This is a genomic window from Streptomyces sp. NPDC001717, from assembly GCF_042892775.1.
Classification (GTDB): Bacteria; Actinomycetota; Actinomycetes; order Streptomycetales; family Streptomycetaceae; genus Streptomyces.
This window is the reverse complement of record NZ_JBIAUK010000030.1, coordinates 55882-102146: the sequence shown is the minus strand read 5'-3', so window position 1 is coordinate 102146 and position 46265 is coordinate 55882. Positions and strand designations below refer to the sequence as shown.

Annotated in this window: 49 protein-coding genes and 1 pseudogene (1 of these 50 running past the window's edge); 25 read left to right on the top strand and 25 right to left on the bottom strand. The window is 72.2% G+C overall.

The annotated features are described in order from the left end of the window. Positions 1-456, top strand: a pseudogene (locus ACFYZL_RS33020) (2-aminobenzoate-CoA ligase); the annotation flags it as partial. A gap of 624 nt (positions 457-1080) precedes the next feature. Here ACFYZL_RS33020 and ACFYZL_RS33015 read toward each other — a convergent pair. The 4 genes from ACFYZL_RS33015 to ACFYZL_RS33000 all read right to left on the bottom strand — a co-directional run bounded on the left by ACFYZL_RS33015 (position 1081) and on the right by ACFYZL_RS33000 (position 4175). After that, positions 1081-1467 carry a hypothetical protein gene (locus ACFYZL_RS33015; protein ID WP_388684098.1) on the bottom strand — a complete coding sequence of 129 codons (387 nt, stop codon included), beginning with the start codon at positions 1465-1467 and terminating at the stop codon, positions 1081-1083. An 81-nt stretch (positions 1468-1548) separates the two neighbouring features. Further along, on the bottom strand, positions 1549-2403 hold the full coding sequence (locus tag ACFYZL_RS33010; protein ID WP_388684104.1) for a DMT family transporter: 855 nt from the start codon (positions 2401-2403) through the stop codon (positions 1549-1551). 51 nt (positions 2404-2454) lie between these two features. Then, on the bottom strand, positions 2455-3255 hold the full coding sequence (locus tag ACFYZL_RS33005) for a RimK family alpha-L-glutamate ligase (protein ID WP_388684095.1): 801 nt from the start codon (positions 3253-3255) through the stop codon (positions 2455-2457). Further along, the gene (locus ACFYZL_RS33000; RefSeq protein WP_384757333.1) at positions 3252-4175 is read right to left on the bottom strand and encodes a RimK family alpha-L-glutamate ligase; all 924 of its coding nucleotides are present in this window, start codon (positions 4173-4175) and stop codon (positions 3252-3254) included. The genes ACFYZL_RS33005 and ACFYZL_RS33000 overlap by 4 nt, the downstream gene beginning before the upstream one ends. Before the next feature lie 192 nt (positions 4176-4367). Here ACFYZL_RS33000 and ACFYZL_RS32995 point away from each other — a divergent pair, with 192 nt between their 5' ends. After that, positions 4368-5099, top strand: coding sequence for a hypothetical protein (locus tag ACFYZL_RS32995; protein WP_384757330.1), 732 nt, complete (start codon positions 4368-4370; stop codon positions 5097-5099). Positions 5100-5535: 436 nt separating this feature from the next. Here ACFYZL_RS32995 and ACFYZL_RS32990 read toward each other — a convergent pair whose 3' ends face one another. The 3 genes from ACFYZL_RS32990 to ACFYZL_RS32980 all read right to left on the bottom strand — a co-directional run bounded on the left by ACFYZL_RS32990 (position 5536) and on the right by ACFYZL_RS32980 (position 7963). Beyond that, positions 5536-6261, bottom strand: a complete 726-nt coding sequence (locus tag ACFYZL_RS32990) for an anti-sigma factor family protein (RefSeq protein WP_388684092.1) — start codon at positions 6259-6261, stop codon at positions 5536-5538. Further along, complete coding sequence (locus ACFYZL_RS32985; protein ID WP_384757324.1) at positions 6258-6869, bottom strand: sigma-70 family RNA polymerase sigma factor; 612 nt, start codon at positions 6867-6869, stop codon at positions 6258-6260. The genes ACFYZL_RS32990 and ACFYZL_RS32985 overlap by 4 nt, the downstream gene beginning before the upstream one ends. A gap of 92 nt (positions 6870-6961) precedes the next feature. Then, positions 6962-7963 (bottom strand): DUF1996 domain-containing protein, encoded by a 1002-nt coding sequence (locus ACFYZL_RS32980; RefSeq protein WP_388684088.1) that lies wholly within the window; start codon positions 7961-7963, stop codon positions 6962-6964. A gap of 110 nt (positions 7964-8073) precedes the next feature. Between ACFYZL_RS32980 and ACFYZL_RS32975 the strand changes: the two genes are divergently transcribed. The 3 genes from ACFYZL_RS32975 (at position 8074) to ACFYZL_RS32965 (ending at position 14029) form a co-directional block, all read left to right on the top strand. Beyond that, positions 8074-8811, top strand: a complete 738-nt coding sequence (locus ACFYZL_RS32975; protein WP_384757319.1) for a DUF1838 family protein — start codon at positions 8074-8076, stop codon at positions 8809-8811. A 439-nt stretch (positions 8812-9250) separates the two neighbouring features. Next, positions 9251-11014 carry a S8 family serine peptidase gene (locus tag ACFYZL_RS32970; protein WP_388684085.1) on the top strand — a complete coding sequence of 588 codons (1764 nt, stop codon included), beginning with the start codon at positions 9251-9253 and terminating at the stop codon, positions 11012-11014. A gap of 237 nt (positions 11015-11251) precedes the next feature. Then, a complete protein-coding gene (locus ACFYZL_RS32965; protein WP_388684082.1) occupies positions 11252-14029 on the top strand; it encodes an AAA family ATPase in 2778 nt (925 codons plus the stop codon). Positions 14030-14071: 42 nt separating this feature from the next. Here the strand turns inward: ACFYZL_RS32965 and ACFYZL_RS32960 are convergent, their stop codons facing one another. Continuing rightward, the gene (locus ACFYZL_RS32960; RefSeq protein ID WP_384746150.1) at positions 14072-14482 is read right to left on the bottom strand and encodes a rodlin; all 411 of its coding nucleotides are present in this window, start codon (positions 14480-14482) and stop codon (positions 14072-14074) included. A gap of 153 nt (positions 14483-14635) precedes the next feature. Continuing rightward, positions 14636-14842, bottom strand: coding sequence for a DUF5302 domain-containing protein (locus tag ACFYZL_RS32955; protein WP_384746149.1), 207 nt, complete (start codon positions 14840-14842; stop codon positions 14636-14638). A 236-nt stretch (positions 14843-15078) separates the two neighbouring features. Between ACFYZL_RS32955 and ACFYZL_RS32950 the strand changes: the two genes are divergently transcribed. Next, positions 15079-16440 carry an FAD-dependent oxidoreductase gene (locus ACFYZL_RS32950; RefSeq protein ID WP_384746148.1) on the top strand — a complete coding sequence of 454 codons (1362 nt, stop codon included), beginning with the start codon at positions 15079-15081 and terminating at the stop codon, positions 16438-16440. Between the two features lie 160 nt (positions 16441-16600). On the opposite strand, the gene ACFYZL_RS32945 is transcribed toward ACFYZL_RS32950, so the two are convergent. Continuing rightward, the gene (locus ACFYZL_RS32945) at positions 16601-17113 is read right to left on the bottom strand and encodes a DinB family protein (protein WP_384746147.1); all 513 of its coding nucleotides are present in this window, start codon (positions 17111-17113) and stop codon (positions 16601-16603) included. Between the two features lie 68 nt (positions 17114-17181). Beyond that, complete coding sequence (locus tag ACFYZL_RS32940; protein WP_388684077.1) at positions 17182-18690, bottom strand: MFS transporter; 1509 nt, start codon at positions 18688-18690, stop codon at positions 17182-17184. 138 nt (positions 18691-18828) lie between these two features. On the opposite strand from ACFYZL_RS32940, the gene ACFYZL_RS32935 reads away from it, so the two are divergent. The 4 genes from ACFYZL_RS32935 to ACFYZL_RS32920 all read left to right on the top strand — a co-directional run bounded on the left by ACFYZL_RS32935 (position 18829) and on the right by ACFYZL_RS32920 (position 21012). Next, complete coding sequence (locus ACFYZL_RS32935; protein ID WP_384746145.1) at positions 18829-19272, top strand: MarR family winged helix-turn-helix transcriptional regulator; 444 nt, start codon at positions 18829-18831, stop codon at positions 19270-19272. 16 nt (positions 19273-19288) lie between these two features. Next, entirely contained in the window at positions 19289-19660 is a 372-nt protein-coding gene (locus tag ACFYZL_RS32930; protein ID WP_388684073.1) for a DUF4180 domain-containing protein, read from the top strand. Beyond that, entirely contained in the window at positions 19657-20235 is a 579-nt protein-coding gene (locus tag ACFYZL_RS32925; RefSeq protein ID WP_384746143.1) for a HutD family protein, read from the top strand. Before ACFYZL_RS32930 ends, ACFYZL_RS32925 begins: the two co-directional genes overlap by 4 nt. 111 nt (positions 20236-20346) lie before the next feature. Next, positions 20347-21012, top strand: coding sequence for a DUF4360 domain-containing protein (locus ACFYZL_RS32920; RefSeq protein ID WP_384746142.1), 666 nt, complete (start codon positions 20347-20349; stop codon positions 21010-21012). A gap of 52 nt (positions 21013-21064) precedes the next feature. Here the strand turns inward: ACFYZL_RS32920 and ACFYZL_RS32915 are convergent, their stop codons facing one another. The 3 genes from ACFYZL_RS32915 to ACFYZL_RS32905 all read right to left on the bottom strand — a co-directional run bounded on the left by ACFYZL_RS32915 (position 21065) and on the right by ACFYZL_RS32905 (position 24116). Next, a complete protein-coding gene (locus tag ACFYZL_RS32915; RefSeq protein ID WP_384746141.1) occupies positions 21065-22099 on the bottom strand; it encodes a LacI family DNA-binding transcriptional regulator in 1035 nt (344 codons plus the stop codon). A gap of 131 nt (positions 22100-22230) precedes the next feature. Next, positions 22231-23652 (bottom strand): glycoside hydrolase family 16 protein, encoded by a 1422-nt coding sequence (locus ACFYZL_RS32910; protein WP_388684068.1) that lies wholly within the window; start codon positions 23650-23652, stop codon positions 22231-22233. Positions 23653-23888: 236 nt separating this feature from the next. Continuing rightward, positions 23889-24116: a hypothetical protein gene (locus tag ACFYZL_RS32905; protein ID WP_384746139.1), complete on the bottom strand. Its 228-nt coding sequence runs from the start codon at positions 24114-24116 to the stop codon at positions 23889-23891. A gap of 281 nt (positions 24117-24397) precedes the next feature. On the opposite strand from ACFYZL_RS32905, the gene ACFYZL_RS32900 reads away from it, so the two are divergent. Then, positions 24398-24676 (top strand): acyl-CoA carboxylase subunit epsilon, encoded by a 279-nt coding sequence (locus tag ACFYZL_RS32900; protein WP_384746138.1) that lies wholly within the window; start codon positions 24398-24400, stop codon positions 24674-24676. 50 nt (positions 24677-24726) lie between these two features. On the opposite strand, the gene ACFYZL_RS32895 is transcribed toward ACFYZL_RS32900, so the two are convergent. Beyond that, positions 24727-26361 carry an FAD-dependent oxidoreductase gene (locus ACFYZL_RS32895; RefSeq protein ID WP_388684064.1) on the bottom strand — a complete coding sequence of 545 codons (1635 nt, stop codon included), beginning with the start codon at positions 26359-26361 and terminating at the stop codon, positions 24727-24729. Between the two features lie 277 nt (positions 26362-26638). On the opposite strand from ACFYZL_RS32895, the gene ACFYZL_RS32890 reads away from it, so the two are divergent. From ACFYZL_RS32890 to ACFYZL_RS32845, 10 genes are all read left to right on the top strand, one after another. Beyond that, positions 26639-27736: a SchA/CurD-like domain-containing protein gene (locus ACFYZL_RS32890; protein ID WP_384746136.1), complete on the top strand. Its 1098-nt coding sequence runs from the start codon at positions 26639-26641 to the stop codon at positions 27734-27736. Between the two features lie 83 nt (positions 27737-27819). Beyond that, on the top strand, positions 27820-28263 hold the full coding sequence (locus ACFYZL_RS32885; RefSeq protein ID WP_376656454.1) for a cupin domain-containing protein: 444 nt from the start codon (positions 27820-27822) through the stop codon (positions 28261-28263). Then, positions 28260-29531, top strand: a complete 1272-nt coding sequence (locus tag ACFYZL_RS32880) for a beta-ketoacyl-[acyl-carrier-protein] synthase family protein (protein ID WP_388684060.1) — start codon at positions 28260-28262, stop codon at positions 29529-29531. Before ACFYZL_RS32885 ends, ACFYZL_RS32880 begins: the two co-directional genes overlap by 4 nt. Continuing rightward, positions 29528-30769, top strand: a complete 1242-nt coding sequence (locus ACFYZL_RS32875; RefSeq protein WP_384746134.1) for a beta-ketoacyl synthase N-terminal-like domain-containing protein — start codon at positions 29528-29530, stop codon at positions 30767-30769. The genes ACFYZL_RS32880 and ACFYZL_RS32875 overlap by 4 nt, the downstream gene beginning before the upstream one ends. A gap of 47 nt (positions 30770-30816) precedes the next feature. Further along, positions 30817-31071: an acyl carrier protein gene (locus tag ACFYZL_RS32870; protein WP_384583524.1), complete on the top strand. Its 255-nt coding sequence runs from the start codon at positions 30817-30819 to the stop codon at positions 31069-31071. 1 nt (position 31072) lies between these two features. After that, complete coding sequence (locus ACFYZL_RS32865; RefSeq protein WP_384746133.1) at positions 31073-31555, top strand: SRPBCC family protein; 483 nt, start codon at positions 31073-31075, stop codon at positions 31553-31555. A 52-nt stretch (positions 31556-31607) separates the two neighbouring features. Next, on the top strand, positions 31608-31949 hold the full coding sequence (locus tag ACFYZL_RS32860) for a TcmI family type II polyketide cyclase (protein WP_384746132.1): 342 nt from the start codon (positions 31608-31610) through the stop codon (positions 31947-31949). A gap of 213 nt (positions 31950-32162) precedes the next feature. After that, the gene (locus ACFYZL_RS32855) at positions 32163-32795 is read left to right on the top strand and encodes an NADPH-dependent FMN reductase (protein WP_384746152.1); all 633 of its coding nucleotides are present in this window, start codon (positions 32163-32165) and stop codon (positions 32793-32795) included. 62 nt (positions 32796-32857) lie between these two features. Beyond that, positions 32858-33775 (top strand): MurR/RpiR family transcriptional regulator, encoded by a 918-nt coding sequence (locus ACFYZL_RS32850; protein ID WP_384583516.1) that lies wholly within the window; start codon positions 32858-32860, stop codon positions 33773-33775. Positions 33776-34122: 347 nt separating this feature from the next. Then, complete coding sequence (locus tag ACFYZL_RS32845) at positions 34123-34509, top strand: hypothetical protein (RefSeq protein ID WP_384583548.1); 387 nt, start codon at positions 34123-34125, stop codon at positions 34507-34509. Positions 34510-34515: 6 nt separating this feature from the next. On the opposite strand, the gene ACFYZL_RS32840 is transcribed toward ACFYZL_RS32845, so the two are convergent. Both ACFYZL_RS32840 and ACFYZL_RS32835 read right to left on the bottom strand, forming a co-directional pair. Further along, positions 34516-34890: a toxin Doc gene (locus tag ACFYZL_RS32840; RefSeq protein WP_384583513.1), complete on the bottom strand. Its 375-nt coding sequence runs from the start codon at positions 34888-34890 to the stop codon at positions 34516-34518. 80 nt (positions 34891-34970) lie between these two features. After that, a complete protein-coding gene (locus tag ACFYZL_RS32835) occupies positions 34971-35795 on the bottom strand; it encodes a serine protease (RefSeq protein ID WP_384746131.1) in 825 nt (274 codons plus the stop codon). Between the two features lie 231 nt (positions 35796-36026). Here ACFYZL_RS32835 and ACFYZL_RS32830 point away from each other — a divergent pair, with 231 nt between their 5' ends. Then, positions 36027-36533, top strand: a complete 507-nt coding sequence (locus tag ACFYZL_RS32830) for a hypothetical protein (RefSeq protein WP_388684053.1) — start codon at positions 36027-36029, stop codon at positions 36531-36533. 56 nt (positions 36534-36589) lie between these two features. Here ACFYZL_RS32830 and ACFYZL_RS32825 read toward each other — a convergent pair whose 3' ends face one another. From ACFYZL_RS32825 to ACFYZL_RS32815, 3 genes are all read right to left on the bottom strand, one after another. Continuing rightward, entirely contained in the window at positions 36590-37495 is a 906-nt protein-coding gene (locus tag ACFYZL_RS32825) for an SDR family NAD(P)-dependent oxidoreductase (RefSeq protein WP_384746129.1), read from the bottom strand. A 35-nt stretch (positions 37496-37530) separates the two neighbouring features. Then, positions 37531-38934, bottom strand: coding sequence for a dihydrolipoyl dehydrogenase (lpdA, locus tag ACFYZL_RS32820; protein ID WP_388684050.1), 1404 nt, complete (start codon positions 38932-38934; stop codon positions 37531-37533). 73 nt (positions 38935-39007) lie between these two features. Next, positions 39008-39670, bottom strand: a complete 663-nt coding sequence (locus ACFYZL_RS32815) for a hemerythrin domain-containing protein (protein WP_384746127.1) — start codon at positions 39668-39670, stop codon at positions 39008-39010. Positions 39671-39876: 206 nt separating this feature from the next. Between ACFYZL_RS32815 and ACFYZL_RS32810 the strand changes: the two genes are divergently transcribed. Then, positions 39877-40782 (top strand): LysR family transcriptional regulator, encoded by a 906-nt coding sequence (locus tag ACFYZL_RS32810; protein ID WP_388684047.1) that lies wholly within the window; start codon positions 39877-39879, stop codon positions 40780-40782. Between the two features lie 59 nt (positions 40783-40841). Here the strand turns inward: ACFYZL_RS32810 and ACFYZL_RS32805 are convergent, their stop codons facing one another. Beyond that, a complete protein-coding gene (locus ACFYZL_RS32805) occupies positions 40842-41417 on the bottom strand; it encodes a dihydrofolate reductase family protein (protein ID WP_384746125.1) in 576 nt (191 codons plus the stop codon). A gap of 145 nt (positions 41418-41562) precedes the next feature. Here ACFYZL_RS32805 and ACFYZL_RS32800 point away from each other — a divergent pair, with 145 nt between their 5' ends. Further along, a complete protein-coding gene (locus ACFYZL_RS32800) occupies positions 41563-42468 on the top strand; it encodes a LysR family transcriptional regulator (protein WP_388684043.1) in 906 nt (301 codons plus the stop codon). A 142-nt stretch (positions 42469-42610) separates the two neighbouring features. Here the strand turns inward: ACFYZL_RS32800 and ACFYZL_RS32795 are convergent, their stop codons facing one another. The 4 genes from ACFYZL_RS32795 to ACFYZL_RS32780 form a co-directional block, all read right to left on the bottom strand. Beyond that, complete coding sequence (locus ACFYZL_RS32795; RefSeq protein WP_388684040.1) at positions 42611-42904, bottom strand: SHOCT domain-containing protein; 294 nt, start codon at positions 42902-42904, stop codon at positions 42611-42613. Positions 42905-43039: 135 nt separating this feature from the next. After that, positions 43040-43705 carry a response regulator gene (locus tag ACFYZL_RS32790; protein WP_384746122.1) on the bottom strand — a complete coding sequence of 222 codons (666 nt, stop codon included), beginning with the start codon at positions 43703-43705 and terminating at the stop codon, positions 43040-43042. Then, complete coding sequence (locus ACFYZL_RS32785) at positions 43702-44907, bottom strand: sensor histidine kinase (protein ID WP_388684037.1); 1206 nt, start codon at positions 44905-44907, stop codon at positions 43702-43704. The genes ACFYZL_RS32790 and ACFYZL_RS32785 overlap by 4 nt, the downstream gene beginning before the upstream one ends. Positions 44908-44999: 92 nt before the next feature. Continuing rightward, complete coding sequence (locus ACFYZL_RS32780; protein ID WP_388684034.1) at positions 45000-45983, bottom strand: winged helix-turn-helix transcriptional regulator; 984 nt, start codon at positions 45981-45983, stop codon at positions 45000-45002. A gap of 101 nt (positions 45984-46084) precedes the next feature. Between ACFYZL_RS32780 and ACFYZL_RS32775 the strand changes: the two genes are divergently transcribed. Further along, positions 46085-46265, top strand: partial view of an inositol monophosphatase family protein gene (locus tag ACFYZL_RS32775; RefSeq protein ID WP_388684031.1) — the beginning only. 632 nt of this gene lie beyond the right edge of the window; 181 of the gene's 813 nt are visible here — the first part of the coding sequence; it begins with the start codon at positions 46085-46087; the stop codon falls past the right edge of the window.

Here is a 46265-nt window from a genome sequence, read left to right as displayed (position 1 = left end):
ATCACCGGCGACACCTACATCCGCGATGCCGACGGCTACTTCTGGTACGTGGCCCGCAGCGACGACATGATCGTCTCCTCCGGCTACAACATCGCGGGTCCGGAGGTCGAGGCGGTGTTGGCCGGGCATCCGGACGTGGTGGAGTGCGGTGTCGTAGGCGCGCCGGATGCGGTGCGCGGCAGGGTGGTGAAGGCGTACGTGGTCCTGCGCGCGGGGGTTCCGGGCGGTGGGGAGACGGTCCGGGCGCTCCAAGAGCACGTGAAGCAGGCCATCGCCCCGTACAAGTACCCGCGGCTCGTGGAGTTCGTGACGGAACTCCCGCGCACGGGCACGGGCAAACTCCGCCGAGCGGAGCTCCGGGCCCGTGCGGAGGCGGCCTCCGCCGCACCCCAGAGCCGACTGCCCATCCAAGCCCCCTCGCGTCCGCCGGTCCCTCGGCATCCGCCGGCCCCTTGACGTCCGCCGTCCCCCTGACGTCCGCCGTCTCCCTGGCGTCCGTCGGCCCCGTGGCGTCCGCCGTCCCCCTGGCATCCGCCAGCCCCTTGGCGTCCCCGCCCCCTGGCGTCCGCTCGTTCCCTCCCAGCCGTCCGATTCCTCTGGCCTGTCCGAACCTGCCGGAATGCCCGCACCCTCCAGCGGCGGATATCCAGCCTCGCCGGCGTTTGAGGCGCGGGGTCCGGGGCGGAGCCCCAGGACGGGTCCGGGCGGAGCCCGGGGAACGGTGGAAGGGCGGGTGGGGGACCAGCCCCGCGCAGCGGCACCCCACCTGGCCGGGGCCGGGCCGCAGGGTGGGCCGTCGGGGCCGGGCGCGCGCCGGGGCACCTCCTCGGGCGTCGAACCCAATGCCGCACCGCCAACACGAGCGGGTTTCGTTCGACGCCCTGCGGGGGCGCCCCACCGCACACCCGACCCCGCCGGCGCGGGAGTGCCAAGTGGGGCTGCCCTGCAGAGCATCGGCGTTCGACGTCCTGCGGGGCGTCCCGCCGCACGCCCGACCCCGCCGGCGCGGGGGTGTCGAGTGGGGGCCGCCCGCGGAGCACCGGCGTTCGACGCCCCCGCGGGGGCGCCCCGCCGCGCACCTCACTGCGGCCGGGCCGTCCAGTTTTCGGGGATCAGCGGCGCCGGCATCCTCGTGGTGAACAGGGCCGCGACGACGCATTCGAAGAACGCCAGCGGAGCGAACCAGATCGTCAGCCACAGCGGCACGGTGAACCCGGCCATGGTGAACCAGAGCCGCCACCGGAACTTCTCGACCGGCATCCGGGTGTGGTTCAGCGCCGCGCTCAGCGTCACCAGCATCGTCAGGCCGCCCAGTGTCGCCAGCACCACCATCCCGGTGCCCATGTAGGCCCAGAACGAGAAGTCCGCGGCGAAGCCGAACAGCGGATAGGCCAACAGCCAACCCGCGGTGTGCAGCCCGCAGTACAGCCCGACGAACCGCCCCATGCGCCGGAACACTCTCGCCATGCCGGGACCGTCCGCAACCATGCCGCCCCCCAGTATTGAACGCGTTCAACTGTGCGCGTCATGCTACACGCCGCCGCGGGGTCACGGCGCGCCCTCGCCCGCGCGGGCGACGGCCAGGACTCCGGCGCAGATCAGGGCCACGCCCAGGAGTTGGGGGACCAGCCACCACTGCGAGCGGAGGTGTTCCTCGTACAGCAGCACGCCCAGCGCCACGCTGACGCTCGCGTCGCCGAGGGTCAGCGCCGGCTGGGAGGCGACCAGCGGGCCGCCCTGCATGGCGTGTTCGAGCAGCAGCAGGGCGCAGATGCCGGTCGCGCCGAAGGCGTACGTCTCCCAGGAGGTCAGGAACGCGACGAGGCCGCCCTCGTCGAGGAGGTGCACGGAGGACTTCATCAGGGCCGCCGTGAGCGCGTAGCAGACGGCCGTGGCGGCTCCCAGGCATCCGGCCCGCGCCCGGCCGGGCGGGCGTCGCAGCCCGGCCAGGGCCAGGGCGGTGACGGCCACCGCGCACGCGGCCAGGGCCAGGACCCACCGGTCGAAGGGGACGTGCGTACGGTTCCCCTGGGGCGAGGCGGCCGCCATCGCGATCCCGAGCCCGACGACCAGGATCGCGACCGCCAGCCACAGGGCTCTCGGCAGCCGGCGGCGCGTGAACAGCGAGGCGATCAGCAGGGCCAGCGGGAGTTCCAGTACGAACAGGGGCTGTACGAGCGCCAGCGCGCCGGTGCCCAGCGCCACGGCCTGGCCGACCCCGGCCGCGATGACCGCGAGGATCCCGCCGATCCACAGCGGGCGCCGCAGCAGGTCCAGGATCAGACCGAAACGGAAGCCCTCGCTCTGCGGCACGGTGAGGGCGGCCCGCCGCTGGAGCACGGTGGCCAGCGCGTTGGAGAACGCCGCGAACAGCGCGCAGAGGACCGGCAGGACGACGCCCATGCCCCGATCCTCGGCCATCCCGGTGCCGGTCACGGCCCGCGACACCCCCGTTTATCGGGTGGCGCGGGTCCGTCCGGTGGCGCGGCGCAGGGCGAGCGACGCGAGGGCCTCGGGGGCGCCGGCCTGGCCGCGGATGCCGGGGAAGGCGTTGACGTCCACGATCAGCGGCTTGCCGTCGCCGACGTCGATGATGTCCACCCCGTACACCTCCAGGTCGAACACCGCGCCGGTCTCCCGCACCAGATCGGCCCATCCGGCGGGCAGTTCGTCCAGGGGCAGCGGCCGGGTGGGGCCCCGGCCCCCGGGGGCGAGCTCGGAGCGGCGCAGTGCGCAGAAGACCTGGTCCCCGATCGCCCAGAGCTTGTGGTCCCAGCCGTTGTTGGGGGCGAACTCCTGCACCACGACCGGCTCGTGCGGCCACTCCAGGGCCAACTGTCGCAGCCGTGCGCCGTCGTCCACCCGGGCGACCAGGTCGCCCCGGCGGCTGCGCCGGCTCTTGACCACGACGGGGGAGGGGAGCGCGGCCCCGGACGCCCATGTCGAGAGCGATGCGTGGGTCCACGTGGTGGCGAAGGGCAGCCCGGCCCCGAGGGCGAGCTCCGCCATTCGGGTCCGGTCCTGGCACAGCGCGGTGGCCGCGGCGGAGTTGACCACGGCCGAGCCCCGGCGCTCCAGCTCCCGGGCGAGCTCCAGCGCCCGCTCGGTACGCGACTTCAGCAGGTACACGTCGGCCAGGCGGTCGGGAGCCGCGTCCGGGGCGAGCACCTCGACGGTGTGCGCGGGTGCCAGCAGGGCGGTGGTGGCCGCGAGCAGCGGATGCCCGGGATCCGCGGTGATCAGGCCGATCCTCACGCGTTTTCCCCCGCCCGGGCGGAGAGCTGCCCCGACGGGGCCTGCGCCGGCGCCGTCTGTACCGGGATCGACACGGGAAGGGGGTACGACACGGCCGGGGCGTGGGCCGAGCCCGTACGGGCCAGCTCCAGTACCGCCGCGGCCACGCGAGCCGGCGCGTCCGGCACCTGGCGGAAGCTCGGGAAGTCGTTCACGTCGACCACCACCGGTCCGTCCGGGCCCAGCAGCACGTCGACCCCGTAGAGATCGAGCCCGTACACCTCTCCCACCCGTGCGGCGATCGCCGCCACCTCCGCCGACAGCGGTACGCGCCGCTCCCGCACCGAGGGGTCCGGATTCAGCGGGGAACAGCGTTCGGTGGCGAACAGCTCGCCGCCGACGCCGTACACCTTGATGTCCGTGCCGCGATTGGGTACGTACGGCTGGGCGATGAGCATGCCCTCGCCCGCGAGCACGGGGAGCATCGCCTCCAGCCGCTCCGGCGAGGACACCAGGTGCACGCCCCGCCCGGAGCTGCCGTCCGCGGGCTTGACGACGAGGGGGTACTCCGCTTCCGGTATCTCCCGCAGCAGTTCGGGGAGGGCCACGGCGTAGGTGATCGGCAGTGGAAGCCCCTTGCCGCGCCCGATGGCGGCGGCCAGCGCCTTGTCCCGCACCCCCCGGATCGAGCGGGCGTCGTTGACCGTGGTCGCCCCGGCCGCGGCCGCCGCCTCCAGGAGGGTCAGCCCGGGCCCGCCGGAGACCGTCTTCAACACCCAGGCGTCGTGCGCACCCGCGTCGACCGCCTCGCTCACGCGCAGCAAGGAACCGCCCGGCCGCACCACGTCGACCCGGTGGCCCCACGCGGTGAGTTGCCGGATCACCTCGTTCGGCATGCCGTCATGGCGGTAGTGCTCCTCCACCAGGAAGCAGAGCCTCATGGACCTTCCCCATATTCCCCGGACGTCCGCCGATCCCGTCCGGCGAGTTGTGACGCCACAGGATGTCATGAACCGCAATGTGATGATCGGTCCGGGCCTGCCCGGGTGTCGTGCCACGGCCGACGGAGGAGGTCCGCCAACCGGGCGGAAATCCGGGTGAATCATCGGACAAACGGCTGCTACGTTGATCGCGTGCCGAAGCTGAATCAGATCATCGCAGTCGAAAAGGGCGTCAAGTCCAAGTCCCTCTCGGAGCTCACCCAGGCTCACCACGACGTGCAGAAGCCCGCCCTGCTGGCCGGTATCTCGCGGACGTACCAGCCCAAGGACGAAGAGGGCGAGCAGCTGCCGCCCGAGTCCACCCGGGTGCAGATCAAGGCGGAGGACGTGCTGCGCGCCACGGCGGGCACGCTCACGCGGCTGTTCGACGTGACGGCGACCAAGGACTGGGCGAACCGCAGCGCGGCCGCCGACGTGGTCGTGGACGGGAACGTCCTGCTCCCGCAGGTGCCCGTGCCGTACCTGCTCTTCCTGGAGAAGCAGCTCACCGACCTGCACACCTTCGTGCGCAAGCTGCCGGTGCTCGACGCCTCCGAATCCTGGAACCTGGACCCGTCCACGGACGCCTGGAAGACGGACCCGGTGCGCACCGTCCGTACGAAGAAGGTGCCGCGCAACCACGTCAAGGCCGAGGCCACCGAGAAGCACCCGGCGCAGGTCGAGGTGTACTACGAGGACGTGCCGGTCGGCTACTGGACGACCGTGAAGTTCTCCGGCGCCCTCCCCGCCCGCCGCGTCAACGAGCTCCTCGACCGGGTGGAGAAGCTCCAGCAGGCCGTGAAGTACGCCCGCGAGGAGGCCAACAGCACCGAGGTGACCGACCAGCGGGTCGGTGACGCGGTGTTCGGCTACCTGTTCAGGTAGCCCCGTGAACGCCCCCGCCCGTGTGCGGGGGTGCGCGAGAGCGCAAGCTGAAACTGATGTTGAAGCTGAAACAGGGGTGTCAGTTGGGGGTTCGAATCCCTCCCCCGGCACACGTGCCGGGGTGGCCCAAGCCTGGCAGAGGCGGCCCCATGAATCTCAGATTCTCGCTCCAGTCTCAGTATTCGCCGCCGAACACCGGATCGACCGAGCGCGGACGATCATCGATGGATGGGGGTTCAAGTCCCCCCTGCGCCTCTCTTCGTGGCGCGGTAGTTCAAAGGCAGAACACGTCGATCTAAGAATGATCCGCGACTCTTAAACGTGCCGGTGTGCGCAATTGGGTGGCACACAGGAGCCCGGGAGCTGGATATGCTCCCGGGCTCCGTCACGCCCGCTCCGTCACGCCGGCCCCGCAGTGTCCGTCAGGCCGTGCCCGTCAGACCGCCACGGAGACGAACGCGCGGCCCGCCTCGTTCTCGACGAGGATCTGCTGGACGTTCGCCGGGTCCACGGCCGCCGAGCCGTCCAGCGACGCGCCCTTGCCCTCACCGCTCGAAGCGCTGCCCACGACCCAGCCACCGGCGGTGGTGCGCGTGCCGTCCTTGGCGACGACGACCAGTCGGCACCGCTCGCCCGGCGGCACTCCCGTGACGGCCGCGTTCAGTCGCACCCACTTCATCGCGGGTGTCATCGTCACGGTGATGCGCGCCCCGGTGCCCGGATCGGTCGCGGAGGCCACCTTCGTCCCGGGAACGTGAGCCGGAGGGGCCGTCGTCACCGTCGGGGACGGCAGCGGCGGCACCGCCAGCGCGCCCTCGTCGGTGGCGCCGAGCTGCGTCCCGGCCCAGAACACCGCGGCCAGCGAGGCCGCAGCCGCCACCGCCACGAGCCCGGTGCGCCGGCGCCGCCTGCCCTCCAGTTCGCCGCGCATCTGCCGCAGCGTGCGCTGGAGCAGCAGGTCCCCGCCCTGTGGCGGCCCGTCCAGGAACGCCTCCCCTGGCACCTCGCCCAGCGCCGCCTCCATCTCCGTCAACGCGGCCACCTCCTCCCGGCACCCCACGCATCCGCTCATGTGCTCCTCGACCCGGCGGGCGTCCTCTTCGTCCAGTACGCCGAGGACGTACGGGCCGAGGAGTTCCTCCTCGTGCCGCTGCCCGTTCATGCCACCACCTCACGCAGTCCGGCGGGCTGCTGGGGCGGCCTGCCCGATCGTTTGCCGTCTCTGAAACCGTCGTCCCTCGCGCCGCCTTCGACGAAGAGCTCGCGCAGGGCCTTGAGCGCGTAGTGCGCACGCGATTTGACCGTACCGGCCGGGATGCCGAGGCGGTCGGCGGCCTCCGCGACGCTCAGCTGCCGGTAGTACAGCACCGTCAGCACGTCCCGGTGCTCCGGGGTCAGTCGGTCGAGGGCGCCGAGGACCGTCATGGTGTCCACCACGGATTCGGCGTGGTCCGCCTCCACCGGGGGAGCGGCCGAGGCCCCGGAGACCTCCGGCGGCCGGGCGGCCTTGGCCCGGTAGCGGTCGGTGATGATGTTGCGGGCCACGGTGAGCAGCCAGCCGCGCACCGAACCCTTTCCGTTGACCAGCACTTCGGAATGCCGCCAGGCGCGGATGAGGGTCTCCTGGACCACGTCCTCGGCGGCGGCCCGGTCCCCGGTCAGCCTCGTGGCGTACGCGAGCAGGGCGTGACCGTGCTCCTCGTACACCGACTTGATCAGTGCCTCGTCGGTCGAGCCCCGCCGAGTGCGGGGCCACAGTGGTCCGGCCATAACACCCTCTCCGTCTTCCTCGCTTCGTCGTGCGGTCGGAACACGCCGCCCGCGCGCGAGCGGTTCAGGTGACGTGCGTCACTCGCCGACGTTCAGGTGCGGCAGTCGCGGCCCGTGTTGAGGCAGTCGACGACCCGGGCCATCTGTCCGTCGGTCATCGCGTTCACGAACATGGCGTGGTCCGTCCTGGGGCTGTGCCGCTGTTCGGGGAAGGAGTCGACGGCGATCGGCGCGCCCGCGGGGACCTCGTAGGCGAGGGTGAGCCGCAGTTCGGGCACGGGGAAGGTGCCTTGCGGGCAGACGCCGCCCCCCTCGGGGAAGCGCAGGTGGGACCGGTGTCCGGCGCTCGCCGTGTCCAGCCCGTTCCAGCAGCTCGGGAAGGCGAGGGTGCGGGTGACGAGGTCGCCGGCCGGGCAGCGCGGGTAGCGGGTGGTGGAGCGGTCGGGGGAGCCGGAACAGCCCCAGCGGGCCCGGACGTCGGCGCCGGCGCCGGCGGTGAAGGCCACGGCGTCACCCGTCATCCCGCGCAGGAACCGGGGCATCGGGACCACCTTGCTCACCGGGTTCCCGCGGAACTCCACGCGGACCGAGGCCTCCGGCAGGATCTCGCCGGCGTTGCCGTGGCCGGCCGAGGTCTCGAACGGGCGGGTGCCCGGACGGTCGGTGCGGCGCAGGACGGGCCAGTAGTACGTGGAACGGTCGCCGCCCGTGCAACTGGTGGCGCCCGCGTCCAGGGAGGCGTCGGTGGACATCGCGTCCGCGGAGAGGTTCCCGACGTACGCGTGCGTGTGGTGGGCGCCGGCCCGCACTCCGGGGGAGACCACCAGGTTGTCCTCGTTGTAGTGCTCTTCCCCGTTGCGCCCGCACTCCACGGTCACCGAGCCGGCCGACCCGTCGGGCCCGGTGGCCGCAGCGGGGCCGGGAGAGGGTGGAACGTCCCCGATGTCCACGTAATCGGTGGGCGCCGGCCCGGCCGTACCGTGCCCGGGGTGCGGGCCGGACGCTCCCGAGGCGCCCAGCAGGACCGCGAGCAGCCCGCCGCCGCCCAGTACCAGGCAGATGACGAGAGTGAGCAGTCGGCGTTCGTTCCCCATGGCGGTCACGGTTGCCGGTGGCGCCGGCGCCGTCAACCCGGCATCCGCATGCCGGGCGCGGCCCGGGGCGTTCTTGTCCCGCGGCCGGACGGATGCGCACAGTACGTCCCATGACACCTGCCGAGCTCGTGAACGCCCTCGCCCGCACGCGCGCGTCGCTCGACGGCTCCGAGGTCACCCTCTGGTGGTCCGGGGACGTCCACTCGTGGGGCCCGGGGGAGCCGTACCGGCGCCTCTTCGGCTTCGAAGGAGTCAGCGTCGCCCGTCTCCTGCCCGACGAGGAGACCGGGGGCTGGCAACTGCTGAACCGGGAAGCCGCGTTCTACCTGGACCCGGTGACCAGGGAGATCCTGGAGACCTGGGAGGACAAAAAGGTCATCCACGTCTGGAACGATCCGGCGAACCTGCGGCTGCGGCCGTTCCCCGTCCCCATGACGGAGCTCGGCGACCAGGTCTGCTTCAGCCTGGAGATCCCGCTGGCCTACCCCTCGCCGCTGCCGGTCGCCGAGTTCCCGCTGAACTCCGGGGACGACACCTACCGGGCGCTGGAACTCTTCCAGTACTTCGCCCCGGCGAGCGTGACGACCACCGACGCGCCGAGCGTGCCCGCCACCCTGTCGTGGACGCGGATGTCCCCGTGGCTGCCCTGGATGGAACAGGGCCCTCGGCCCGGCGGTCTCGCCTTCCACTGCCGGGGCCGCAAACTCGCCGCGTACGACGAGGTGCCCGAACGCACCCGCGCCTACATCGCGGCCCGCCACCCCGAGTTCGCCCGGGCTCCGGAGAAGTGGACCGAGCCGAACGAGACGAGCTGGACGTACTTCCGCAAACTGGCAGGTCCCCGCTGAAAACGCCGCACCGGCCCACCACCGGCCCAACCGGGGTGCACCCCGCCGAACCTCCCGCGGAACGCTGCGCCTAATATCCCGCACGGGGGATCTCCGGGGGGCCCGACAAGGGTTTTCCCCGTATCCAGTTCATCGGCCCGTTGCCTACTGTCTGCCCATCGGCGATCTTCCCCCGGCCGGTCGGACCCCACGCCAACCCCACATGGCGTGAATCCGCGCCGCCCGGCGGACCGTCGGTACCGCCGTTGCCCTGCCCCGCCGTCGAGGCCGGAGCGACGTGGCGCGCGGTGGCGGCCGGGGCGAGTCGGACCAGCTCGCTCCCGGCCCCGCAGCCGCCGGTTCACCTCCCACATTGCACCGACCGGCCGCTCCGGCCTGCCCGGAACGGCCCGTGAAAGGGAACACTGTGCACGCATCCAGACGTCGTAGGCTCATATCCGTGGCGGCCATCTCCGTCACCCTGCTCGCCGGCACCGCCACCGCGTCCGTGGCCGTCGAGACCCCCGCCGGAGCCCCCGCCGCCGCCGCGGCCGGCACCGCGCCGGTGGAGAACCTCATCGTCGGATACAAGGCTTCGGCTTCCGAGGCCAGTTCCAACACGGCTGCCGCCGCCGACGCCACGGCCAAGGGGAAGAAGGCCGGCAAGAAGGCGAAGTTCGACCGTCGCCTCGGCACCGGCGCCGCTCTCGTGAACCTCGGCGGCACCGTCGCGCCCAAGGACGCCGCCGACGTGATGGCCCAGTTCCGCGCCGACCCGGACGTCGCGTACGTCGAGGTGGACTCCCGGGCCTACCCCCTGGCCGTCACCCCGAACGACACCGAGTACGCCAAGCAGTGGGACCTCTTCGAGCCCACCGCCGGCATGAACGTTCCCGCGGCCTGGGACAAGGCCACCGGCTCCGGCGTCACCGTCGCCGTGATCGACACCGGCTACGTGGCCCACTCGGACGTGGCCCCCAACATCGTCGCGGGCTACGACTTCATCACCAACTCCACCGCCGCCCGTGACGGCAACGGTCGCGACAACGACCCGTCCGACCAGGGCGACTGGAGCGCGGCCGGGGAGTGCGGCACCGGCTCCACGGCCAGCAACTCCTCCTGGCACGGCACCCACGTCGCGGGCACCATCGCGGCCGCCACGAACAACTCCAAGGGCGTCGCGGGCATCGCGTACGGCGCGAAGATCCAGCCCGTCCGCGTGCTCGGCAAGTGCGGTGGCGCGACCTCGGACATCGTCGACGCCATCACCTGGGCCTCCGGCGGCAGCGTCGCGGGCATCCCGGCCAACGCCACCCCGGCCAAGGTCATCAACATGAGCCTCGGCGGCTCCGGCGCCTGCAGCTCGACCTACCAGAACGCCATCAACGCGGCCATCGCCCGCGGTACGACCGTCGTCGTCGCCGCCGGCAACAGCAACGCGGACGCGGCCAACTTCTCGCCGGCCAGCTGCAACAACGTGATCAACGTCGCCTCCACCAACCGGACCGGCGACCGCTCGTTCTACTCCAACTACGGCGCCATCATCGACATCGCCGCCCCGGGCGGTGAGACCCGCCGCGGCACCGACACGCCCGGCACCGTCACCACCCCCGAGAACGGCATCCTCTCGACGCTGAACGCCGGCACCACCACCCCGGGCGCCGAGATCTACAAGCCGTACCAGGGCACCAGCATGGCCGCCCCGCACATCGCGGGCCTCGTCGCCCTCATGAAGTCGGCGAACCCCGCGCTGACCCCGGCGCAGATCGAGACCGCCATCAAGGACAACGCCCGCCCGCTGGCCGGCACCTGCACCGGCGGCTGCGGCGCCGGCCTCGCCGACGCGGCCAAGACCGTCTCCGCGGTGACCTCGATCCCGCCCACCACGGGCTTCGAGAACACCATGGACTACACGATCGCCGACAACGCCACCGTGGAGAGCCCGATCACCGTCAGCGGTGTCGCCGGCAACGCCCCGGCCACGCTCAAGGTCGGCGTGAACATCCTCCACACCTACATCGGTGACCTCAAGGTCGACCTGGTCGCCCCCGACGGCAGCGTCTACAACCTGCACAACCGGGCCGGCGGCAGCACCGACAACATCAACCAGGTCTACACCGTGAACGCCTCCTCCGAGGTCGCCAACGGCACCTGGAAGCTCCGGGTCAACGACAACGCCGCCGGTGACACCGGCAAGATCGACTCCTGGAACCTCGGCTTCTGACCGAGCCCGGACCGCCCTTCGCGCCGAGCCCCCCAACTCGGCCTGACGGGGCGATAGTACGGACCAACGAACCCGTCGGACCCGCCGATACTCCTCGTATCGGCGGGTCCGACGGTTTTTCCCGTCAGCCGACTGAATTCTGCGTCACAATCGGGGCCCGCCCGCCCTGTGACCTCGTATTGTCGCCTCTCACAGGAACGGCACAGGAACTGGGGACCGAGAGGCTGGTGGCGGTGCGTGGTGGCGGCGGGGCACGCTGACACAAGTGTCGGACACGTTGAACTCATCAAGGCCGTCGACCGTGCGCTGACCACGCACGGCCGGGCGCTCGTCACGGGACCCGCCGGCGCGGGCAAGACGGAACTGGTGCGCGCCGTCGCGGCCGCGGCCCAGGCGCGCCGCGAGACGGTGCTGCGACTGGCTCCCGAAGCGGGCGACCAGCGGATACCCGAGGCCTCCGCAGCGGCCCTGCTCGCCTCCGTGCCGGGGGCCGGGCTCGAACAGCTCGCCGGGCCGCAGCGCACCGCCATCGCCCTGCTGTGCCGCGAGGCGGAAGCCCCGCGGGTCGGCCGCGACCACGTCGCCCTGCGCCTCGCCGTCGTCGAGGTGCTGCGCACGCTCGCCGCCCGCCACCCGGTCCTGCTCGTCCTGGACAACGCCCAGTGGATGGACGCCGAGAGCACCGACCTGCTCCGCTTCGCGCTGCGCCTCACCCCACCCGGCGTCCGGGTCCTCGTCGCCGAACAGCCCCGCAACGGCGCCCCCGTCGGCGAACCGCTCTGCGGCCCGGACACCCCCGCGATCCGGATCCCGCCGCTCGGCGCCGACGAGGTCGCCGAACTCCTCGTCCGCCACGGCCTGCCCGCCCGCCTCGCCGGCCGCATCCACCAGGCCAGCGGCGGCAACCCGCGCCTCGCCCTCGCCCTCGGCCACTCCTTCGCCGAAACCGCCGGGGCCCGCGACGGCGGCGCCCACCACGCCGACGCCCTGCCCGTCTCCGGGCAGGCCCGGGAGGTGGCCCGCAGACTGCTCGCCGGAGCCCCCGCCGAGGCCCGCCGCACCCTGCTCCTGGCCGCCCTCGCCGCCCGTCCCACCACCGCCCTGCTGCGCCGGGCCGGACGCCCCGACGCCGAGGCGGAGCTGGCCGCGGCGGAACGGGCCGCACTGGTGAGGGTCGGAGAGGACGGCAGCGTCGAGTTCACCGCCGGCGCCCTGCCCACCGCGCTCGCCGCGGACGCCGGCTGGCCCGAACGCGCCGCCGGGCACGCGGCCCTGGCCGACGCCGTCGACGACCCCGTCCAGGCCGTGCGTCACCGCGCGCTCGCCGTGGACGCCCCCGACCAGTGGCTCGCCGCCGAGATCACCGAGGCCGCGGACGTCTGCCGCCGCCTCGGCCGGCGGGCCCTCGCGGCCGAACTGGGCCTGCTCGCCGCCGAACGCACCCCGTCCTGCCTGGCCGGCGAGGAACTCGCCCGTCTCGTCGCCGCCGCCGAGGACGCGGGCTGGGCCGGCCGCGCCGACCTCGCCCACCGCGCCACCCGGGCCGTACTCGCCCGCGACGCCTCGCCCGCCGACCGGGTCCGCGCCCGGCTCGCGGTGATAGACGCCGCCGGACAGGCCCTCGGCACCCTCGACGAGACCTTCGCGTACGCCATGGCCGACGCCGCCGGCGACCCCTCGCTCCAGGCCGCCGTCCAACTGCGCATGGCCTGGAAGCACAACCTCAGCGACGGCGACCCCGTCCGCTCCCGCGACGCCGCTGCCCGGGCCGGAGCCCTCGCCGCGCTCGGCGGAGACCAGGTCGCCGAGGCCATGGCCCTGACGGTCCGGGCCCGCATGGGCCGGATCCTCGGCGACCCGGGCGCCGAGGCGATCCTCGCCGAGGCCCTCGCGCTGCCCGCCCCCGAAGTCCCGCTCGGCATGCGCAACGCGCCCCAGTACCTCGCCGTACGGCACGCCCTGTTCGACGACAGCCTCGACGACGCCCGCAGCCGGCTGATGGTCCTGCTCCCGGCGGTCCAGGCCACGGGATCCGCCGAGGACGTCTTCGAGGTGCTGCGCAGCCTCGCCGAGGTGGAACTGCGCGGCGGCCGCTGCGGGGCCGCGTCCCTGCGTGCCCGCCAGGCCCTCGAACTGACCATAGAGGCGGGTCTCTCGCCCGGCCCCGCCTGGTACCTCGCCGCGACGGCGGAGGCCGGAGGCGGTAGTTTCGCGAGGGCCGCCGGCTACGCCCGCCGCGGCATCCAGGCCTCGCGGGAGGAACGGGACCAGGTCTTCCTCTCCCGCAGCCTCCACGCGCTGGGCCTCGTCGAACTGGCCACGGGGGAAGCGGCGAAGGCCGTCGCCACCCTGCGGCAGGTCGAGGAACTGGAAGCCGCACAGAAGGTGGCCGACCCCTCGATCCTGCGCTGGCACGGGGAGCTCGCCGAGGCCCTGGTCGCCGCCGACGCCCCCGCGGAGGCGGCCCGGCTGGCGGACCGCGTGCGCACCGTCGCCGTCGGCCTCGGCCGGGGCGGTGTCGTCGCCGCCCTCGACCGGGCGCGCGGCCTGTGCCTGTCCGCGCAGGGCGAGGCCGACGCGGCCGTCCACCTGCTGGAGACCACCGCGCAGCGGTTCGACGCCCTCGGACTGCCGCTGGAGCGCGGCCGGACGCTCCTGGCCCTCGCCCGGGTCGAGCGGCGCCGTCGTCGCCGCGCACCCGCCCGGGCCGCGCTGATGGCGGCGGCCGAGGTGTTCGGCAGGGCCGGGGCCACCCCGTGGGCGGAGCTCGCCGGTGACCCCGCCGGCGGCGAGGGGACCCGTACGGAATCGGCGTCGGCCCCGGCCCTCACCGAGGCGGAGGCCCGGCTCGCGCTGCTCGTCAGCCAGGGGGCCAGCAACCAGGAGGCCGCGGCGAAGCTGTTCGTCAGCGTCAAGACGGTGGAGGCGCGGCTGACCCGCATCTACCAGAAGCTCGACGTGCGTTCCCGGGCCCAGCTGGCCACGGCGCTGACCAAACGGAACGCGCCGGCGTAGCGGGTGCCACGCCGGCGCGTCGCCGGTGTCGGACCGAGAGGGTCAGCTGCCGGCGGAGAGGTTGCCGGACAGCACCGGGATGTTGCTGAGGATGTGCGAGGCCGTCTCGTCGCCCTTGGCCTGGGTGGAGTTCTCGGCGCACTGCTGGTTCTGCGGGTTGGACGCGATCGGGATGTCCTGGACGCCCACGTTGACGAGCGCGAGGACGGACTGGGCGTTGATCTTGGCCGGGAGGCCGACGCAGAGCTTGTTGAGGGAGCCCTGGACCAGGCTCGCCTGCGGGCTCATCGCGCCCTGGGTCTCCTGGTTGCCGTAGACCTGCGAGGCACCGTTGCCGTTGACGGTGTTGACGCCGTTGTCGTTGCCGATCGCCATCGCCGGGGTGGCTACGGCGGCACCGGCACCCAGGACGGAGGCGGTGACCGCGGCGGATGCCATGAGCTTCTTGAACATGTCGGGGATCCTTCTGTCGCACTGTCGCATGAGATAGCTGCCCTCGGCGGGACAGGCTGATCAACTGCTGACGGCGCCAGGGGTTATCCCCCATCACCCGGGTGGCCCATTCGGCACACCGGACCACCCGGCGTGGGCTCCTGCGTTCCGGGCTCAGCCGGTCTTGCGGCGCACCTTCTTGTTCTTGCCCCCTCCGCCACTGCCGGCACCCTGGACCTTCGCGCGGTGCTGGTGCGACTGCTGGGACCGGGCATTCGCCGCGTTGCGGTCCAGGGCCTCCCGGAACTTGCGCTTGGCCGCTTCCGCCGGGGATTCGTCCGCCGGGGATTCGTCCGACGGGGTCTGGGTCTCGTCTGCCATGTGTCCTCCTGGAGTGATCAAGCGAATTCAGTCTGTCAGCCGGAGTTCGCGCTGACCAGCGAGTTCACGGGGGAGGGCCGTCTCGTGGCAGGTCGACAGCGCCCCAAAGGGGCGCTTGTAGTGGCCATAAGGTTCGATTATGGGGGCATAAGTCGACACCGAGTGCCAGGTAAGGCTGTCCTTCGTTTAGGGTTCAGCATGATCCACCGTGCTGTCGCTCGAAGGGAACCATTGCCATGCCTCGCCCTCTGCGAGTAGCGATCGTCGGTGCCGGACCCGCCGGCATATATGCCGCCGACGCCCTGCTGAAGTCCGAGACCGCCGCCGAACCGGGCGTGTCGATCGACCTCTTCGAGCGGATGCCCGCACCGTTCGGCCTGATCCGTTACGGGGTCGCGCCGGACCACCCCCGCATCAAGGGCATCATCACGGCCCTGCACCAGGTGCTCGACAAGCCCCAGGTCCGGCTCTTCGGGAACGTCGACTACCCGAACGACATCGGCCTCGACGAGCTGCGGTCCTTCTACGACGCGGTGATCTTCTCCACGGGAGCCACCGCCGACCGCGCGCTCCCCATCCCGGGCGTCGACCTCGACGGCTCCTACGGCGCCGCCGACTTCGTCTCCTGGTACGACGGCCACCCCGACGTCCCGCGCACCTGGCCGCTGGAGGCCGAGAAGGTCGCCGTGCTCGGCGTGGGCAACGTCGCCCTCGACGTCGCGCGCATCCTCGCCAAGACGGCCGACGAACTGCTGCCGACCGAGATCCCGGCCAACGTGTACGACGGCCTCAAGGCGAACAAGGCCCTCGAGGTGCACGTCTTCGGCCGCCGCGGTCCGGCCCAGGCCAAGTTCAGCCCGATGGAGCTGCGCGAGCTGGACCACTCGCCGAACATCGAGGTCATCGTCAACCCCGAGGACATCGACTACGACGAGGGCTCGATCGCCGAGCGCCGCAAGAACAAGCAGACCGACATGGTCGCCAAGACCCTGGAGAACTGGGCGATCCGCGATGTCGGCGAGCGCCCGCACAAGCTGTACCTGCACTTCTTCGAGTCGCCCACCGAGGTGCTCGGCGAGGACGGCAAGGTCGTGGGTCTGCGCACCGAGCGCACCGAGCTCGACGGCACGGGCAACGTCAAGGGCACCGGCCGGTTCACCGACTGGGACGTCCAGTCGGTCTACCGGGCCGTGGGCTACCTCTCCGACGAGCTGCCGAAGCTCCCCTGGGACGCCGAGTCGGGCACCGTCCCGGACGAGGGCGGCCGCGTGATGGAGTCCGGAAGCCACCTGCCGTCGACGTACGTGACCGGCTGGATCCGGCGCGGTCCGATCGGCCTGATCGGCCACACCAAGGGCGATGCGAACGAGACCGTCGCCAACCTGCTGGCCGACCACGCGGAGGGGCGCCTGAGCGTCCCGGAAGCGCCGGAGCCGGAGGCCGTCGAGGCCTTCCTCGCCGAGCGGAGCGTGCGGTACACGACCTGGGACGGCTGGTACAAGCTGGACGCCGCCGAGAAGGCGCTGGGCGAGCCGCAGGGCCGTGAGCGAGTGAAGATCGTCGAGCGCGAGGCCATGCTCGACGCGAGCGGCGCGTAACGCTGCGGAGGGCCGGTGCTCGTACGGAGCACCGGCCCTCGTGCGTGGGGGGCGGGGCCCGGCGATCCGGTGCGACGCCGTTCCCGGGGCTCCGCCCCCGGACCCCCGCGCCTCGGACGCCGGCGGGGCCGGCTTTCGCTCCCCGTGCCCCGTCCACGGCTCAGCCGCGGCGCTCCAGCAGGCCCCGTACGAAGGCGGCCTGGCCCGCGTGCTGCCAGTCGTCGCCCAGCACGCTCACCAGGCGGACGCCCAGGGTGACCGGCGGGTCCCAGCGCTCGTCCACCACCCGCTCCAGATCCGCGGCGGTGAGGCTCCGGACGAACCGGACGGTCTGTTCGTGCACCGCGTCGTGATAGCCGAGGAGCAGCTCGCCCGAGTCGACCCGTACCTCGGCGACCTGGCGGGCGGTGTGCCCGTACCCGGTCGAGTCCGCGGGCAGGGGGAGGGCGAACCGGGCGGCCCAGTCCCGGGACTGCCAGACCTGCTCCAGGTCCGCCGCGTCGGCGATGTGGTCGTCCTGGATCCGGGTCAGGTGCCAGACCAGCCAGGTGATCGAGTTCGCCGCCGGATCGACCCGGGCGTTGAGCGATCGCGCCGGAAGCCCGCCCACGACCTCGTGGACGAGCTCCCGGATGCGTCCGAACCCGTCGGTGATGACCTCCGTAGCCTTCATGCACCCACCATGCGGGGCGGGGCCTCCGTCCCGCCGTGTGCGACACGCGGCGGGACGGAGGCGGTGGCTCAGGCGGTGGCTCCGGCCTTCTCCGGCTCGGCCGCGCGGGCCTCGGCGGGCGCGGGGACCGACCCGGTCGCCACCGTGCCCCGGTTGCCGCGCAGACCGAGCCAGGCGATCAGCGCGACCAGGGCGAAGGCCACGGCCCCGATCGCGAAGGTGAGGGTGAAGCCGGACTCGGCGGGCAGCGGGGGCACACCGGCGGGCAGGTGCTCGATGGTCTTCGACGCCAGGATCGTGGTGACGATCGCGCTGCCGATGGCGCTGCCCGTCGAGCGGGAGATCGAATTGATGCCGTTGGCGATGCCGCTCTGGTGGTGCGGGACGCTCGCCATGATCACGGCGGGCATGGCGGCGTAGCCGAAGCTCACGGCCGCGCCCACGACCAGACCGGCGCCGATCACCGAGGCGGTGTGGCCGTGGTCGAGCGCCAGCCAGCCGAACCCGGCGGCGCCGAGCACGGCGGCGAGGCCCAGTGCCACGCGCGGACCGCGGTGGCGGACCAGCCGGCCGCCGAGGGGCGAGGCGAGCAGGGAGACGATCGCGCCGGGCAGCAGGAACTCGACGGACGCGCGGAGGATCGACGCGCCGAAGCCGTAGCCGGTGAGCTTCTCGGGCATCTGGACGAGGTACGAGACGCCCAGGAAGTTCGCGAACATGCCGAACCCGACGAGGATGCCGGCCAGGTTGGCCATCAGCACCGGGCGGTGGACGAACATCCGCATGTCGACCAGGGGCTCGCGGACCTTGAGCTCCGTCAGGACCCAGACGGCGGCCATGACGGCGGCGCCGGCGAAGCTGCCCAGCGTACGGCCGGAGGTCCAGCCCCACTCGTGGCCCTGGGAGATCGGCAGCAGGAGCAGCAGCAGCGTGATGCCGAGGGTCAGCGCGCCGAGGAAGTCGGTGCGCCCGCCCGTCTTGTGGCGGGTCGCCGGGACCAGGAAGAGCACGGCGAGCAGGGCGATGACCGCGAAGCCGGTCGCCATCCAGAAGGCGTTGCGATAGTCGGCGTCGGAGCCGGAGGTCAGCAGGCCGGTGGCGACGAGCGCGAGACCGCTGCCGAACGCGAGCGTGCCGCTGACCAGCGCCATCGCGCCGGGCAGCTTCTGCGGCCGGACCTCTTCGCGCAGCACGGACAGCGCCAGCGGGAAGATCGCGGTGGCGGCGCCCTGGAGCACCCGGCCCAGGATCAGCAGCGGCAGCGAGGACGCCAGCGCGGCGATCACGGAGCCGGCGACCATGACGGCGAGCACGGCCACCAGGGTCGGCTTCTTGCCGTGCTGGTCGCCGAAGCGGCCCAGGAGCGGGGTGAACACGGCCGCCGAGAGCAGGGTGGCGGTGGTGACCCAGCTCACGCCGGCGGTCGAGGCGCCGAGGTCGGAGCGGATGAGGCCCAGGATCGGGACCGGCAGGGTCTGCATCATCGACACGACCATGGCGGCCAGGCTCAGGGCGAAGACGATGACCGTCTCGTTCCTGTGCCCGGCGGCCGGGGCGGCGGGGGAGGGGGTGCTCATGGCGGGCGGGTCCTTCTCGGGAGCTTCAGGGTGCAGATGTTTGATGTGTTCAAGTAACTCGACCGAAGGTAGACCTCAATAGTTCAGGTGGTCAAGTAAACAATTGATAATGTGAAGCATCCTGAGTACGCTCCAGGCATGAGCGACACCGCCGCCCCGCACGCCCCCGCCAAGCTCCAGCTGCTGGAACTGCTCGCCGCCATCGGCACCGCCCAGTGGCGCGACTTCGCGGCCGCCGCCGCCCGCCACGGCCTCACCTCCACCCAGGCCCGGGTCCTCGCCCAGCTCGACGGCCCCGTACCCATGCGCGGCCTGGCCGCGCTGCTGGTGTGCGACGCGTCGAACGTGACCGGCATCGTCGACCGTCTGGAGGCCCGCGAGCTGGTGCGCCGCGAGCCCGCCCCCACCGACCGTCGCGTGAAGAACGTGGTGGCCACCGACGCGGGCCGCGAGGTCATCCGACGCGTACGGGAGGAGATGCAGGCGACGCACGGCGCGCTGGACACCCTCGACGAGACCGAGAGCGCGACCCTCTACGCCCTGCTGGAACGGCTGCGACCCACCATGGAGAAGCACGCCTGAAGTAGCCTCGACTCCCATGAGTACTCTGCGGACGATCAACGACGTACCGGTGCTGATGTGCGAGGCCGAGGGCGAGCCCCTCACGGGTGAACGCGAGGCCCTGGACCACATAGGGAACGCGGGGTACCAGGGCGCCGAGTGGGTCGTCATCCCCGTCGGGCGCTTCGACGAGTCCTTCTTCCGGTTGAGCACCCGGGTCGCCGGCGCGATCATCCAGAAGTTCGTCCAGTACCGCATGGGGATCGTCGTCCTCGGCGACATCTCCCGCCACACCGAGGCCAGTTCTGCGCTGCGCGACTTCGTCCGCGAGTGCAACCGCGGCACCCAGACCTGGTTCGTCGCCGACGACGACGAGCTGCGCGAGCGGCTCGCCGGGGCGCGGGCGTGAGGAGCGGCGCCCAGATCCGGATCCTGCGCGCGGCCGGTCGCGCCGCCGCCGTCTGGAAGAACGGCGGGGGAGTCACCCGGGAGATCGCAGCCTTCCCCGAGGGCGCGGACATGGACGACTTCCTCTGGCGGGCGAGCCTCGCCGAAGTCGCCGCGGACGGCCCGTTCTCGGCCTTCCCCGGGATCGACCGCACCCTCACCCTGGCCGCAGGCGCGGGGATGGACCTCGTGGTCGGGGGAGAACGGCGCCTCGTGGACGAGCGGTTCGCTCCGCAGGACTTCCCCGGGGACGAGCCGACCGACTGCCGGCTCCTGTCCGGCCCCGTCGTCAACTTCAACGTGATGTACCGCCGGGGGGCCGTGGCGGCGGAGACCGCCGTCGTACGGGGCCGGCTCTCGCGCACCGTCGTGTCGGACGAGACCGTGCTGGTGGTCGCCCTGGAAGGGGCCGCCACCGTCCGGGTGGGGCGCGCCCCGGAGCTCGCGCTGGCACCGTACGACGCGGTCCTGGTGACGGGCGACTTCCTCGACTACATGGAGATCTCCGGGCGCGCGGCGCTGGTCTGCTTCCGGTAGCGGCGGCGGGGGCGACACGGCGTCACCCCTTGCGGCCATAGAGGTGAGAGAGGGCCGTCCGTCGACCGCGCCGAGCCTCCGAGCCCGCCGCGGAGCGCTATCCATGTCGACGTGATCAAGTCGCTCCGTACCGGATTCACCGCAGCCGCCGTGACCGCAGCTCTCGTCACGCTCAGCCCCTCCGCCGGCGCCTCGGCCTCGGCCCCCGCCGGCCTGGCCCCCTCCGACAAGGTGACCGTCGACGTCGCCACCGTGAACGGATCGGGCTGCCGGCCGGGCAGCGCCACCGTCGCGGTGGCGCCGGACAACTCGGCCTTCACCGTCACCTACAGCGAGTACGTGGCCCAGGCGGGCGGGGGCATCTCCGCCGTCGAGGGCCGCAAGAACTGCCTCCTGTCCCTGATCGTGCACGTCCCGCAGGGCTTCACCTACGCCGTGGCCCAGGTCGACTACCGGGGCTTCGGGAGCCTCCAACCGGGCGCGGTCGGCACGCAGAAGGCCTCCTACTACTTCCAGGGCATGAGCCAGACCGCCCAGCGCAGCCACAGGTTCCCGGGCGCGCTCGACGACAACTGGCAGGCGACCGACACCACGGGCATCGAGGCCCTGGTCTTCGCGCCCTGCGGGGAACAGCGCAACTTCAACATCAACACCGAGCTGCGCGCCGAGGTGGGCACCTCCGACCCGTCGAAGATCAGCTTCATGGCCCTCGACTCGACGGACGGCAGCATCAACAGCAAGTACCACTTCTCCTGGAAGCAGTGCCCGAAGCGCTGACCCGACCCGGACGACTCATACCCAACCAACGGTAAATCTCCGACTCGGGTCACTAGGCGGACGCGCGCCGCACCAGGGACGTGGCGGTGACCACGGATCTGGGCGCGGCGGGCTCCCCTCCCACGGTGTCCAGGAGCATCCGCGCCATCAGGCGCCCCATGCCCTCGACGTCCTGACGTACCGTCGTCAGCGGCGGGTCGCAGCTCTCCGCCACCGGTTCGGCGTCGTCGAAGCCGACGACCGCCACCTGCGCCGGAACCTCCATCCCGCGCTCCCTCAGCACCCGCAGCGCACCCGTCGCCATGAGGTCGTTCGCCGCGAACACCGCGTCGACGTCCGGACGGCGGTCGAGCAGTCCGGCCATCGCGCGGGCCCCGCCCGCCACGGTGAAGTCGCCCTCGGCGACCAGCGCGTCGTCGGCGGCCGGCAGCACGTCCCGGTAGCCGCTCAGCCGGTCGGCGGCCGACGTCTGGTCGAGCGGGCCGGAGATGTGCGCGATGTGCCGCCGCCCTTGCGCGACCAGGAACCGTACGGCCTCCCGGGCGCCCCCGCGGTTGTCCGCGTCCACGAACGCCACGCCCCCGGGTTCCGAGGAGCCGCCGGTCCAGCCCGGCCGGCCGCCGTAGACCGTGGGCAGGCCGATCCGGCGGGTGATCCCGGGCAGCGGGTCGTCGGTGTGCAGGGAGAAGGCGAGTGCCCCGTCGACGTGCCCGCCGGCCAGATAGCGCTCGATCCGCTCGTAGTCCCCCCGGTCCTCCACCAGCAGCAGCACCAGCTGCGCGTCGTGCGCGGTCAGTTCCTTCGCGATGCCGCGCAGCTGCCGGGAGAAGAAGGGGTCGGAGAAGATCCGGGTCTCCGGCTCGGCGATGATCACCGCCACGGCGCCGGTGCGCCGGGTGACCAGCGTGCGGGCCGCGGGGTTGGGCACGTAGCCCAGGTCCCGGACGGCCTCGCGCACCTTGTCCACCAGGTGCGCGCGGACCCCGTCGCCGCCGTTGACGACGCGGGAGACGGTCGCCCGCGACACCCCGGCGCGGGTCGCCACCGCCTCCAGGGTGGGTCGGCTGCCGGGACGCTGTTCGTGCATCGGCGCTCCTCCTGGGTGTCCGCGGGCGGGGTCGCCGCGCCGGGCAGCAGGTTAGCCCGTACCGCCCGGAGGCCGGGGGCGCTCCGGAGGTACGGGCCGTCCGCGGTTCGGACCTGTCCGGTCCGGGCCGGTCAGTGGCCGAAGTCGAACCAGTTCACGTTCACGTAGTCGGATCCCTGGCCGCTGGTGAAGGTCAGGTAGACGTCGTGGGTGCCGGTGACGCCGACGATGTTCGCGGGGACCGTCCGCCAGCTCTGCCAGCCCCCGGTGTTCGCCACGGAGAAGCTGCCGACCGGGGCGCTCGTACGGCTGTCCAGCCGGACCTCGACGAGCCCGCTGACCCCGCCGGCCGCGCCGGAGGCCACCCGCCCGTGGAACTGCCGCGCGGGCGTGGACCCGAAGTCGACGCCCCGGTACAGGGCCCAGTCGCCGTTGCCGAGGGCGGCGAGGTTCTGTCCGCCGCCGGTGTCCGAGGTGGTCTCCTTGGCCGCGCCCGCCTGGTCGTCGTACGACTCGGCCTGGATGGCGGCGTACGCGTCGCGGTTGCCCGCCGGAGGTGTGGTGGGCGGAGGTGTGGTGGGCGGGGGAGTCGTGGATCCGGTGCCCGTCGACCGGAGCACGGACACGTAGTCGACCACCATGGGGTGACCGGGCTCGGTGCCGGCGTCGGGCCCGCCGCCGAAGGCGTCGGGGAAACCGCCGCCCATGGCGACGTTCAGGATGACGAAGTAGCCGTGGTTCGTGGCATTGGTCCAGGTGGCCGAGTCCACCTGGTTCGCGCGCACCGTGTGGAAGTTCACCCCGTCGACGTAGAAGCGCATCTCCTCGACGGCCGTCGACCTGTCCCACTCCACCGCGTACGTGTGGAACCCGCTCTGGCAGCTGGATCCCGGGCAGGCGCGTTGGCCGCCGATGCCGGTCGTCTCGTTGCAGGGGCCGCCCGGACTCGTGCCGCAGTGCATGGTCGCCCAGACCTTGTCGATGCCCTGGACGTTCTCCAGGATGTCGAGCTCGCCGATGCCCGGCCAGTTCCACCAGTTCCCGCGGTACGGGGCGCCGAGCATCCAGAAGGCCGGCCAGTAGCCCTTGGCAGCCGGGCCCGTCACGTTCGGCATCTGTATGCGGGCCTCCGTGCGGAGCTTGCCGCCCGGCGCCGGCGCGAAGTCGGACCGTCGGGTCTCGACGCGTCCGGAGGTCCAGTTGCCCGCGGCGTCCCTCCTCGGGGTGATCCGCAGGTTGCCCGTCCCGTCGAGGGAGACGTTGGCGGGGTCGGCGGTCATCGTCTCGACCTCGCCGGTGCCGAAGGCCGCGGGGCCGCCGGGGTAGCTCGTCCCGGTGGTGTACTGCCAGTCGGCGGTGTTCACGCCGGAGCCCGCGGGCCCGTTGAACTCGTCCAGGAACACCTGGGTCCAGCCGGCCGGGGTGGGGGGAGCCGCGGCGCCGGCGGGCAGGGTCGCGGCGGCCGCGGCCGCCAGGACCACGGCGATCGTGCCGAGCGCGGTCGAAGCGGCCCGCCGCACGGGCGGCCGCTTCCTACGGGGTGTCTCTCGCATGGGTGCCCTCTCTGAAGCGCCGTGCGGCGCGGTGCGGGGGGAAGAGCCAGGGAGTTCGCCGTTCGCAGGCGCCGTGAAAGCCACGTGAGAGCGCTCTCAGGCGCGCGCCGCTGGACACTGTGCTCCCCACCCGTTCGGGCGTCAAGAGATGGAACCGGGAAAGGGCCTGCGGGGCGGAGCGGTTCATAGGTCGAACGCTCGGCCGTCACCCGTCAGGCCCAATCCGCGGGAGGAGTTCAGTAGGCCGGGCCCAGGACCTCCTGCGCACCCGGGAGTTCGTGGACGGAGGACGCCGTTCCCGTGAGCGGCAGCAGGGAGGAGAGCGGGCACACCACGGGCATCTCGTGGTCCACCTCCCACTCGCCGACCGTGCCGCGGCCGCCGCGGCCCGCCCGGTCGGTGGTCCAGACGGCGTACAGCTGACCGGCGCAGCCCCGGCAGAACAGGAGCTGGTGGCCGCTCACGGAACCTCCCCGTGCTCCGTGCCCGGCGCCTGCGCCGGAGCGGGGGCAGGTCGGGGCGGCCGCTTCTCCCGAGTGCCGGGCGGGCCGGCCGCTTGTAGCGTCGGTCGCGTCAGGAGTCCCGGTGAACCGACAGGACTCCCCAGGCCGGTTCGCATCCGCGGAACCAACCCCGCCGGTGCACCGAGCCGCACGCGTGCAGCCCGCGCCGGCGCCGAGCAGGTCCGCCCCTCGCGACCCGACGACCGGGCGCACGCGCAGCCCCCGTGAGAGAGGCCGTGCCGATGACGAACGACGCCCCGATAGCGCCGAGCACCCCGAGCACCCCGATCGCCCCGGAGCCGAGCTTCCTCCGCATCGAGAAGGGCTCCGCCGGTCCCGAGGAACTGGCCGCCATCGCCCTCGTGGTCGCCTGCTGCGCGCGGCGTACCTCCGTCGACGCCGTCGGCGCCGCGGGCCGGGACCGGTCCGGGAACGCGGCGCGGCGCGCCGGGCACCGCCCGGGGCTCCGTCCCGCCCGGTCGAACACCGGCTGCTGGGCGGGCTGCTGGGCCTGCGGCTGAACCCCGCCCGCCGACCGCGCGCACGGCCGGCGGGAGGGAGAGCGAGGTGGTCACGCCCGGCGCAGCACCGTCGAGAGGGCGCCCCGCAGCGCCGCCCGGTGATCCGGCACGGCGCCCTCCGAGCGCCACGCCACGAACCCGTCCGGACGTACGAGCACGGCTCCCTCGGCGCTCATCCCGTGGACCTCCGCCCAGTCGGCGCCGCCCTGCGGGACCAGGTCCGCGTCGGGCCCGGAACCGATGGCGTAGGCGTCCAGCCGCACCGAGAGCTCCGCGGCCACCTGTTCGGCCGCCGCCCGCCACGGCGTGCCCGTGCCGCTGAGCAGCACGAACGAGCGCTCGTACAGGTCCAGCGAGGAGACGCGCTCACCGGACAGGGACAGCCACATGTGCGGGGCCCGGGTGCCGGTGTCGCCCTTCAGCCGCAGGGCGTCGGGGATGATCGGCCGGTCGGTGTCGCCGCCGACGACGGCTCCCCGCGGGTAGCAGTAGCCCATCGCCGTGGTCAGCACCCCGCTGCCCGGCCCGCCGCCCATCGTGGGCGGCGGGGCGTATCCCGGGTGGCTGTGCTCCGCCGAGCGGGCCGAGGCGCGCTCGCTCGTGGCCCTGGCCACCGGGAGCCGCTCGGCCTCGTACGTGTCGAGCAACTCCATCCCGGCCGAGCCGTCCAGCACCGCCGCGATCTTCCAGGCCAGGTTGTGCGCGTCCTGGATGCCGGTGTTCGAGCCGAACGCGCCCGTGGGGGACATCTCGTGGGCCGCGTCGCCCGCGAGGAACACCCGGCCGACGGAATACTGCTCCGCCACTCGTTCGGCGGCGTGCCACGGTGCCTTTCCGCCGATCACCACGTCGAGGTCGGGCACGCCGATCGCCGCCCGGATCTGCTCCACGCACCGTTCGTCGGTGAAGTCCTCCAGCGTCTCGCCGTCCTCCGGGTGCCAGGGGGCGTGGAAGACCCACTGGGTGCCGTTGTCCACCGGCAGCAGCGCCCCGTCGGCACCCGGACGCATCAAGTAGCAGACGATGAACCGCAGATCGCCCAGCACCTCGGGGAGCCGCCGCGAGCGGAAGGTCACGCTCACGTTGTGGAACAGTTCGCCGCCACCCGTCTGGGGGATGCGCAGCTGCTCCCGTACGGGGCTGCGCGGACCGTCCGCGGCGATCAGGAAGTCCGCGCGCACGGTGGTGTGCTCGCCGGTCTCCCGGTCCTTCACCACGGCGGTCACCCCCGTCGCGTCCTGGTCGAAGTTCATCAGCTCGGTGGAGAAGCGGATGTCACCGCACATCGCCCCGCTCTGCGCCGCCAGCACCGGCTCGATGTTGTTCTGGCTGCACAGGCACCACCCGGTCGGGCTGAACCGGCTCAGCTGGCCGGACGGATCGATCTCCTTGATCAGCCAGTTGTGCTGCTCGCTGTCGATCAGCGAGGTGGCCTGCAGAATGCCCTGGTTGCCCTCCAGTACGGACGCCGCCCGGCGGATCGCGTGCTCGGCCCCCGCCGTTCGGAACAGCTCCATGGTGCGGGCGTTGATGCCCCTCCCGCGCGGGTGCAGGGACGTACCGGAGTGCTTCTCGACCAGCAGGTGACGTACTCCGTGGCGGCTCAGGAAAAGCGACGTGGACAGGCCCACGAGGGAGCCGCCCACGACGAGAACCGGTACGCGAACATCGGCTTTGTCTTCCATCAGCTGCGGGCTCCTGTTTTCTGTGTGGGGGAGTGGAGTCTTTATGCCACCGATCGAACTCCAGGCCCGGTTGATTCGCCGGTTGTCACCCGCTTGATCCGGACATGTAGCGGTACGCCCTCACCCGGACGACGATGAGCGACAGCGGCGCCCCCGACAGACGCGCCCGGCCTGCCGTTCCCGACCGAGGCGGCCGCCGGCCCGGGTGGACGCCACCGGTGACGGACGAGGGGTCCGTACGCGATGGATCTCCACCCCCTCATGAAGGAGTGAGTAGATGACAACCACCTTGTCCGAACGGGTGTCGCAGTCAGCCTTCGACGGCTCCATGCTCCGGGTCGTCCTGCTGATGGACCTCCACGAGGGCCGCCAGCAGGAGTTCTTCGAGGCGTACGAGCGGCTCCGCCACGACATCGCGTCGGTCCCGGGGCACATCAGCGACCAGCTGTGCCAGTCCTTCGAGGACCCCTCCCAATGGCTCATCACCAGCGAGTGGGAGAGCGCCCCGCAGTACCTCGCCTGGGTCAACAGCGAGCACCACGCCGAACAGGTGAAGCCGCTGGGAGCCTGTGCCCGCGCCATGCGCCCGCTCAAGTTCACCGTCCTGCGCGAGACGGGCCGCGGCTACGACCAGGCCTCCCGCCCGGCCGGAGCCCGCCTCCAGCCCGTGCCCCGACTCGGCGCCGGCATCGTGCGCCACGCCCTCACCTTCACCGTCAAGCCGGGCAGCGAGAAGGAGGTCGCCGCGATCCTCTCCAGCTACGCCTCCCCGGCGGCCCGCGTCGACGACCACACCCGCCTGTGCCGCACCTCGCTCTTCATGCACGGCAACCGGGTCGTACGGACCGTGGAGGTCCAGGGCGACCTGATGGCGGCCCTGCGGCACGTCTCGGAACAGCCCGAGGTGCGCGCCGTCGAGGAGGCCATCAACCCCTACCTCGAAGTGGACCGGGACCTCGGCGACCACGAGTCCGCCCGCATGTTCTTCATGCGCGCGGCCCTCCCCGCGGTCCACCACATCGCCGCCGAGGCACCGGACTCCGCCGACGTGACCCGCCACGCGCTCTTCTACCCGGCCAAGCCCGGCTGCGGAACCGCGCTCGCCGAATTCCTGGCCCGGCAGGACGAGGAAGCCGCGCACCTCCCCGCGCACCCCGTTCGGAGCAGCAGCATCTTCCAGCGCGACGACATCGTCGTCCGGCTGATCGACGTCGACGGCCCGTTCGACGAGGAGCGGGTGGCGGCCGTCGGCGCCCGGGACCCGCGCAAGGCGGCTGTGCTCGACCGCCTGATGGACGCACCCGGCGGGCGCTCCGGCCCCGCGCGGCACACCATGAACCTGATCACCGACCGCCGGGCGCCCGAGCGGTCCTGACCCACCGTCCCCCCCCGCCGGGACCATCCGTCCCCACCCCCACATCCCCGTCCAGGCACCCCACACGCCAGGAGGAACCCGTCATGACCAGACAGCGCCCACGCATCGTGGACCTCGGCGAGACGCCGCCCAACCGCAGGCGCGGAGGCGACCTGAGGGCCGTGCTCACCCCGACCTCGGTGGGCTCCACCAGCGGCTTCATGGGCATGGCGATCATGGCGCCCGGGGAGTCCATCGCCGAGCACTACCACCCGTACTCCGAGGAGTTCGTGTACGTGGTCGCCGGCCGGCTGGAGGTGGACCTCGACGGTGAGGCCCATCCGCTGCGCACCGACCAGGGCCTGCTCGTCCCGCTCAACGTGCGCCACCGGTTCCGCAACATCGGCGACACCGAGGCCCGGATGGTCTTCCACCTCGGCCCGCTCGCCCCGCGTCCGGAACTCGGTCACGTCGACACCGAGGAGGCACCGCACCCGGAGGGCACCGCCTGGGAGCAGCCTCCGGACCGCACGGGAGTGGTCTCGTGACCCGCCGCCGGGTGGCGGTGACGGGGGTCGGCGTCGTCGCCCCCGGCGGGATCGGGGTCTCGGCCTTCTGGGACCTGCTCGCCAACGGTCGTACGGCGACCCGGGGCATCACCCTCTTCGACCCGGAGGGGTTCCGCTCCCGGATAGCCGCCGAGGTCGACTTCGACCCCGCCGCGCACGGCCTCACCGAGGAGGACGCCGCCAGGGCGGACCGCTACATCCAGTTCGCCCTGGTCGCCGCCCGCGAGGCCCTGCGGGACTCCGGACTCGACCTCACCGCGGACGACGCCTGGCGCACCGGGGTCTCCCTCGGCACCGCCGTCGGAGGCACCACCCGCCTGGAGCACGACTACGTGGCCGTGAGCCAGTCCGGTGCCTGGTGGGACGTCGACCACAAGCTCGCCGGAGCCCACCTGCACCGGGCGTTCACGCCCGCCACCCTCGCCTCCGCCGTCGCGGAGCAGACGGGGGCGCGCGGCCCGGTGCAGACCGTCTCCACGGGATGCACCTCCGGACTCGACGCCATCGGGTACGCCGTGCACTCCATCGCGGAGGGCCGGATGGACGCCTGCATCGCGGGCGCCTCCGACTCGCCCATATCGCCGATCACCGTGGCCTGCTTCGACGCCATCAAGGCGACCTCGCCGAACAACGACGACCCGGCCCACGCCTCCCGCCCGTTCGACGCGGACCGCGACGGGTTCGTCCTCGGCGAGGGCGGAGCGGTCCTCGTGCTCGAGGAGATGGAACACGCCCGCGCCCGCGGTGCGACCGTCTACTGCGAGATCGGCGGCTACGCCACCTTCGGCAACGCCCACCACATGACCGGGCTGACCGCGGAGGGCCTGGAGATGGCCAGGGCCATCGAGACCGCCCTGGCCCAGGCCCGGGTCGGCGCCGAGGAGATCGACTACGTCAACGCGCACGGCTCCGGGACCAAGCAGAACGACCGGCACGAAACGGCGGCGGTCAAGCGGGTGCTGGGCGACCACGCCTACAAGACGCCGATGACCTCCATCAAATCCATGGTGGGCCACTCCCTCGGCGCCATCGGCGCGATCGAACTCGCCGCCTGCGTCCTCGCGATGAACCACCAGGTGGTCCCGCCGACCGCCAACTACGAGACGCCCGACCCCGAGTGCGACCTGGACTACGTCCCCCGCACCGCCCGCGCACGCACCCTGCGCAACGTCCTGTCCGTCGGCAGCGGCTTCGGCGGGTTCCAGTCCGCCGTCGTCATGTCCCGGCCGAAGGAAGAGGTGTCATGACCAGCAGTCGTACGGTCATCACGGGCATCGGGGTCGTCGCGCCCAACGGCATCGGCGCCGACGCCTTCTGGAAGGCGACCCAGTCCGGCACCAGCGTGCTGGACCGGGTCACCAGGGCCGGGTGCGAGCACCTGCCGCTGCGCGTGGCCGGCGAGGTCCGGGGCTTCGACCCCGGCAGCCTGGTCGAGGACCGCTTCCTCGTCCAGACCGACCGCTTCACCCACCACGCGCTCGCCGCGGCCGACCTCGCCCTGGAGGACGCCCGCCTCGGCCGCGCCGACTACGAGGGCGACCCGTACTCCATCGGGGTCGTCACCGCCGCCGGCTCCGGCGGCGGCGAGTTCGGGCAGCGCGAGCTCCAGCACCTCTGGGAGCAGGGGCCGCGCTACGTGGGCCCGTACCAGTCGATCGCCTGGTTCTACGCCGCGAGCACCGGCCAGATCTCCATCCGGCGGGGCCTCAAGGGCCCCTGCGGGGTCGTGGCCAGCGACGAGGCGGGCGGACTGGACGCCTTCGCCCACGCCGTCCGGGCCATCCGCCAGGGCAGCCGGGCCATGCTCGTCGGAGCCACCGAGGCGCCGCTCGCGCCGTACTCCATCGTCTGCCAGCTGCAGTACGAGGGGCTGAGCACCCAGGACGACCCCGAGCGTGCCTACCGGCCGTTCACCGCCAAGGCCTGCGGGTACGTCCCCGCAGAGGGCGGTGCGATGTTCGTCGTCGAGGACGAGGAGGCCGCCCGGCGCCGCGGAGCCACCGCGCGCGCCGTACTCGCCGGCCACGCCGCCACCTTCAGCGGCACCCTGCGGCCGGAGGAATCCGGCGAGGGCCTCGCCCACGCGATCCGCGGGGCACTGCGGGAGGCCGGCTGCGCCCCCGAGGAGATCGACGTGGTCTTCGCGGACGCGCTCGGCACCCCGGAGGCCGACGCCGCCGAGGCCGCGGCCATCACCGCCGCCCTCGGCGCGCACGGACGCAAAGTGGCGGTCACGGCGCCCAAGTCCGGTACGGGACGGGCCTACTGCGCGGCGCCCGCCCTCGACACGGCCGCCGCGGTCCTGGCACTGGAGCACGGAGTGGTCCCGCCGACCCCGAACGTCTTCGACGTGTGCCACGACCTCGACGTGGTGACCGGCAGCGCCCGCCCCGCGGAGCTGCGCACCGCGCTCGTGCTCAGCCGGGGCCGGATGGGCTCGAACTCCGCCCTCGTGCTGCGCAAGGGCTCCTCGGCGCCCCAGTAGTCCGGAGGGACTCGCGCAGTCCCCTTCCAGGAAGAGAGAAAGCGACCATGTCCGACCGACTGACCCTGGAGGAGCTGGCGGCCCTGATGAAGACCGCCGGCATCACCGTCGACCCCTCCGAGATGGCGAACCGTCGCGATTCCGCCTTCGACGACTTCGGCCTCGACTCGCTGGGCCTGCTCGGCATCGTCGGCGAGCTGGAGAACCGGCGCGGACGGGCGCTGCCCACGGACGCCGACCGCTGCAAGACCCCCGGGGAATTCCTCGACCTCGTCAACAACAGCCTGATGACAGGAGCATGAGATGGCAGGACACACCGAGAACGAGATCCACGTCGACGCGCCCGTCGACCTCGTGTGGGAGGTGACCAACGACCTTCCGAACTGGCCGAAGCTGTTCAGCGAGTACGCCTCCCTCGACATCCTCGAACAGGAGGGGGACACCACCCGCTTCCGGCTCACCATGCACCCCGACGAGAACGGCACGGTGTGGAGCTGGGTCTCGGAGCGGACCGTCGACCGCAAGGGCCTCCAGGTCAAGGCGCGGCGCGTGGAGACCGGCCCGTTCGCCCACATGGACATCCACTGGCAGTACTCCGAAGTCCCGGGCGGCGGCACGCGGATGAAGTGGACCCAGGACTTCGCGATGAAGCCGACGGCCCCGGTCGACGACGCGTGGATGACCGACAACATCAACAAGAACTCCAAGATCCAGATGGCGCTGATCCGGGACAAGATCGAGGAGCGCGAGCGCGCGAGCCGCGACTCCGTCAGCAGCCGTCGGTAGGCACGAGCAGGAACGAGCACGAACGAGTAGGAAACGAAAGGCGCACACCCGGATGCACACCAAGCACCGCGCTCTCATCGTCGCCCGCATGGCGCCGGGATCGGCTCCCGACATCGCCGGCCTGTTCGCGGACTCCGACGCCGGCGAGCTCCCGCACCTGGTCGGGGTCACCCACCGCAGCCTGTTCCAGTTCGGTGACGTGTACCTCCACCTGATCGAGTCGGACCGGCCCCCCGGCCCGGAGATCGCGAAGGTCACCGAGCACCCCGAGTTCCGGCAGCTCAGCGACCGGCTCACCGCCTACGTCAGCGCGCACGACCCGGATACCTGGCGCAGTCCTAAGGACGCGATGGCCCACGAGTTCTACCGCTGGGAGAACCCCCGCGCCAAGTGACCCGGCGGCCCGGACGGGACCCGCACACCAGCGTGTGCGGGTCCCGCCGCGCTTGCCCCACCGCCCCGCAGGAAGACCGTGAGACCGGAAGACCGGAAGACCGGAAGGCAGGAGACGGCGATGACCCCGAACGGCAGCGGCGACGACCACGGCAAGGACCACTTCCCGGCGGATCCGGCCCGTCCGCACGACGGCGACCACGGCCGGGGCTCGCTGCGCGTGCTCGTCCTGTCCGCTTCCTCCCGCACCGGCTCGGTCAACGCCCGGCTCGCGGCGCTCGTGGCCGCCCGGATCGGTCGGGCCGGGGCGGTCGCCGACCCCGCCGCGCTCGGCGACTTCCCCATGCCGCCCTACGACGGTGACGCGGAGGCGGACGAGGGGCTGCCGCCGGGCGCGCTGGCCCTGTGCGCGCGGATCGAGGCCGCGCAGGCGCTGGTCATCGCCTCGCCGGAGTACAACGCCTCCGTGCCGGGCGTACTGAAGAACGCCATCGACTGGGTCTCGCGCTACCGCCCGCAGCCCTTCAAGGACAAGCAGGCCCTGCTGGTCTCCGCCTCGCCCTCTATGGTCGGCGGCAACCGCGGGCTCTGGGCCCTGCGGGTACCGCTGGAACACCTCGGCGCCCGCGTGTACCCCGACATGTTCAGCCTCGCGGGCGCCCACCACGCCTTCGAGGACGACGGCTCCCTCGCCGACCTGGGGCTCGCCGAGCGGCTCGGCGCCACCATCGGCTCCTTCCTCGACCTCGTCGAGGCCGACACCCGCTACCTGTGCCTGCAGCGCCGCTGGTACGAGTTCCTGGGCGACCGCACGGACGCCCCGGTGACCGCCAGGGCCCAGGATTGATCTTCGTGGCACGGCCGGTGAGCTATGTTTGAGCGCGAGTGTGGTGAGAAGGAGGCCCTCCCGTGTCATCGGGGCAGCAGGCACGCGCGCAGGCAGCGGCGATCAAGCCGAGCAGCCAGTCGTCCGAGGAGGTCCGACCCCCGGCCGACCGGGTCCTCGCGCTGTTCGACGGCCGTCGACTCTCACCCGGCCAGCGCCGCATCGCGCAGTACCTGATCGACCACCTCACCGAGGCGGCGTTCCTCTCCATCACCGAGCTCGCCGAACGGGTGGGCGTCAGCCAGCCGTCGGTGACCCGCTTCGCGGTCTCCCTGGGCTTCAGCGGCTACCCGGCCCTGCGTGACGTGCTCCAGCCGATCGCGCTGAGCGCGGTCGCCGGAGCCCCCGACATCCGTGAGCAGATCCGCCGCAACGAGTTGCAGGCGGCCGTCGACGCGGAGATCGACAACCTGGAGAACGTACGCCGGCTGCTCGCCGACACCAACCAGGTGCTCGACATCGGCCGCGATCTGGCGGCCTCGGTGCCCCTGACCGTCCTCGGCCTGCGCATCTCGGTCTCGTTGGCGGAGTACTTCGCGTACGCGGCCCGGCGCATCCACCCCGACGTACGCCTGGTGACCCGCGGCGGCAGCGTCGCCTTCGACGCCCTGCTCCAGTCCAGGGAGGCCGGCGGCACCTGGGTGCTCGCCTTCGCCATGCCGCGGCACGCCAAGGAGACCCTGGCGGCACTCCGCTCCGCCCGCAGCACGGGGCTGCGCGTCGTGCTGATCACGGACCCCACGGTGGGGCCGATGGTGGACGAGGCGGACGTGGTGCTGACCGCGGGCACCGGCTCGCGCCTGGTGTTCGACTCCTACGCGGCCCCCGGGATGCTCTCCGCGGCCCTGCTGCAGTCGATGGCCGACGCCGACCCGGAGCGCACCCAGGCCCGGCTGGAGCAGTACGAGCACGCCGCGGAGCAGCACCACTTCTTCCTGTAGGCCTGCGCGGCCCTGCCGGAACCTCGCCTTCCCCCGCTCGAAACGGCTTGGACCTGGACATATACATGGCGCGAGGTGCATGAAATTTTTCATACCCTTGCTTACTCGACGGTATATATGTTTACTGACGACGGCGCTCCGGATCCACCACGATGCCAAGGAAGACCCTCCCCAGGTCCTCCTGAACGGGCGGCCGGCACGACGAACCTCCTCACGTCGGGCCGGGTGCCGAGTCCAGGCTTTCGGATCCCGCAGAGCGCCCATGGCGGCCTCGGTCAACCCCTGGGCCGAGGCCGCCCCCAAGCAACGTCTCGATCAGAGTTCGACACCACTCGGAAGTGACGAGAATGCCCCAGACCGCGACCCTCACGCGCAGCCCGGACTGGCCCCTCCAGGTCAAGGCCCCCGGGACCCACGACTGGGAACGCAGCGCCACGCGCTGGCTGCGGGACCTCCTCCCGGCCCGCTACGGCAGCTATCTGACCCTGACCCGCCATCACGCGCTCCTGGCCCGGCACGTCCAGCTCCAGTTGCAGCACGAGATGCGCGCGGTGCGCGTGGCCATGCAGACCAGCCGGGCCGAACTGCCGATGATGGGCATGGCCGAATCGGTCATAGAGAACACGATCCGCATGTACGCGGTGGAACTCGAACAGCTGGGCCGTCTGGCCCGCGGTGCCCGGCTCGTCAGCGACGCGCTCCTCGTCGGGACGCCCGCCCAGCGCAGGCGCTGAGCCCGGTCAGGCCGTGCGCCAGGAGCGCAGGCGGTCGGCGACCTCGTAGACGGTGGCGCGGAGCGTGCGGATGTCCGTGATGAGCTCGCGCCACTGCTCGTAGGAGGCCTCGACCGTCCGCCCGGACGCCTCGATGTAGGCGACGGCGACCCCGTACGCGAAGTACTCGTTGGAACCGGGGAGCGGGCGCAGCAGCACGATCGCCTCCAGCAGGGCGGCCGCGCGCCAGTAGGCGTCCGGATCGTCCACACCCAGACTGGGCGTGTTCACGCGGTGCCGGGCGACGGCCGCGACCAGCGCGGAGTGATCGGCCACTGCCACGTCCTTGAACAGGGCCTCCTGCCGCTCCAGCAGCCAGCGGTGATCGATGTGCAGTTCCACGCGTCCGAGTATCCCCGCCCGGGACCCGGCCGTGGGGCTTTTCGGGCCGGGCGGGGAGACTCGGGGCCGGGCGGGGTCCGCTACGGCTTGGGCAGGGTGCAGCCGGGGCGGTTCAGGTCGATCACGTTCTTGGGGCCTATGCAGGGGACGACGATGTACGTCTCCTGCGCGTAGTTGATGCCCTGGCGGACCGTCACGTTGCCGTTCTGGTCCACCTCGCACGGGTTGTTCACGGTGCAGCGCGCGCCGTCCTCGTTGCCCGTGTTGTTGACGGCGACGACCTTGCCCGTCGCTTTGTCGATCACCGGCGAACCGGAGGTGCCGCCGATGGTGTTGCAGGACGAGGTGTAGCGGACCGAGTCCTTCCAGGTCCAGTCGCCCTCCTTGAGGCGGTAGACGAAACCGTCGACGTTGCAGTTGTAGATCCGCTTCCAGTACCCGGACACGACGCTGATCGCCGAACCCTGCACAGGGTGCGCGTCGTTCAGGGTGAGCGCGCTGATGCCGTACTGGCTCTGGATCTGCGCGTAGGTCTTGGTCAGCTGGTAGATCGAGATGTCCGTGTCGGTCATCGTCGCGTACGACACCTTGCTCGCCCGGAGCGTGGCGACCTTGGAGCCGGCCGAGTTGAGCAGCGAGAACGAGCGGCTGGAACGCTGGTCCTTGATGACCTCGCCGGCCGCGGGGAAGCCCGTCTCCAGGCAGTGCCCGTTGGACAGGACGAGCGCCGGGTCGTCCGGCTGGGAGCCGGGGGCGCGGACGACGGAGCCGGAACAGTTGCTGAGCGCGACGGTGCCCGCGAAGTCGACCGCGACGGCGGTCTCCCCGGGTGCGGCCACGGCCGGTGCGGCGGCGGCTCCGATCAGGAGCAGGGTGAGTGACGCGCCGACGAGAGGCTTCTTCATGTGGGGGTTCCCCTCTGAGGACAGAACGCAACCGAAGATCCTTCGATTGTCATGCGCATTGTTGAGACCTCGGCCTCAACCCGCAAGACCGCGTGGCGAGTTGTGCACCCGGGGCGGGGGAGGGTCCGGCGTGCCCGCGAGGCCCGGAGATCTGGGCCGTGCAGGGGTGTTCCGTAGCCGCTGCCCGGCCTCCTACGGTCGGTGCAGCACAGTCCCGGATCAGGAGGCAGCGTGAAGCGCGAGATCGACATCGAGCAGCTCGTGACGGCGATGAAGAACGTCGACGAGGCGGGCCGGCTCTTCGAGGAGGCGCTGGCCGTGTACGAGGCGCGAGGTCTCCAGCGCAACGGCGACGACTTCAAGGTGGCGGGCGGCTCCGTGCAGACCCTCCAGGGCGCGGAGGAGATGGCCCGCGGTGCCCGCAAGTTCCTCGCCGACCTCGCGCTGGTGGTCGGCTACGCGAGCGCGGGCTTCGAGGAGCGTGTCGCCGGCCGGTACGAGATGGCCCGCCAGGGCTTCACCGCACTCTCGGGCGGCGCGGCCCGGATGGCCCGCCCGCTGCTCGACCCGACCGTGGACGGGCTGCGCCTGCTGCGGTCGGTGGACCTCTTCGATCCCTCCTTCGGGGAGACGATCGAGGAGGTGCTGCGGGCGGAGAAGGCGACCTACCCCGACCCCTCGATGTTCCGCGTCACGTCACAGCGGGCGGCCACCACCCCCGTGGGCGGCCGCCCCTGAGCCCCGGGGCGGGGTCGTGGACCGTCCGGGACCGTCCCGGATCCCGGACGGACGGCTCAACTCGCCGCGGCCCCGGCCGCCGGCTCCTCGGCCCCGGCGCCGGCCGGGGATCCGGGTGCGGGGATCGCGTGCTCCGCGGCGCGGCTGACGTGCTCCCACGCGGCCCAGGTGAACACGCGCTTGCGGGCGATGTCGAAGGCCAGGTCGTACGCCATGTTCCCCAGCAGGAGGCGCAGCGGCGGATCGTCGCTGTCGACGAGGTGGAGGACCGCCTCGGCGGCGAGCTTCGGGTCGCTGTCGACCGACCCCTTGGCGAACTGCCGCTCCAGCTCGGCCCGCAGCGGTGCGTAGGCCTCCAGCGGGCTCGTGGCGTGCATGGCCGAATAGAGGTCGGTCCAGTAGCCGCCCGGCTGGATGATGCTGACCTTGACCCCGAAGTCGGCCGCTTCCATCGCGAGCGCCTCGCTCAACCCCTCCAGGGCGAACTTGCTCGCGCTGTAGAGGCCGGTGGAGGGGAAACCGCCCAGGGCGGCGATGCTGGACGTCTGGACGATGTGCCCGGAGCCCTGCGCGCGCAGGGTGGGCATCACCGCCTGGGACACCCAGAGCGCACCGAAGAAGTTGAGGTCCAGCTGGGCCCGGGCCTCCGCCTCGGTGAACTCCTCGACCATGCCCATCGACAGCGCGCCCGCGTTGTTGAGGACGATGTCGAGCCGCCCGAAGTGCTCCACCGCCTCGGCCACGGCCGCGAACACGGCGTCGCGGTCGGTCACGTCGAGGGCGAGGGGCAGTACCCGCCCCGGATGCGCCGCCGCCGTCTCCTCCAGCGGTCCCAAGGTACGGGCGGCGATCGCCACGCGGTCTCCGGCGGCCAGTGCCGCGTCCGCGAAGGCGCGGCCGAGGCCCCGGCTGGCGCCGGTGATGAACCAGACCCGGTCGGCGCTTCCGTCCGAGGTGTGCATGGTGGGTTCCTGCCTTCTGTGTAGTGGGGGGTCCGTCAGAAATTGATCATGTGCCCGGCGAGGCCGTGCACGGCCTCCTTGACCGCCTCGCCCAGGGTCGGGTGGGCGTGCACGTTGCGGGCGACCTCGTGCACGGTCAGGTCCCACTGCTGGGCCAGGGTCAGTTCGGGCAGGAGCTCGGTGACGTCCGGCCCGATCAGGTGCGCGCCGATGATCTCGCCGTGCGTGGCGTCGCCGATCAGCTTCACGAAGCCGACCGTGTCGCCCAGGCCGTGCGCCTTCCCGTTGGCGGTGAAGGGGAACTTGGCGACGGCGACGTCGAACCCCTTCTCCCTCGCCTGCGCCTCGGTCCAGCCGAAGCTGGCGATCTGCGGCTGGGAGTAGGTGGCCCGGGGAATCATCGGGTAGTCCAGTTCCATCGTCTCGGCGTCCGAGATGGTCTCGGCGGCGATGACGCCCATGGCCTCGGCCGTGTGCGCGAGCATGAGCTTGGCCGTGACGTCGCCGATGGCGTACAGGTGCGGAACCGAGGTACGGCAGCGCCCGTCGACGTCGATGGCGCCGCGCTCGGTCAGTCGTACGCCCGTGGCCTCCAGGCCGTAGCCCGTGACGTTCGGCGCGAAGCCGATCGCCTGCAGCACCTTGTCGGCCTCCAGGACCTTCTGGGTGCCGTCCTTCCCGGTGACCGTCACCCGCACCTGCGGGCCCGACTCGTCGATCGACTCGACCCGGGTCGAGGTGAGCACGTCGATGCCGAGCTTGCGGTAGCGCTTGGCGAGTTCGGCGGAGACGTCGGCGTCTTCCAGCGGGGCGATCCGGTCGAGGAACTCGACGATGGTGACCTTCACGCCGTAGTTGTGCAGGACGTACGCGAACTCGATGCCGATGGCGCCGGCCCCCGCGATCACGATCGACCGCGGGACGCCGTCGCTGAGGATCTGCTCCTCGTAGGTGACCACGCGCTCGCTGCGCCGGGTGCCCGGCAGCAGCCGGGGCGTGGCGCCGGTCGCGATGACGCAGTGGTCGAAGGAGATCGTGCAGATGGTGCCGTCCGACTGGGCGACCTCCAGGGTGTTCGCGTCCAGGAAGGTGCCCCGGCCGTCGAACTCCGTGATCCCGTTCTTCTTCATCAGGTAGTGGACGCCCTTGACCCGGCCGTCGGCCACCTGGCGGCTGCGGCGGAACGCCGCGCCGTAGTCGAAGGACACGCTGCCCTCCACCTCGATGCCGAAGGTCTTGGCCTCGTGGGTGAAGAGGTGGGCCAACTCGGCGTTGCGCAAGAGCGCCTTGGTGGGGATGCAACCCACGTTGAGGCAGACGCCGCCCCAGTACTTCTCCTCCACGACCGCCACTCGCCGGCCCAACTGGGCGGCGCGGATGGCGGCGACGTAACCGCCGGGCCCCGCACCGAGGACGACGACGTCGAAGCGCTTGCACATAAGGAATTCCTCGAGGGTCGAAACGAACGGAAACCGGGCCGGATTCGGATTGCCGCGTGGTCCTGCCGGACCGTCAGGGCAGTTCCGACCGGGCCGGAACGGTGGACGGGGCGTGCGGGCCGTCGAGTGCCGTGCAGGACGGTCGCCACCGGTGCTCGTAGGCCTGGCGGGCCGGCGCGGGGAACGAGGTCAGCACGAAGGAGACCGTCTGCTCGTCGGCGCCGTCCAGGAGCCAGGGCAGCAGCTGCGGCGCGTACGGGCCGACCCGCACGGCGTGCACCTGCCTGAAGTGTTCCCACAGGTCCGCGCCCAGGGCGGACTGCACCAGGGGGAAGACGGAGTCCTCCTCGTGGGCGAGATGCCCGACGAGCCCGGACAACAGGGCTTCGGTGAGCTCACCGAACAGGTCCAGCTCGATGCCGGGGGCGGTCAGGGCCCCGTTGACGGCCCCCACGAGGGAGGCGATCGCGGCGTGCTCGGCCTCCATCGCCTCCAGCCGCGCCAGATCGAACGGGCTGCCCTCCAGGGCCCGGCGCAGCGGCGGCCACAGCGCGTCGTCCTCGGCCGACTGGTGCGCGGACAGGGCCCGCCTGAACATCTCCCAGTCGGCGCCCACCCGCAGGACGTACCGGGGATCCGAGTCGAACCGGGCGGTGGCCCGGGCGATGTGGGTCAGTTCCCGTCGCAGTTTGTTGTGCGTCGCGTACATCACCGTCATGTCGAGCCTGTCGCTCACGGCCGTCTCTCTCCGTCCGCGTAAGGGCGGCTGAGCATGATCGATTCCTCCAGGGGTAGGGGGAGCGGGGGGTGGTGGAGCGGGCGCCCGCCGTCGGACGGGGCGCGCGCCGGGCGTCTACAGCCTCCGCCCGCGTGACCTCGGGATCAACGTAGAATCGGCAAGTTGATCAATAACCTCGCGGTTATCGCGGTACGGGGGCGGCCATGGAACTGAGGGACATAGAGATCTTCTTGACATTGGCCGAGGAACTGCATTTCGGCAGGACGGCCGAACGGCTGCGGGTTTCCGCGCCGAGGGTGAGCCAGGCGATCAAGAAGCAGGAACGGCGCATCGGCGCCCCCCTGTTCGACCGGACCAGCCGCGCGGTGACGCTGACGCCCGTCGGGAAGGTCCTGCGCGCCGAGCTCCAGCAGGCGTACGACCTGATCCAGGGAGGGCTCGCCCGGGCGAGCGAGGCCGCGCTGGGCGTGCGGGGGACGCTGCGGCTGGGCGTGATGGGTGTTCTGGGGCAGGAAATGCGTCCTGTGATCGAGGCCTTCCGGGAGCGCCACCCCGAATGCGACGTCGAGGTGCTGGAGATCCACTTCAGTGAACCGTTCGCTCCGCTGCGCGCCGGCAGGACCGACGTGCAGCTGATGTGGCGGCCCGTCCACGAACCGGACCTGAGCGTCGGCTCGACCCTGCTGACCGAGGACCGCGTGCTCGCGATCGCCGCGGACTCGCCGCTCGTGGAGCGGGGGACCGTGTCCCTGGAGGACCTCGCGGACCTGCGCGTCCTGGATCCCGGCCCCGAGGCTCCCAGGTACTGGTTCGAGGCCATGGTGCCGGCCTGTACCCCGCTCGGACGCCGCATCGAGCGCGGGCCGGTCGGCCGTACCTTCCACGAGGTGCTCGCCCTCGTCGTGGCGGGGCAGATCGCCTGTCCCGTCAACGCGCACGTCCCCCGTTACTACACCCCGCCGGGCATCTCCTTCCTGCCGATCCACGACGCCCCGGTCACGGAATGGGCGCTGGTCTGGCCCACCTCGGACGAGAGCGCCCTGCTGCGGGCCTTCGTGCGGACGGCCGAGGAGTTCGGCCCCCGCCACATCACCGAGGCCACCCGCTGAGCCCGTCCCGGGGGGCCGCGGTGCGCCTGGGGCTGCCTCGGGGTGTCGGGGCGGCCGTGTCACGGCGCGGGCCCGTCCGCCGGGCCCGCCACCGCGACCGGCCGGTAGTCGAGGACGACCGCGCCCGAGTCGAAGGTGGTCGTGCCGGCGAGGGTCCACGTCGTGGAATCGCCGTGGTCGGGGAAGAGCCGCCGCCCACCGCCCACGACGACGGGGTGGAGGAACAGCTTGAGTTCGTCGACGAGACCGTGGCCGAGCAGGTGGTTCAGGAGCCGGCCGCTGCCGTAGACCAGGAGGTCCCGGCCGGGCTCGCTCTTGAGCCCGGCCACCTCCTCGGCCACGTCCCCTTTCAGGACCGCCGCGTTCCACTGCGGGTTCTCCAGGGTCGTCGAGGCCACGTACTTGGGCATGTTGCCGATCCGGGCCGCGCCCTCGTCGGCGTCCCCCATCGTGGGCCACACCCTCGCCATTTCCTCGAAGGTCTTCCGGCCCAGCACGAGAGCCCTGCTGCGAGCCAACTGTCCCGCCTGGAACTTGCCGTGATCGTCGTTCCAGAACGGTGCCGTCCAGGAAGGTTCCTCCACGACCCCGTCCATCGACAGGTAGATCACCGCCACGAGTTTGCTCACGCCCATGCCTCCGGAAAGGGGTTCGGTCGGTGTTCTCCTTCGAAGCCCTGTCCGCGGAACACCCTTGAACACCTTGCTGGTTGGTTTCCGACTCATCAAGGAGCGATCATGGAACAGGCCTTTTAGGCAGACTCAACGATGGGGGCGGCGGATGTTGGAACGGTTCGAGTTGGAGACGCTCTTCGCACTCGCCGACGAACTGCACTTCGGCCGGGCCGCTGCGCGACTGCACGTGAGCACCGGCCGGGTCAGCCAGACGCTCAAGCAGATGGAGCGCCGTATCGGGACCCCGCTGTTCACCCGTACCAGCCGCACCGTGTCCATCACCCCCGCCGGGCAGCAGCTCCACGACGACCTGCGACCCGCCTACGCCCAGTTGATGGCCGCTCTGGAGAGGGCCATGGCCGCCACGGGCACGGTCAGCGGCCCCCTGCGCGTCGGCTACACCACCCTGTGGTGCGGCGACCTCGTCGTCCGGGCGGCCGACCTCTTCCGCATGCGCCACCCCGATGTCGAAGTCCGCATCCAGGAAGTGCTCATCCACGACCCCATCAGCGCCCTGCGCACCGGTGAACTCGACCTCCAGCTCTCCGAGTTCCCCATCATCGAGCCGGACATCACCATGGGCCCCGTCGTCCTCAACGAGCCCCGCGCGCTCCTGGTCCCCGCGGACCACCCGCTCGCCCGGCAGGAGACCGTGTCCCTGGAGGACTACGCGCTGGCCCCGCTCATCACCGTCGAAGGGGCCGTCCCGGACTACTGGCTGGAGGAGCACTTCCCCTCCCGTACGCCCTCGGGCAAGCCCGTCGCGCGCGGCCGCGCCGTCAAGTACTGGCAGGAAGTCCTCCCCGACGTCAGCGCGGGCAAGGGCATCACCACGGTCTGCGCGCGCGCCGTCCACCACCACATGCACCCCGGCGTCGCCTTCGTCCCCTTCCGGGACGCGCCGCCCATCCGGTACGGGCTGATGTGGCCCACCGGCAGCGAATCCGCCCGTGCCCGGCTCTTCATGGACACCATCCTCGAAGTGGCGGACGCCGCGCGCTCGGCCCACTGACCGGCCGGCCGGTGGGCCGGCCGGTCAGCGCTTCGAACCGGAGGGCGACGGCACGCTCGTCACCGAGACCCGGCAGGACCCGCGTCGGGACCGACCCGGGCGGCGACGGTCCCGCCGCCGCCCGGGAAGGCGGTCACGGTGCTCACGCCGGACCGTCCTTCAGGGAGCGGCCGAACTGCTCGTCCAGGACGGACAGCCGGCGCCAGTACTCGTCCTCGTCGATCTCGCCGGAGGCGAAGCGGCGGCCCAGGACCGCGATCGGCGAGTGCTCGCCGTGGGTGGTGGCGCCCCGGCTCTGCCACGGCCCTCGGCGGCCGCGCCACACCGTGCGGCGCAGGACGGAGACGACGGTGATCACGACCGCCGCCCAGATCAGCGGGAAGAGCAGGATCCACGGGCCGGGCCCGTCGTACGCAAGGGTGCTGAAGGTGTTCATCTCGGTTCGACTCCTTGGGAAGCGCGGACTTCTCGTCCTGCTCCGAGAGTCGTTCCGGGAGGGGGTCCGGGTCGTCGTACGGCCGGCTGTACCTCGGCTGCTTCCGGGGGAGTACGACGGAGGGCCCGGGGTGGACTATCCGAGCCAGCCGGGCCGCACCAGCCCCGATTCGTAGGCCAGCACGACCAGCTGCGCGCGGTCGCGGGCGCCGAGTTTCACCATCGTGCGGCTCACGTGCGTCTTCGCGGTGAGCGGGCTGACCACCAGCCGGCGGGCGATCTCCTCGTTGGACAGGCCCATGCCCACCAGCGCCATCACCTCCCGCTCCCGGTCGGTGAGCCGCTCCAGCCCGGCCGCCGCGCCGGGCTCCTTCGAACGGGCCGCGAACTCGGCGATCAGCCTGCGCGTGACGCCCGGGGACAGCAGGGCGTCGCCGTCGACCACTGCACGGACCGCGCGCAGCAGCTCCTCCGGCTCGGTGTCCTTGACGAGGAAGCCCGAGGCACCGGAACGGATGGCCTCGAAGACGTACTCGTCGAGCTCGAAGGTGGTCAGCATGACCACTCGGACGTCGCCCAGCGCCTCGTCCGCGGTGATCCCGCGGGTGGCGGCCAGCCCGTCCAGGACCGGCATCCTGATGTCCATCAGCACCACGTCCGGCCGCAGCTCACGGACCAGCCGCACGGCCTCGTCCCCGTCGGCGGCCTCGCCGGACACCTCGATGTCCGGCTGGGCGTCGAGCAGCGCCCGGAACCCGGCCCGCACCAGCAGTTGGTCGTCGGCGAGCAGTACTCGGATCACGGACCCTCCCGGTTCGAAACGGCCTTCAGCGGCAACCGTGCCACCACCCCGAAACCGCCGTCCGGACGCGGACCGGCCTCGATGGCGCCACCCAGGGCCGAAGCCCGCTCGCGCATGCCGATCAGACCGTTGCGGCTGCCGCCCGCCGGGTCCCCGGTGGGCGGGCCGTCGTCGTCCACGCGCAGCTCCAGCACGCCCGGCCGCCAGCCGACGCGGACGCGGGCGGTACGCGAGCCCGAATGACGCACCACATTGGTCAGTGCCTCCTGGACGATGCGGAAGGCGGCCAGGTCCATGCCGGGGGCGAGCGGCTGCGGGGGCCCTTCGACGGTCACGTCGACGCCGAGCCCCGCAGCCGCGGCCTGTTCCACCAGCTCGGGCAGCCGGCCGAGACCGGGGGCCGGGGTGCGGGGGGCGTCCCCGGGAGCGCGCAGGGTGTCGAGGACCTGGCGGACCTCGCCGAGCGCCTCCTTGCTGGCCGCCTTGATGGTGGTGAGCGCCGTACGCGCCTGCTCGGGATCGGTGTCGAGGAGGGCCAGCCCGACGCCCGCCTGCACGTTGATGACCGAGATGCTGTGCGCGAGGACGTCGTGCAGCTCGCGGGCGATCCGCAGCCGCTCCTCCCCGACGCGACGTCTTTCCGCGGCCGTCCGCTCGGCCCGCTCGCGGGCCCACTGCTCACGGCGCGCGCGGACCACCTCGGCCAGGGCCAGCATCGCCAGTACCCACGCGGTGATGCCCAGTTCCTGCGCCCAGGGCGCCGGTCCGTCCCCGGCGGGCGGGAGCCACCGGTAGAGCCAGTGCCCGATGAGCAGGTGCCCGGCCCACAGCAGCCCGACGGCGCCCCAGGCGGCTCTTCGGAGGCCTGCGACGACGGCGGCGAAGCAGGCCACGGCCAGGCTGACGAAGACCGGGCCGTACGGGTACCCGGCCCCGATGTACACCAGGTTGACGGCGGCGACCCCGTACACCACGGCCACCGGATGCCGGTGCCGTACGACGAGCAGGGCCGGCCCGAGCAGCAGCAGGAGCCGCCCGAACCAGTCCAGCGACACCCGTCCGGTCTGTGCCCGCTCGGCCCATCCGGAGCCGACCTGGGCGACGACGGCGACGATCAGCGCCGAGCGCCAGGCCGGGCTCCGCCCGGTCCGCTCCACCCATCGCCGCCACGGAGGGCCCGGGCGGCCGTACTGCTCGTCCATGCGGCCACGCTAGAGCGCGCCCACCGTCACCCGCGTCACCCCGGAGTGGCGTTTCCGGCGTACTCCCCAGGTAGTACGGAGGTCACACGGGTTCAGGAGACCACCGGAGAGACCGACGGAGAGCCCGAAGGGCGTTTGACGGCCCGGCCGACCAGGAAGGTGTCGACGGACGGGACGCCCAGGCCGCCGATGTCCCGGGTCAGGAAGGCGTAGAGGTCGGCGAGGCTGCGCAGCCACACGGCGACGTGCAGGTTGGCGGCGCCGGTGGTCGCCAGCACCCCGTGTACGGCGGGGTGGCCGGCCAGCCGCCGCCCCAGGGCGTCCAGTTCACCCGGCGGCACGCGCATCCGCAGGTTCGCGTCGATGGGCAGCCCCAGCCTGCGGGCGTCGACGTGGACCTCGGTGAGCAGCAGCCCGCGTTCCCTGAGCGAGGCCAGCCGCCTGCGTACGGTCGATTCCGCACCCCCCGTCCGCCGGGCCACGACCGCGGCCGTCGCCCGCCCGTCCCCGGCGAGGGCGGCGAGGATCCCGCGGTCGGTCCGGTCGGGGGTGTCCGCCGGGTCGCGGCGGTGCGGCGGGGTGAGCGCGGTGCGCTCGGCAGGGGTCAGGACGTCGAGGCGCCAGTCGGCCGCCGTCCCGCCCTCGAAGACGTGCAGGACGGTCTGTGCGTCCACCGACACCACGGAGCCCGTCGCGGGCAGCTGCCGGAACACCAGCCGGTTCGGCGTCCCCGGTTCGGCGATCAGGATCGCCCCGATCTCGTCGCCGCTCGCCGACAGATCGACGAACGGGATGTCGTCCCGCTCGGCGAGCGCCCTCGCGACCGTCTCCGCCTTCCCCCGCAGCACGCTGATCCGCAGCAGCATCGCGGGCGGGTACGGGGCGCCGCCGGTCCGCGCGCAGACGCGTACGGTCCCGCTGCCGAGCAGGGCCGCCAGTCGGCGGTGCACGACCCGGGTGTTCAACCCGAGCACCTCGGCGGCGCGCTCGGCGGTCAGCCTGCCGTCGCACTGCAGGGCCGCGATCAGCCGCTGATCGCGAAGGTCCAGTACGTCTTCGATCGGTTCACCGCTCACGAAGACCAGTTTCGCTCATCCGGACGGCCGCGAAGCTCCTCGGGCGCCACCCGCGGGCGAAGGTGTGCGCGTACCAACCCCCCTGAACAGAGGAGACGTTGATGTCCGAGACCTCCGCCCACGCCTCGCTCCTGGCCCCCATGACGCGCGCCGCGGAAGAGGCCGGGGCCTGGGTGCACGCCCGGCCGCGCCCCGAAGCCGCCCGCACCGTGGACGAACTGCGCACCGCCTTCGCCGCCGTCGACGATCCGGCGACCGCCCTGCTGCGCGGTCGGCTGTCGG

Excerpts from the sequence above, each read along its gene's own strand:
- ACFYZL_RS33015 (WP_388684098.1), bottom strand. The coding sequence starts at position 1,467 with ATGGCGAGAGTGTTCCGGCGCATGGGGCGGTTCGTCGGGCTGTACTGC.
- ACFYZL_RS33010 (WP_388684104.1), bottom strand. The coding sequence starts at position 2,403 with ATGGGCGTCGTCCTGCCGGTCCTCTGCGCGCTGTTCGCGGCGTTCTCC.
- ACFYZL_RS33000 (WP_384757333.1), bottom strand. The coding sequence starts at position 4,175 with ATGAGGCTCTGCTTCCTGGTGGAGGAGCACTACCGCCATGACGGCATG.
- ACFYZL_RS32990 (WP_388684092.1), bottom strand. The coding sequence starts at position 6,261 with ATGAACGGGCAGCGGCACGAGGAGGAACTCCTCGGCCCGTACGTCCTC.
- ACFYZL_RS32985 (WP_384757324.1), bottom strand. The coding sequence starts at position 6,869 with ATGGCCGGACCACTGTGGCCCCGCACTCGGCGGGGCTCGACCGACGAG.
- ACFYZL_RS32980 (WP_388684088.1), bottom strand. The coding sequence starts at position 7,963 with ATGGGGAACGAACGCCGACTGCTCACTCTCGTCATCTGCCTGGTACTG.
- ACFYZL_RS32975 (WP_384757319.1), top strand. The coding sequence starts at position 8,074 with ATGACACCTGCCGAGCTCGTGAACGCCCTCGCCCGCACGCGCGCGTCG.
- ACFYZL_RS32960 (WP_384746150.1), bottom strand. The coding sequence starts at position 14,482 with ATGTTCAAGAAGCTCATGGCATCCGCCGCGGTCACCGCCTCCGTCCTG.
- ACFYZL_RS32955 (WP_384746149.1), bottom strand. The coding sequence starts at position 14,842 with ATGGCAGACGAGACCCAGACCCCGTCGGACGAATCCCCGGCGGACGAA.
- ACFYZL_RS32950 (WP_384746148.1), top strand. The coding sequence starts at position 15,079 with ATGCCTCGCCCTCTGCGAGTAGCGATCGTCGGTGCCGGACCCGCCGGC.
- ACFYZL_RS32945 (WP_384746147.1), bottom strand. The coding sequence starts at position 17,113 with ATGAAGGCTACGGAGGTCATCACCGACGGGTTCGGACGCATCCGGGAG.
- ACFYZL_RS32940 (WP_388684077.1), bottom strand. The coding sequence starts at position 18,690 with ATGAGCACCCCCTCCCCCGCCGCCCCGGCCGCCGGGCACAGGAACGAG.
- ACFYZL_RS32935 (WP_384746145.1), top strand. The coding sequence starts at position 18,829 with ATGAGCGACACCGCCGCCCCGCACGCCCCCGCCAAGCTCCAGCTGCTG.
- ACFYZL_RS32930 (WP_388684073.1), top strand. The coding sequence starts at position 19,289 with ATGAGTACTCTGCGGACGATCAACGACGTACCGGTGCTGATGTGCGAG.
- ACFYZL_RS32915 (WP_384746141.1), bottom strand. The coding sequence starts at position 22,099 with ATGCACGAACAGCGTCCCGGCAGCCGACCCACCCTGGAGGCGGTGGCG.
- ACFYZL_RS32910 (WP_388684068.1), bottom strand. The coding sequence starts at position 23,652 with ATGCGAGAGACACCCCGTAGGAAGCGGCCGCCCGTGCGGCGGGCCGCT.
- ACFYZL_RS32900 (WP_384746138.1), top strand. The coding sequence starts at position 24,398 with ATGACGAACGACGCCCCGATAGCGCCGAGCACCCCGAGCACCCCGATC.
- ACFYZL_RS32895 (WP_388684064.1), bottom strand. The coding sequence starts at position 26,361 with ATGGAAGACAAAGCCGATGTTCGCGTACCGGTTCTCGTCGTGGGCGGC.
- ACFYZL_RS32890 (WP_384746136.1), top strand. The coding sequence starts at position 26,639 with ATGACAACCACCTTGTCCGAACGGGTGTCGCAGTCAGCCTTCGACGGC.
- ACFYZL_RS32885 (WP_376656454.1), top strand. The coding sequence starts at position 27,820 with ATGACCAGACAGCGCCCACGCATCGTGGACCTCGGCGAGACGCCGCCC.
- ACFYZL_RS32875 (WP_384746134.1), top strand. The coding sequence starts at position 29,528 with ATGACCAGCAGTCGTACGGTCATCACGGGCATCGGGGTCGTCGCGCCC.
- ACFYZL_RS32870 (WP_384583524.1), top strand. The coding sequence starts at position 30,817 with ATGTCCGACCGACTGACCCTGGAGGAGCTGGCGGCCCTGATGAAGACC.
- ACFYZL_RS32865 (WP_384746133.1), top strand. The coding sequence starts at position 31,073 with ATGGCAGGACACACCGAGAACGAGATCCACGTCGACGCGCCCGTCGAC.
- ACFYZL_RS32860 (WP_384746132.1), top strand. The coding sequence starts at position 31,608 with ATGCACACCAAGCACCGCGCTCTCATCGTCGCCCGCATGGCGCCGGGA.
- ACFYZL_RS32845 (WP_384583548.1), top strand. The coding sequence starts at position 34,123 with ATGCCCCAGACCGCGACCCTCACGCGCAGCCCGGACTGGCCCCTCCAG.
- ACFYZL_RS32835 (WP_384746131.1), bottom strand. The coding sequence starts at position 35,795 with ATGAAGAAGCCTCTCGTCGGCGCGTCACTCACCCTGCTCCTGATCGGA.
- ACFYZL_RS32825 (WP_384746129.1), bottom strand. The coding sequence starts at position 37,495 with ATGCACACCTCGGACGGAAGCGCCGACCGGGTCTGGTTCATCACCGGC.
- lpdA (WP_388684050.1), bottom strand. The coding sequence starts at position 38,934 with ATGTGCAAGCGCTTCGACGTCGTCGTCCTCGGTGCGGGGCCCGGCGGT.
- ACFYZL_RS32810 (WP_388684047.1), top strand. The coding sequence starts at position 39,877 with ATGGAACTGAGGGACATAGAGATCTTCTTGACATTGGCCGAGGAACTG.
- ACFYZL_RS32805 (WP_384746125.1), bottom strand. The coding sequence starts at position 41,417 with ATGGGCGTGAGCAAACTCGTGGCGGTGATCTACCTGTCGATGGACGGG.
- ACFYZL_RS32800 (WP_388684043.1), top strand. The coding sequence starts at position 41,563 with ATGTTGGAACGGTTCGAGTTGGAGACGCTCTTCGCACTCGCCGACGAA.
- ACFYZL_RS32795 (WP_388684040.1), bottom strand. The coding sequence starts at position 42,904 with ATGAACACCTTCAGCACCCTTGCGTACGACGGGCCCGGCCCGTGGATC.
- ACFYZL_RS32785 (WP_388684037.1), bottom strand. The coding sequence starts at position 44,907 with ATGGACGAGCAGTACGGCCGCCCGGGCCCTCCGTGGCGGCGATGGGTG.